The 48,762-nt window shown below is 74.8% G+C and carries 43 protein-coding genes (1 of these 43 cut by a window edge); 26 read left to right on the forward strand and 17 right to left on the reverse strand.

Translation table 11 applies throughout. The annotated features are described in order from the left end of the window. Both ACPFP2_RS12875 and ACPFP2_RS12880 read left to right on the forward strand, forming a co-directional pair. Window positions 1–577 carry the 3' portion of an NUDIX hydrolase gene (locus ACPFP2_RS12875; RefSeq protein ID WP_424089244.1) on the forward strand. Its footprint begins 122 nt before the window's first position, so the window shows 577 of its 699 coding nt (coding positions 123–699); its start codon lies beyond the left edge, outside the window; the stop codon is at window positions 575–577. A 58-nt stretch (window positions 578–635) separates the two neighbouring features. Then, on the forward strand, window positions 636–1,814 hold the full coding sequence (locus tag ACPFP2_RS12880; RefSeq protein ID WP_424089246.1) for a MarP family serine protease: 1,179 nt from the start codon (window positions 636–638) through the stop codon (window positions 1,812–1,814). A 34-nt stretch (window positions 1,815–1,848) separates the two neighbouring features. On the opposite strand, the gene ACPFP2_RS12885 is transcribed toward ACPFP2_RS12880, so the two are convergent. The 3 genes from ACPFP2_RS12885 to eccCa all read right to left on the reverse strand — a co-directional run bounded on the left by ACPFP2_RS12885 (window position 1,849) and on the right by eccCa (window position 8,029). Continuing rightward, window positions 1,849–2,610, reverse strand: coding sequence for a phosphatase PAP2 family protein (locus tag ACPFP2_RS12885; protein WP_424089248.1), 762 nt, complete (start codon window positions 2,608–2,610; stop codon window positions 1,849–1,851). A gap of 40 nt (window positions 2,611–2,650) precedes the next feature. Beyond that, window positions 2,651–3,997 (reverse strand): type VII secretion-associated serine protease mycosin, encoded by a 1,347-nt coding sequence (mycP, locus tag ACPFP2_RS12890; protein WP_424089250.1) that lies wholly within the window; start codon window positions 3,995–3,997, stop codon window positions 2,651–2,653. Window positions 3,998–4,072: 75 nt separating this feature from the next. Continuing rightward, window positions 4,073–8,029: a type VII secretion protein EccCa gene (gene eccCa, locus ACPFP2_RS12895; protein ID WP_424089251.1), complete on the reverse strand. Its 3,957-nt coding sequence runs from the start codon at window positions 8,027–8,029 to the stop codon at window positions 4,073–4,075. Between the two features lie 100 nt (window positions 8,030–8,129). Between eccCa and eccD the strand changes: the two genes are divergently transcribed. Continuing rightward, on the forward strand, window positions 8,130–9,530 hold the full coding sequence (gene eccD, locus ACPFP2_RS12900; RefSeq protein WP_424089253.1) for a type VII secretion integral membrane protein EccD: 1,401 nt from the start codon (window positions 8,130–8,132) through the stop codon (window positions 9,528–9,530). Between the two features lie 49 nt (window positions 9,531–9,579). Here eccD and ACPFP2_RS12905 read toward each other — a convergent pair whose 3' ends face one another. Beyond that, window positions 9,580–10,086, reverse strand: coding sequence for an inorganic diphosphatase (locus tag ACPFP2_RS12905; protein WP_424089255.1), 507 nt, complete (start codon window positions 10,084–10,086; stop codon window positions 9,580–9,582). A gap of 468 nt (window positions 10,087–10,554) precedes the next feature. Between ACPFP2_RS12905 and dacB the strand changes: the two genes are divergently transcribed. Genes dacB through ACPFP2_RS12925 form a run of 4 tightly spaced genes read left to right on the forward strand, consistent with a single transcriptional unit; the run spans window position 10,555 to window position 15,875 of the window. After that, a complete protein-coding gene (gene dacB / locus ACPFP2_RS12910; RefSeq protein ID WP_424089328.1) occupies window positions 10,555–12,069 on the forward strand; it encodes a D-alanyl-D-alanine carboxypeptidase/D-alanyl-D-alanine endopeptidase in 1,515 nt (504 codons plus the stop codon). Between the two features lie 57 nt (window positions 12,070–12,126). After that, complete coding sequence (locus ACPFP2_RS12915) at window positions 12,127–13,194, forward strand: zinc-dependent metalloprotease (RefSeq protein ID WP_424089257.1); 1,068 nt, start codon at window positions 12,127–12,129, stop codon at window positions 13,192–13,194. Window positions 13,195–13,204: 10 nt separating this feature from the next. After that, window positions 13,205–14,191, forward strand: a complete 987-nt coding sequence (tilS, locus tag ACPFP2_RS12920) for a tRNA lysidine(34) synthetase TilS (RefSeq protein WP_424089258.1) — start codon at window positions 13,205–13,207, stop codon at window positions 14,189–14,191. A 49-nt stretch (window positions 14,192–14,240) separates the two neighbouring features. After that, window positions 14,241–15,875, forward strand: coding sequence for a gamma-glutamyltransferase family protein (locus ACPFP2_RS12925; protein WP_424089260.1), 1,635 nt, complete (start codon window positions 14,241–14,243; stop codon window positions 15,873–15,875). Between the two features lie 20 nt (window positions 15,876–15,895). Here ACPFP2_RS12925 and ACPFP2_RS12930 read toward each other — a convergent pair whose 3' ends face one another. Continuing rightward, window positions 15,896–16,858 carry a GlxA family transcriptional regulator gene (locus tag ACPFP2_RS12930; protein ID WP_424089262.1) on the reverse strand — a complete coding sequence of 321 codons (963 nt, stop codon included), beginning with the start codon at window positions 16,856–16,858 and terminating at the stop codon, window positions 15,896–15,898. Window positions 16,859–17,009: 151 nt separating this feature from the next. On the opposite strand from ACPFP2_RS12930, the gene ACPFP2_RS12935 reads away from it, so the two are divergent. The 4 genes from ACPFP2_RS12935 to folE all read left to right on the forward strand — a co-directional run bounded on the left by ACPFP2_RS12935 (window position 17,010) and on the right by folE (window position 20,941). Next, window positions 17,010–17,147 carry a hypothetical protein gene (locus ACPFP2_RS12935; protein WP_424089264.1) on the forward strand — a complete coding sequence of 46 codons (138 nt, stop codon included), beginning with the start codon at window positions 17,010–17,012 and terminating at the stop codon, window positions 17,145–17,147. A gap of 100 nt (window positions 17,148–17,247) precedes the next feature. After that, window positions 17,248–17,823 (forward strand): hypoxanthine phosphoribosyltransferase, encoded by a 576-nt coding sequence (gene hpt / locus ACPFP2_RS12940; RefSeq protein ID WP_088976453.1) that lies wholly within the window; start codon window positions 17,248–17,250, stop codon window positions 17,821–17,823. A gap of 407 nt (window positions 17,824–18,230) precedes the next feature. Further along, complete coding sequence (gene ftsH, locus ACPFP2_RS12945) at window positions 18,231–20,243, forward strand: ATP-dependent zinc metalloprotease FtsH (RefSeq protein WP_424089266.1); 2,013 nt, start codon at window positions 18,231–18,233, stop codon at window positions 20,241–20,243. A 35-nt stretch (window positions 20,244–20,278) separates the two neighbouring features. Then, entirely contained in the window at window positions 20,279–20,941 is a 663-nt protein-coding gene (gene folE, locus ACPFP2_RS12950; RefSeq protein ID WP_424089330.1) for a GTP cyclohydrolase I FolE, read from the forward strand. Window positions 20,942–21,017: 76 nt separating this feature from the next. On the opposite strand, the gene ACPFP2_RS12955 is transcribed toward folE, so the two are convergent. Next, entirely contained in the window at window positions 21,018–21,722 is a 705-nt protein-coding gene (locus ACPFP2_RS12955) for a hypothetical protein (protein WP_424089268.1), read from the reverse strand. Next, on the reverse strand, window positions 21,719–24,274 hold the full coding sequence (locus ACPFP2_RS12960) for an FtsK/SpoIIIE domain-containing protein (protein WP_424089270.1): 2,556 nt from the start codon (window positions 24,272–24,274) through the stop codon (window positions 21,719–21,721). The genes ACPFP2_RS12955 and ACPFP2_RS12960 overlap by 4 nt, the downstream gene beginning before the upstream one ends. Before the next feature lie 203 nt (window positions 24,275–24,477). Here ACPFP2_RS12960 and ACPFP2_RS12965 point away from each other — a divergent pair, with 203 nt between their 5' ends. Then, the gene (locus ACPFP2_RS12965) at window positions 24,478–25,041 is read left to right on the forward strand and encodes a hypothetical protein (RefSeq protein ID WP_424089332.1); all 564 of its coding nucleotides are present in this window, start codon (window positions 24,478–24,480) and stop codon (window positions 25,039–25,041) included. A gap of 4 nt (window positions 25,042–25,045) precedes the next feature. Here the strand turns inward: ACPFP2_RS12965 and ACPFP2_RS12970 are convergent, their stop codons facing one another. From ACPFP2_RS12970 to ACPFP2_RS13000, 7 genes are read right to left on the reverse strand one after another with little or no spacing between them, the layout of a single operon-like run. Next, window positions 25,046–25,648, reverse strand: a complete 603-nt coding sequence (locus tag ACPFP2_RS12970; RefSeq protein WP_424089272.1) for a hypothetical protein — start codon at window positions 25,646–25,648, stop codon at window positions 25,046–25,048. 13 nt (window positions 25,649–25,661) lie between these two features. Further along, window positions 25,662–26,843, reverse strand: coding sequence for a M23 family metallopeptidase (locus ACPFP2_RS12975; RefSeq protein WP_424089274.1), 1,182 nt, complete (start codon window positions 26,841–26,843; stop codon window positions 25,662–25,664). Beyond that, window positions 26,840–27,397: a hypothetical protein gene (locus ACPFP2_RS12980; protein WP_424089275.1), complete on the reverse strand. Its 558-nt coding sequence runs from the start codon at window positions 27,395–27,397 to the stop codon at window positions 26,840–26,842. The genes ACPFP2_RS12975 and ACPFP2_RS12980 overlap by 4 nt, the downstream gene beginning before the upstream one ends. Then, window positions 27,394–29,349, reverse strand: coding sequence for an MFS transporter (locus ACPFP2_RS12985; RefSeq protein ID WP_424089277.1), 1,956 nt, complete (start codon window positions 29,347–29,349; stop codon window positions 27,394–27,396). The genes ACPFP2_RS12980 and ACPFP2_RS12985 overlap by 4 nt, the downstream gene beginning before the upstream one ends. A gap of 1 nt (window position 29,350) precedes the next feature. Then, complete coding sequence (locus ACPFP2_RS12990) at window positions 29,351–32,908, reverse strand: ATP-binding protein (RefSeq protein ID WP_424089279.1); 3,558 nt, start codon at window positions 32,906–32,908, stop codon at window positions 29,351–29,353. Between the two features lie 49 nt (window positions 32,909–32,957). After that, on the reverse strand, window positions 32,958–33,320 hold the full coding sequence (locus ACPFP2_RS12995) for a hypothetical protein (RefSeq protein ID WP_424089280.1): 363 nt from the start codon (window positions 33,318–33,320) through the stop codon (window positions 32,958–32,960). Between the two features lie 13 nt (window positions 33,321–33,333). After that, complete coding sequence (locus tag ACPFP2_RS13000) at window positions 33,334–33,648, reverse strand: hypothetical protein (protein ID WP_424089282.1); 315 nt, start codon at window positions 33,646–33,648, stop codon at window positions 33,334–33,336. Window positions 33,649–34,003: 355 nt separating this feature from the next. Between ACPFP2_RS13000 and folP the strand changes: the two genes are divergently transcribed. The 7 genes from folP (at window position 34,004) to ACPFP2_RS13035 (ending at window position 38,636) form a co-directional block, all read left to right on the forward strand. Next, window positions 34,004–34,990 carry a dihydropteroate synthase gene (gene folP / locus ACPFP2_RS13005; protein WP_424089284.1) on the forward strand — a complete coding sequence of 329 codons (987 nt, stop codon included), beginning with the start codon at window positions 34,004–34,006 and terminating at the stop codon, window positions 34,988–34,990. Continuing rightward, window positions 34,987–35,346, forward strand: a complete 360-nt coding sequence (gene folB / locus ACPFP2_RS13010) for a dihydroneopterin aldolase (protein WP_424089286.1) — start codon at window positions 34,987–34,989, stop codon at window positions 35,344–35,346. Before folP ends, folB begins: the two co-directional genes overlap by 4 nt. Next, window positions 35,343–35,870 (forward strand): 2-amino-4-hydroxy-6-hydroxymethyldihydropteridine diphosphokinase, encoded by a 528-nt coding sequence (gene folK / locus ACPFP2_RS13015; RefSeq protein ID WP_424089288.1) that lies wholly within the window; start codon window positions 35,343–35,345, stop codon window positions 35,868–35,870. The genes folB and folK overlap by 4 nt, the downstream gene beginning before the upstream one ends. A gap of 44 nt (window positions 35,871–35,914) precedes the next feature. After that, complete coding sequence (locus ACPFP2_RS13020) at window positions 35,915–36,403, forward strand: DUF3180 domain-containing protein (protein ID WP_424089334.1); 489 nt, start codon at window positions 35,915–35,917, stop codon at window positions 36,401–36,403. A gap of 99 nt (window positions 36,404–36,502) precedes the next feature. After that, on the forward strand, window positions 36,503–37,717 hold the full coding sequence (locus ACPFP2_RS13025) for an ABC transporter permease (RefSeq protein WP_424089290.1): 1,215 nt from the start codon (window positions 36,503–36,505) through the stop codon (window positions 37,715–37,717). Between the two features lie 50 nt (window positions 37,718–37,767). Then, the gene (locus ACPFP2_RS13030) at window positions 37,768–38,073 is read left to right on the forward strand and encodes a hypothetical protein (protein ID WP_424089292.1); all 306 of its coding nucleotides are present in this window, start codon (window positions 37,768–37,770) and stop codon (window positions 38,071–38,073) included. 62 nt (window positions 38,074–38,135) lie between these two features. Then, window positions 38,136–38,636, forward strand: coding sequence for a hypothetical protein (locus ACPFP2_RS13035; RefSeq protein WP_424089294.1), 501 nt, complete (start codon window positions 38,136–38,138; stop codon window positions 38,634–38,636). A 38-nt stretch (window positions 38,637–38,674) separates the two neighbouring features. Here ACPFP2_RS13035 and ACPFP2_RS13040 read toward each other — a convergent pair whose 3' ends face one another. Then, on the reverse strand, window positions 38,675–39,667 hold the full coding sequence (locus tag ACPFP2_RS13040) for an ABC transporter ATP-binding protein (RefSeq protein WP_424089296.1): 993 nt from the start codon (window positions 39,665–39,667) through the stop codon (window positions 38,675–38,677). Between the two features lie 2 nt (window positions 39,668–39,669). Between ACPFP2_RS13040 and ACPFP2_RS13045 the strand changes: the two genes are divergently transcribed. From ACPFP2_RS13045 to ACPFP2_RS13060, 4 genes are all read left to right on the forward strand, one after another. Next, window positions 39,670–40,356: an ABC transporter permease gene (locus ACPFP2_RS13045; protein ID WP_424089298.1), complete on the forward strand. Its 687-nt coding sequence runs from the start codon at window positions 39,670–39,672 to the stop codon at window positions 40,354–40,356. A gap of 52 nt (window positions 40,357–40,408) precedes the next feature. Then, entirely contained in the window at window positions 40,409–41,131 is a 723-nt protein-coding gene (locus ACPFP2_RS13050; protein WP_424089300.1) for an ABC transporter permease, read from the forward strand. Window positions 41,132–41,290: 159 nt separating this feature from the next. Further along, window positions 41,291–42,295 carry a glycine betaine ABC transporter substrate-binding protein gene (locus ACPFP2_RS13055; protein ID WP_424089302.1) on the forward strand — a complete coding sequence of 335 codons (1,005 nt, stop codon included), beginning with the start codon at window positions 41,291–41,293 and terminating at the stop codon, window positions 42,293–42,295. A gap of 177 nt (window positions 42,296–42,472) precedes the next feature. Beyond that, window positions 42,473–43,921, forward strand: a complete 1,449-nt coding sequence (locus ACPFP2_RS13060; RefSeq protein ID WP_424089304.1) for a hypothetical protein — start codon at window positions 42,473–42,475, stop codon at window positions 43,919–43,921. Between the two features lie 55 nt (window positions 43,922–43,976). On the opposite strand, the gene ACPFP2_RS13065 is transcribed toward ACPFP2_RS13060, so the two are convergent. Together ACPFP2_RS13065 and ACPFP2_RS13070 are read right to left on the reverse strand one after the other, a co-directional pair. Continuing rightward, complete coding sequence (locus tag ACPFP2_RS13065; protein WP_424089306.1) at window positions 43,977–45,146, reverse strand: NADH-quinone oxidoreductase subunit D; 1,170 nt, start codon at window positions 45,144–45,146, stop codon at window positions 43,977–43,979. Next, window positions 45,143–46,294, reverse strand: a complete 1,152-nt coding sequence (locus ACPFP2_RS13070; RefSeq protein ID WP_424089308.1) for an SAM-dependent methyltransferase — start codon at window positions 46,292–46,294, stop codon at window positions 45,143–45,145. Before ACPFP2_RS13070 ends, ACPFP2_RS13065 begins: the two co-directional genes overlap by 4 nt. Before the next feature lie 224 nt (window positions 46,295–46,518). Here ACPFP2_RS13070 and ACPFP2_RS13075 point away from each other — a divergent pair, with 224 nt between their 5' ends. The 3 genes from ACPFP2_RS13075 to panD form a co-directional block, all read left to right on the forward strand. Further along, window positions 46,519–47,490: a Rossmann-like and DUF2520 domain-containing protein gene (locus ACPFP2_RS13075; protein WP_424089310.1), complete on the forward strand. Its 972-nt coding sequence runs from the start codon at window positions 46,519–46,521 to the stop codon at window positions 47,488–47,490. After that, on the forward strand, window positions 47,487–48,335 hold the full coding sequence (gene panC / locus ACPFP2_RS13080) for a pantoate--beta-alanine ligase (RefSeq protein ID WP_424089312.1): 849 nt from the start codon (window positions 47,487–47,489) through the stop codon (window positions 48,333–48,335). Before ACPFP2_RS13075 ends, panC begins: the two co-directional genes overlap by 4 nt. A gap of 31 nt (window positions 48,336–48,366) precedes the next feature. Continuing rightward, a partial coding sequence (gene panD / locus ACPFP2_RS13085; RefSeq protein WP_424089314.1) for an aspartate 1-decarboxylase occupies window positions 48,367–48,762 on the forward strand: 396 nt, incomplete at its 3' end.

Below are 48,762 nucleotides of genomic sequence, written 5' to 3' on the forward strand. Positions count from 1 at the left end.
GCTGCTCGGCGAGGAGCCGGGCGTCGGGCCGGACGTGCTGGTCCTCCAGCGCGCCTTCACGCTGCGCAACCACGCCGGCCAGCCGGCCTTCCCGGGCGGCGCGGCCGACCCGGAGGACGCCGACGCGCCGGCCACCGCCCTGCGGGAGGCGAACGAGGAGGTCGGCCTCGACCCGTCCAGTGTCACCGTCCTCGCCGAACTGCCCCGGCTCTGGATCCCGGTCAGCGACTTCGTGGTCACCCCGGTGCTGGCCTGGTGGCACACCCCGCACCCGGTGCACCCGCGGGAACCGGCCGAGGTCGCGCACGTCGCCCGGCTGCCGGTCGCGGAACTGGTCGACCCGGAGAACCGGATGCGGGTACGCCACCCCAGCGGCTGGATCGGTCCGGCCTTCTCCGTCCGGGGCATGCTGGTCTGGGGGTTCACCGCCGGGGTGCTCGCCACCCTGCTGGAGATGGGGGGCTGGGCCCGGCCGTGGCCCCGGGACCGGGTGCTGGACCTGCCGCCCACCGGAGCCGCCCCGGCCCCCTCGGCCGGCACCGACGAGGTCGACGAGATGGCCGGCCCGCTGACCTGACCGTCACGTTCCGCATGCGGAGCGCCCCCGGCGGGCCGGGTGCCCGTACCCTTGACCCGTGTCCGTCGTGGATCTCGTTCTGCTCCTGCTCATGCTCGTGTTCGCGATCAGCGGATACCGTCAGGGCTTCGCCATCGGAGCGCTGTCGCTCTCCGGGTTCTTCCTGGGCGCGCTGCTCGGGCTCCAGGTGGGACCGTTGTTCGCCCGGCAGTTCGTCGACAGCGGCACCCGGGTCCTGATCTCCCTGGTCGCGGTCTTCGGGCTGGCGGTGCTCGGGCAGGCGCTGGCCGGCTGGCTCGGCTCGCACCTGCGCAGGACGATCACCAACGACGTGGCGAAGAAGGCGGACGACGTCGGCGGGGCGTTCGTGTCGCTCTTCGCGGTGATGCTGGTGGCCTGGCTGGTCGCCGTCCCGCTCGGCTCCTCCTCGCTGCCCTGGCTGGCCGCCTCGGTCAAGAACAGCGCGTTGCTGACCGTCGTGGACCGGGTGCTGCCGGACCAGGCGCAGGAGCTCTCCACCGCGCTGCGCGACACGGTGGACACCAACGGCTTCCCGGAGGTCTTCAACGGGCTGGGCCGTACCAACGCGCGGCAGGTCTCCCCGCCCGACCCGGCGCTCGCCGGCTCGCAGGTGGTGGCGAACAGCCAGCGTTCGGTGGTCAAGGTGCTCGGGTCCGCGCCGAGCTGCTCGCGCCGCATCGAGGGCTCCGGCTTCGTGTACGCCGACGACCGGGTGATGACCAACGCGCACGTGGTCGCCGGCACCCGCTCCGTCGCCGTCGAGCTGCGCGGCGAGCGGTACGACGGCGAGGTGGTCGTCTACGACCCGGACCGCGACCTGGCCGTGCTGCACGTGCCGGGGCTGCCCGGCCCGTCGCTGCGCTTCGCCGCCGGCCAGGCCGGCACCGGCGCCGACGCGATCGTGCTCGGCTTCCCGCTCGACGGCCCGTACGACGCCCGTCCGGCCCGGGTCCGCGACGTCGACCGGATCACCGGGCCGGACATCTACTCCTCCGGGGACGTCACCCGGGAGATCTACACGATCCGGGCGCTGGTGCGCAGCGGCAACTCCGGCGGGCCGCTGGTCTCCTCGAACGGCCTGGTGCTGGGGGTGATCTTCGCGGCCGCCGCGGACGACCCGAACACCGGTTTCGCGGTGACCGCCGCCGAGGCGCGGCCGGTGGCGCTGGCCGGCGCGGAGCGTACCCGTGGGGTGGGCACCGGCGACTGCACCTGACCCCGCCGTGCCGGCCCGGTGGACGCGGCCGGGGTCAGCGGCCCGGCCGGGCGGCGGCCCCGTCCCCGCCCGACGGGGTGGCCCCCGGCGCCCGCCAGACGACGAACGCGGCGGAGGTGGCCGCCACCACCGCCACCCCGAGCAGCCAGCCGGCGAACACGTCGCTCGTCCAGTGCACGCCCAGCGCGACCCGGCTCAGCCCGGTCAACCCGGCGAGGACGAGCGCGACCGCCCAGAGCGCCGTCCGGGCTCCCGGCCGGCCCCGGGTGTACGGCAGGTACACCACCAGCAGCACCCCGGCCGCCAGGGTGGCGTTCACCGCGTGCCCGGACGGGAACGCGTAACCCACCGCGTCGGCCACCGGGTCGAGCAGGTCCGGCCGGTTCCGCCCGACAAGCAGCTTCAGCAGCGCGCTGAGCAGTCCGCCGACCGCCATCGTGGCGACCACCCAGAGCGCCAGCCGCCGGGCGTCCCGCGCCCACAGCCAGATCACCAGGGCCAGCGCGGCGATCCGCAGCGGCCCGGGGCCGAAGACGTCGGTCCAGAGGTTCATCGTCCGGGTCCACGTCGGGTGCTCCACCGCGTACCGGTACATGGTGTCGGTGACCGCCGCGTCCAGGTCGTGCAGCGGCGGCCAGGCCCCGGCCACCAGCACGGCGAGCAGCGTGAACGGCATCAGCACCAGGAACGCCGCCGACGCGGCCAGGCTCAGCCGCAGACCCCGCGTACCGTCCCGGTCGAGGCGGCGGCCCCGCCAGGAGCGGGCCGGTGGTCGAACCGGGACGCGGGAGTCCATGGGTGGCCCCATACCCGGTACGACCCCGGTTCAGACCGGGTCAGCGACTGTACTGCCGGAACCGGCGGACGGTCAGCGCCGCCCCGGTGACCAGGGCGACCAGGATGGCCACCCCGGTCCAGAGCCGGCGTGGCGCGGTGTCGTCCGTGGTGCCGGCCGGCTGGGCCTGCCAGCGGGTCTGCTGGCGGGGCGGGGTGAAGCCGAGCGGGTCGCTGCCGGTGCCGCCGGCCCGCGCGTCGTCCGCGGCGCCGGGCGCCGGACCGAACCCGACCACGCCGGGAGCCTCGTTGTCGTCGAGCGGGTTGCGGTGCACCAGCGGCACGTCCGCGGTCAGCGCCGCCACCGGGTCGACGAGGCCGTGCCCGAAGCGGTCGTCGCGGCCGACCGGGCCGATGTCCTTCGCGGTGGCCAGCAGCCGGTTGACCACGTCCCCGGCGGACATCTCCGGGTACCGGGCGCGCACCAGCGCGGCGGTGGCCGCGACCAGCGGGGCGGCGAAGCTGGTGCCCTGGACCCCCCAGTAGCTGTTCGGCGGGCGGGCGCCGACGAGCCGGGTGGCCGGCGCGGTGAGGGTGGTGGCGTGCCCGGTGATCGAGCCGGACCAGAGGTTCTCGCTGGAGCCCTCCAGACCGGCCACGGCGATCACCCCGGGCTCGCGGGCCGGGTACCAGACCTTGGGGCTGGTCGAGGTGGCGACGTTGCCGGTGCAGGCGACCACCACCACGTCCCGGGCGAAGGCGTAGTCCAGCGCGGCGGCCAGCGCCGGGCTGTCCCCGCTGCCGCCGAGGGACAGGTTGATCACCCGGGCGCCGTGGTCGACGGCCCAGCGCACCCCCTTGGCGACGATCATCGCGTCGTCGTAGCGGTTCTCGTCGTCGAGCACCCGCACCGGCAGGATGCGCGCGTCCGGGGCGAGCCCGACCACGCCCTTGCGGTCGTCGTTGCGCCCGGCGACAAGGCTGGCCACCGTGGTGCCGTGCCCCACCGGGTCCGGCTCGGCCGCCCCGCCGGGGGAGACCAGGTCGAGGCCGGGCAGCACCTGGCCGGCCAGGTCCGGGTGGGACGGGTCCACCCCGGAGTCGATCACCGCGACGGTGACGCCCCGCCCGGTGGAGGTCTGCCAGGCGGTCGCGGCCCGCAACTCGTCGAGCTGCCACTGATCGTCGCGGATCCGGTCGGCCCGGGTCGTGGTCTCCACCGGGACGAAGTCCGGCTCGGCCAGTGGCGCGGCGGCAGTGACCGGCGGGGGCGCGGCGGCCGACGCCGGGGGCGGAAGCACGCCGACGACCGTCGCCGCGGTCGCCGCCGCACCGAGCAGCGCGCGGCCGGCGAACCGGTGGAGCGTGCTCGGGGAGCCGTGCCGAACCCTGGTCACATCCTCAACCATTCATCGCGACGGACACATGCTGGTGGGAGATTACCGGTTCCACCGCCTGCCACGGCACGTTCCGCGCCGGGCCACTCACACCGGTGGCAGGTGGGCCAGCTGGACCAGCCGTACGCCCTCCCGCCGGGTCACCAGCCGGCCGCGCCCCGGGGGCAGCGGCCCCGGCCGCACCGGCCCGACCAGCTGCCCCTCGTCCGGGCTGCCACTCATCACCAGGCCGGCGGTGGAGAGTTCCCGCAGCCGCTGCACGACCGGCTCGTACTGGGCCCGGGCCGCGCCGCCGGACCGGCGGGCCAGCACCAGGTGCAGCCCGATGTCGCGGGCCTGCGGCAGGTACTCCTCCAGCCCCCGCAGCGGGTTCGCCGGACCGTTCGCCACCAGGTCGTAGTCGTCGACCAGCACGAACAACTCCGGCCCGGACCACCAGGACCGCTCCCGCAACTGGGCCGGGGTAACCTCCGGCCCCGGTATCCGGGCCTGCATGTAGCCGGCCACCGACTCGATCAACTCGCCGGTGTACGGCGCCGCACTGCCGTACCCGATCACGTGCGGCAGCTCCTTGAGGCCGAGCAGACTGCGCCGGTAGTCGACCACGATGATCCGGGCCTGCTCCGGGGCGAACCGGCCGACGATCGAGGTGGCCAGCGCGCGGAGGAACGACGACTTGCCGCACTCGGCGTCGCCGAAGACCACGAAGTGCGGTTCGGTGGCGAAGTCCAGCGCCACCGGGCGCAGGTCGGCCTCGGCCACTCCGATCGGGAAGGCCAGGCCGGTGGTCGCGCCGGTGTCCAGCTCGGCGTACGGCAGCACCGGCGGGAGCAGGCGCACCCGGGGGGCGGGCAGGCCGGACCAGGCGCCGGCGACGGACTTCACCAGCTCGGCCGTCTCCGCGCCGGCCAGCTGCGGCAGCGCCGTGAGGAAGTGCAGGCCCTGCGTGGTGACGCCCCGACCGGGGGTCTTCTCCGGCACGCTCGCCGCGGCGACCCGCTTCACCACCGAGTCGGACGGGTCGCCGAGGCGCAGCTCCAACCGGGAGCCGAACAGATCCCGGATGGCCGGCCGGAAGTCCATCCAGCGCACCGCGCTCGCCACCACGTGCACCCCGTACGACAGGCCCCGGGTGGCCAGGTCGGTGATCAGGGGTTCGAGGTCGTCGTACTCGCCGCGCAGGGTGGCCCAGCCGTCCACGACGAGGAAGACGTCGCCGAACGGGTCGACGGTGGGCTGGCCGGCCGCGGCGAGCGCGGACCGGCGCTGCCGCCAGGCCGCCATGGACTCCACACCCAGCTCGGCGAAGCGGCGTTCCCGCTCGGCGAGCAGGGTAGCGATCTCACCGATCGTCCGGCGGACCACCGTGGGGTCGGCGCGTCCGGCCACCCCGCCGACGTGCGGCAGGTCGCGCAGGGCGGCCAGCCCGCCGCCGCCGAAGTCCAGGCAGTAGACCTGCGCCTCGGCCGGGGTGTGGGTCAGCGCCAGCGCGCACACCAGGGTCCGCAGCGCGTGCGACTTGCCGCTCTGCGGCGCGCCGACCACGGCGACGTGCCCGGCGGCGCCGTCCAGCGCCAGCCAGAGCAGGTCGCGGCGCTGCTCGAAGGGCTTGTCCACGAGCGCCACCGGCACCTGGAGCGCGCCGTGCAGCTCCGGGTTGGCGACGGTGAGGCCGCGCTGCGGGTCGACGCCCGCCGGGCCGAGCAGCTCGTCGAGCGTGGGGGCCCGGTCCAGCGGCGGCAACCAGACCTGGTGCGCCGGTGGGCCCTGCCCGGCCAGCCGGCCGACCAGCACGTCGAGCAGGCTTCCGGCCTCCTCCTCGACGGCGGTCAGCGCCGCCGGGGTGGCCGGCTCGGGCACCGGCACCAGGTGGGTGGAGAAGGTCAGCAGCCGGGGCGTGCCACCCGCGCCGCCACCGCCCGCGCCGCCACGGCGGCGTACCGGCCCGGAGACGTACGCGGCCCGGAACCGGACCAGCGGGTCGGTGCCGGCGCGCAGGTAGCCGTGCCCGGGGGAGCGGGGCAGCTCGTGCGCGTCGGGCACGCCGAGCACCGTCCGGGACTCCAGCGCCGAGAAGGTCCGTAACCCGATCCGGTACGACAGGTGGGTGTCCAGCCCCCGCAGCCGCCCCTCCTCCAGGCGCTGGCTGGCGAGCAGCAGGTGCACGCCGAGGGACCGGCCCAGCCGTCCGATCTGGACGAACAGGTCGATGAAGTCCGGCTTGGCCGACAGCAGCTCGGAGAACTCGTCACAGATCAGCAGCAGTGACGGCAGTGGGGCGAGCGGGGTGCCGGCGGCCCGGGCCCGCTCGTAGTCGCGCAGGCTGGCGAAGTTGCCGGCCCGGCGCAGCAGCTCCTGCCGGCGCATCAGCTCGCCGTTGATGGCGTCGACCATCCGGTCGACCAGCGGCAGCGCGTCGGCCAGGTTGGTGATCACGGCGGCGGTGTGCGGCAGCCGGTCGAAGGAGGCGAAGGTGGCGCCGCCCTTGAAGTCGACCAGCACGAAGTTGAGCTGCTCCGAGCTGTGCGTGGCGGCCAGCCCCAGCACGAGGGTGCGCAGCAGCTCCGACTTGCCGGAGCCGGTCGCGCCGATCAGCAGCCCGTGCGGGCCCATGCCGTCCTGCGCCGACTCCTTGAGGTCCAGGTCGATCGCGCCGCCGTCGGCGCCCACCCCGATCGGCACCCGGAGCCGCTCCCGGGGCGAGCGGGGCGCCCAGCCCTGCTCGGCGGTGAAGCCCTCCGGGTCACCGATGCCGAGCAGCTCGGGCAGGCCCGGTTCGGCTCCGGGCGCGGCCTCCCCACCCCGTACGGCCGTGGCGAGCCGCAGCGGGGCGAGCCGGCGGGCCACCGCCTCGGCGTCGGCCGGCTCCAGCCGGTCGGCGGTGCCCACCTCCGCGTGCCCCTCGGCGGACCAGGAGTGCAGCCGGTCGCCGCGCAGCTCCAGCAGGAGGGCGTACCGGTCGAGCAGGCGGGGCGGCGGGGTGTCCAGGTCGATCACGGTGACCGCGTCGATGCCGCCGTCGCCGGTCAGGTCGGTGGCCCCGGTCAGGTCGCCGCCGTCGAGGAGCACCACCACGTGCGGGCCGTCGGTGGCCGGGCCGGCCGGGCTGAACCGGGACCGGCTGCCCAGCACGTCGTCGAGGAGCCGTTCCAGTTCGGCGGCGGAGGTGGTGACCAGGCGCACCGGTCCGAGGGCGTCGGTGCGGCCGGGGTGGTGGGCGTGCGGCAGCCACTTCACCCACTCCCAGAGCGCGCGCCGTTCGGGCCCGGCGCAGACGGCGATGAGCAGTTCGTCCGGGGCGTGGAAGACGGCGAGCTGGGTGAGCATGGCCCGGGCCAGCGCCTGCGCGGCGGGGGAGCCGGTGGGCGGTGAGCCGCCGCCCGGCTCACCCTTGACGTGGACCCGGGCGAAGCTGCGCAGCGAGAGCGCCACCGGCAGGTCCGGCACCACCGAGTACGCGTCGAGGAAGCGCCGCAGCGACCCGGCGGTCATCGGCTCCAGCTCCTCCAGCGGCCGGGTGACCGGGGGCACCAGGGGAGTGGCCAGGGTCTGCGGCCCGACGGCGACCCGCACCACGGCGAAGTCCGGGTCGGCGGGTCGGCGTTCCCAGACCCGGTGGCTGTCCACGGTCGACCAGAGCCGGCCGGGGTCGGGATGCCGGTAGTAGAGGCCGGCCCGCTGCTGCCCGGCGGTCTGCCGGACCCGGCGGCGCAGCGCGGTGAGGTGCCGCAGGTACTCGCGGCGGGCCGCCATCATCTCGGACTTCTTCGGGGTGCCCGAGGCGCTGCCCCAGGAGGTCACCAGCATCGCCAGGCTGGAGATCCCGAACAGCCCGCCCACCACGTACGAGTAGGCGCCGCCGCCCCGGCCGAACATCATGGCCATCGCCACCGTGCCGCCCAGCATCGGCAGCACCATCAGCGCCTGCTGCCAGCGGCCACCGGTCACCGCCGGGATCTCCGGGGGCGCCTCGACGGGCAGCTCACCGACCGGGATCTCCGGGGCCGGACGGCGCGGCGGCCGCTTGATGACGACAGTGGACACGGGGCCTCCCTGTGGCGCTCGGTAACCCGAGCCTGGCTCATGGTAGGTAAAGTCCTGTCGTCCGTCAGCCACCGCTCCCGATCGATATGGAGATCAGTCGATGACCACCGGGCTGGCCAGGGTCACCATCAGCGCCCCCGGGCGGCGCGTCGACGTGGCCCTGCCGGAGCAGGTTCCGCTGGCCGAGCTGCTGCCCGAGGTGCTGCGGCACGCCGGCGAGGGGCTGGCCGACGACGGCGAGCGGCACGGCGGCTGGGTGCTGCGGCGTACCGACGGCGCGGTCCTGGCCACCGCGCAGGCGCTGCTGCCCCAAGGGGTGCGCGACGGCGAGGTCCTGCACCTCGTGCCGGCCCACGACCAGTGGCCGGAACTGGAGTACGACGACGTGGTCGAGGCGATCGCCGACGGGGCCCGCCGCCGGGGCAGCGCCTGGTCGCCGGCGGCCACCCGGGCCGCCACGCTCGCCGGGGCGGGGGTGCCGCTCGCCGTCGGGCTGGTCGCCGTCCTGGCCGGCGGGCCGCGGCACGGCGCCGGCTGGCCCGTCGCGGTCGCCGTGGCGCTGCTGCTCAGCGTCGCCGGCGCGGTCGCCTCCCGGGCGTACGGGGACGGCACGACCGGCGCCACCCTCGCCGGGTACGCGCTGCCGTACGCCTTCGCCGCCGGCGCCCTCGCGGTCGCCTCGGGTGACCCGGTCGGGGTGTTCCGCCCGCTGCCCTGGCTGGGCGCTCCGGAACTGCTGGCCGGCTCGGTGGCGCTGCTGCTGGTCGCCGTGCTCGGCCTGCTCGGTGTCGCCACCCGGCTGCGGATCTTCGTGGCCGGCGCGACCGTCGGCGTGGCCGGCGCGCCGGCCGCCCTGGGCGGGCTGCTGCTCGACCCGGCCGGCACCGCCGCCGTGCTGGTCTGCGTGCTGGTCTTCGCCGTCGGCGCGCTGCCGCTGCTGGCCATCCGGTTGGGCAAGATGCCGCTGCCGCCGATCACCCTGCCGAGCGGGCCGGCCGGCGGCTCGGACGGCGTGCGGGACCTGCCGGACCGGGCCCGGGTGCACGCGGCGGTGGCCCGGACCGAGGAGATGCTGACCGGGATGCTCACCGGGCACGCCGTGCTGGCGGTCGTCGCCGCGTACGTGCTCGGGGCGACCGGGGGCGTGGCCGGGCGGCTGCTGGTGGCGGTCTGCGCCGCGGTGCTGCTGCTGCGTACCCGGCTCTTCGTGGCGGTGCGCCACCGGGTGCCGCCGGTGCTGGCCGGACTGGCCGGGTTCGGGGTGCTCGGCGTGCTGCTCGCCACCGGCGCCGGTGACGCCGGCCTGCTCGCGCTGGCGGTGGGCGGGCTGCTGGTCGCGCTCACCGCCGTGGCGGCGGGCACGACGTACGCCCGGCGGCCGGTCTCGCCGTACCTCGGTCGGGTGGCCGACCTGACCGACACGGCGCTGGTGGTGGCGGTGGTGCCGGTGGCCTGCGCGGTGCTGGACCTCTACGACGCCGCGCGCGGCCTGCTGGGCTGAGCAGTACGAAGGCCCGGACCAGCGGTCCGGGCCTTCGTCGAGATGTTGATCAGTGCGCGGAGTCGCCCTGCGCCTCGGCGTCCCTGGCGCGCTGGTACGACGCGCGGACCTCGGCCTCGGCCTCGACCCGGCCGACCCAGGTCGCGCCCTCGACCGACTTGCCCGGCTCCAGGTCCTTGTAGACCTCGAAGAAGTGCTGGATCTCCAGCCGGTCGAACTCGCCCAGGTGGTGGATGTCGCGCAGGTGCTCCTGACGCGGGTCCTCGTAGGGCACGCAGAGGACCTTGTCGTCCCCGCCCTTCTCGTCGGTCATCCGGAACATGCCGATGGTGCGGCAGCGGATCAGGCAGCCCGGGAAGGTCGGCTCGGGGACGAGCACCAGGGCGTCCAGCGGGTCGCCGTCCTCGCCCAGGGTGCCCTCGATGAAGCCGTAGTCGGCCGGGTACTGGGTCGACGTGAAGAGGGTGCGGTCCAGCCGGATCCGGCCGGTCACGTGGTCCACCTCGTACTTGTTGCGGTGACCCTTCGGGATCTCAACCGTGACGTCGAAATCCATCTTCCACGCTCCCTCGTCTGCCCACGCTGGCTGAACGGAACCACTGACGCCCCCGGTACGGGTGAATGGCCACCCGCCGGCTCCGGACGCCGCATAGTCTTCGGACCGAAGTAGTGTCGCCCAGGCTGGTTCCGCACGCGGAAGGAGGGGGTCGTGGGGAGGGAAGATTCACACTACCGCCCGGATGGGGTTGACGGACGCGGATCCGGCGGATCCGGTTCCGGGGGTGCCAGCGGCCGCGTCCGGGTGCCCGGTGTCCACCCGTCCGACCGGTCTGCGCCCCCGTCCGGTCCCGGCTCCGGCCGGCCTCCGCAGGTCCCCGACCTGAACCGGCCCGCCGCCGGGTCGGCCCGGGTCCCGTCCGGGCCGCCGCCGGCCGCCGGCTCCGCCCGGGTGCCCGCCGACCCCCAGGGGTACGGCTCGGCGCCGGTGTCCCCCGCGACCGGGCCGGTGCCGGTCTCCCCGGCCGTGGGCTCCGTCCCGGTCTCCCCGCCGCCGGCCGGGGCCAACCCGCCGCCCCCGGCCACCGCGCCGCGCCGCAGACGCCGGCTGCTGCCGGTCGCCGCGCTCGTCACCGTGCTGCTGCTCGCGCTGGCCGGGTTCGCCGTGCTGGTCCGGCCCGGCCCGGTCGCCGGCTGGCTGGGCGACGAGGCCGATGCGCCGGCCACCGCCCGCGCGCCCGAGCCCGACCCGGCGCCGGTGCTCGCCGGCCCGGACGCGGGCGCCCCGCAGCCCACCCCCGACGGGGTACGCGCCGCGCTCGACCCGCTGCTCGGCCAGCCGGCACTGGGCAGCCGGGTCAACGTGTCGGTGGCCGACGTGACGACGGGACAGTCGCTCTTCACCCGGGGCGGCGACGACGGCACCGTGCCCGCCTCGGTGACCAAGCTGGCCACCGGGGTGACCGTGCTGGAGGCCCGCGGCCCCGGCCACCGGATCCCCACCCGCGTGGTGGCCGGCGCCGACCCCGGCGAGGTGGTCCTCGTCGGCGGTGGCGACCCGACGCTGGCGGTCGACGGCAAGGGCTTCTATCCCGGGGCGGCCCGCCTCGACACCCTCGCGAAGCAGGTGAAGGAGGCGCTCGGCGGCACCGCCCCGACCAGGGTGACCGTCGATTCCACCCTCTTCCCCGGCCCGGTGCACGCCCCCGGCTGGGACGACGACATCCCCACCGGCGGGTACGGCGCGGCGATCACCGCGTTGATGACCGACGGCGCGCGGACCGACCCGGAGACCGCCCGGCGGACCTTCGACGACACCCACGGCGCGGCGCAGCGCGACCCGCAGCCCGACCTGGCCGCCGGCCGCGCCTTCGCCCGCCTGCTCGGGCTGGGCGCGGACGCCCAGGTGAGGAAGGGCAAGGCCCCGGCCGGAGCGTCCGCCTCGACCGGCGCCGCCCCGGCGCCCGGCACCGAGTTGGGCAAGGTCGAGTCGCTGCCGATGATCCGGCTGGTCGACATCATGATCAGCGACTCCGACAACGTGGTCGCCGAGGCGCTGGCCCGGCAGGTGGCGCTGGCCCGCAACCAGCCCGCCTCGTTCAGCGGTGGGGCGGCGGCGATGGACGCGGTCCTCGCCGAGCTGGGGCTGCCCGCCGACGAGATCACCCTCTCCGACGCCAGCGGGCTGTCCCGCAACAACCGGATCAGCCCGTCCCTGCTGACCGACCTGATCGCGCTCGCCGGCAAGGGCGACCACCCCGAGCTGGGCGGCATCTTCGGCGGCCTGCCCGTCGGCGCCTGGTCCGGCACCCTCGGCGACCGGTACCGGGCCGCCGCCACGAAGGCCGGCGCCGGGGCGGTGCGGGCCAAGACCGGCACGCTGACCGGGGTGCACGCCATCGCCGGGCTGGTCACCACCGCCGACGGTCGGCTGCTCACCTTCGCCGTGCTCACCGACCGGGCCCCGGCCGGCGACCCCGACGTCACCCGGCAGGCCCTCGACCGGATCACCGGCGCGCTGGCCGCCTGCGGCTGCCGCTGATCCGGCCCTGCCGTCGCGCGCCCGGTTGGGGTGTTCCGACGCGGGTACGGTGGGTGCATGGCGCAGTTCGTGGACTGGGATCTGGCCGCCGCGACCGCGGGGGCGCTGGGCAAGTCGGGCCCGCGTGTGTCGTACGCGGAGGCCGCCGAGGCGGTCGGCGAGCTGCGGCGGCTCACCGACGAGGCGGCCGGGCACGTCGCCGACTACACCGGGCTGCGCTCGCAGGTGTCGCACCCGCCGGTGCGGGTGGTCGACCGGCGGGACTGGGCCGCCACCAACATCGCCGGCCTGCGCGAGGTGATCACCCCGCTGGTCAGCCGGCTCTCCGGTGACAAACGTCCCGGCCCGCTCACCGAGGCGGTCGGCTCCCGGGTGACCGGCGTGCAGGCCGGCACCGTGCTGGCGTACCTCTCCGGCCGGGTCCTCGGCCAGTACGAGGTCTTCTCCGCCGATCCCGGTCAGCTGCTGCTGGTCGCGCCGAACATCGTCGAGGTGGAGCGGAAGCTGGAGGCCGACCCGCGCGACTTCCGGCTCTGGGTCTGCCTGCACGAGGTCACCCACCGCACCCAGTTCACCGCGGTGCCCTGGATGCGGGCGTACTTCCTCGGCGAGGTGCAGGCGTTCGTGGACGCCTCGCAGGGCAGCGAGCACCTGCTGGAGCGGCTGCGCCGGGGCGTGTCCACGCTCTCCGACGCGGTCAAGGACCCGGAGAGCCGCACCAGCGTCCTCGACATCGTGCAGACCCCCGCGCAGCGGGCCGTGCTGGACCGGCTCACCGCCCTGATGACACTGCTGGAGGGGCACGCCGAGTTCGTGATGGACGGTGTCGGCCCGCAGGTCATCCCGAGCGTGGAGCGGATCCGGGCGGCGTTCAACCGCCGTCGCGAGTCCGGCAACCCGCTGGAGAAGGCGATCCGCCGGCTGCTCGGCGTGGACGTCAAGATGCGCCAGTACGCCGAGGGCCGCACGTTCGTGCACGGCGTCGTCGACCGGGTCGGCATGGACGGCTTCAACAAGATCTTCGGCTCTCCGCTGACCCTGCCCCGGCTGGACGAGCTGGGCGACCCGGATGCCTGGGTGACCCGGGTGCACGGGCCGGCCGGCGCCACCCCCACCGCCGGCTGAGCGGACGGCCGTGGCCGCGCTCGCCCCGCCGGTCGCCGCGACCCGGCTCGCGGTCCGCCGCGCGCTGACCGGGCTGCCCGGCGACGGGCCGGTCCTGGTGGCCTGCTCGGGCGGGGCCGACTCGCTCGCCCTCGCCGCCGCCACCGCTTTCGTCGCGCCCCGGCTGGGTCGTCGCGCCGGGCTCGTCACCGTCGACCACGGGTTGCAGGCGGGTTCCGCCGGGCGCGCCGCCGACGTGGCCCGGTGGGGCGTCGAGGCGGGGCTCGACCCGGTGGAGGCGGTCCCGGTGACCGTGGCCGGGCGGCCCGGCGGCCCCGAGGCGGCCGCCCGCGACGCGCGGTACCAGGCGTTGGCGGACGCCGCCCGGCGGCACCGGGCCGCCGCGCTGCTGGTCGGGCACACCCGCGACGACCAGGCCGAGACGGTGCTGCTCGCGCTGGCCCGGGGCGCGGGGCCGCGCGGGCTGGCCGGGATGCCGCCGCGCCGGGAGGTGGCCGGGGTGCCGCTGCTGCGCCCGCTGCTCGACGTCACCCGGGAGCAGACCCGCAAGGCGTGCGCCGCGCTCGGGCTCACCGCGTGGGAGGACCCGCACAACGCCGACCCGTCGTACGCCCGGGCCCGGGTCCGGGCCGACGTGCTGCCGGTGCTGGTCGAGGCGCTCGGCGCGGGGGTGCTGGACAACCTGGCCCGCACCGCCCGACTGGTCGCCGCCGACACGGCCGCCCTGGACGACCTGGCCGGCGTCGCGCTCGCCGAGGCGCGGGCCGGGGCGGACGCGCTCGCCGTGGCGGCCCTGGCCGACCTGCCCGAGGCGGTCCGTACCCGGGTGCTGCACGCCTGGGCGCGGGAGTTGGGCGCGCCGCCCGCCGCGCTCTCGCACCGGCACGTCGCCGCGCTCGACGCGCTGGTCACCGACTGGCACGGGCAGGGCGCGACCGCCCTGCCCGGTGGGCTGCGGGTGGCCCGCCGCGACGGCGCGCTGCGCCGCGTCGACTGAAGCACCCGGACCTCTCGCCGGGAGCCGCCGCAGGCGGTAGACATGGCGGATGGCGTACCCCCGACTGCCGCTGCTGGCCCCGAACGGCGCCGTCGCGACCAGCCAGCCGCTCGCGGCGGCCGCGGGCCTGGCCGTGCTGCGGCGCGGCGGCAACGCCGTCGACGCGGCGCTGGCCACCGCGATCACCCTGACCGTGGTCCAGCCGCCGTCGAACGACATCGGCGGTGACCTCTTCGCCATCGTCTGGGACGGCGAGCGGCTGCACGGCCTGGACGCCGCCGGCCGGTCACCGGCCGGGCTGACCCGGGAGGTGGTGCTCGCCGCGACCGGGCGGCAGGCGGCGCGGCCGCCCGAGGCGCTCGGTGGCGCGCAGGCGCACGGTCCGGCGATGCCGGCCCGGGGCTGGCTGCCGGTCACCGTGCCCGGCGCGCCGGCCGGCTGGCGGGACCTGCACGACCGGTTCGGCTCGCTGCCCTTCGCCGACCTCTTCACCGACGCGGTCGGGTACGCCGAGCACGGCCACCCGGTCTCCGCCGGCACCGCCGCCAGCTGGGCCCGCGCCGTGGCCGGGCACGACGACCTGCACGGCGAGGAGTACGCCGAGTTCGGCCGGGTGTTCACCGCCGGTGGGCGGGCGCCCCGCCCCGGCGAGCGGTGGCGCAACCCCGACGCCGCCCGGACCCTGCGCCGGATCGCGGAGACCGGTGCGGCGGACTTCTACACCGGCGGGATCGCGGCGGCACTCGACGCGCACGCCGCGCGCACCGGCGGCCTGCTCACCGGCGACGACCTGGCCCGGCACACCTCGACCTGGGTCGACCCGGTCGGCGTGCCGTACCGGGGCCACGAGGTCTGGGAGCTGCCGCCGCCCGGCCAGGGCATCGCCGCGCTGCTCGCGTTGGGCATCCTCGACGGCACGGACCTCGCCGGGTGCACCGTCGAGGAGCGGGTGCACCGGCAGGTCGAGGCGATGAAGCTGGGCTTCGCCGACGCCCACGCCCACGTGGCCGACCCGGACCGCGCGCCGTCCCCGACCGCCGCCCTGCTCGACCCCGGGTACGCGGCCGCCCGGCGGCGGCTGGTCACCGACGCCGCCGGCGACCCGGTGGCCGGGGAGCCGGAACGCGGCGGCACGGTCTACCTCTGCGCCGCCGACGCGGGCGGGATGATGGTCAGCCTCATCCAGTCCACCTACCTGGCGTTCGGCTCGCACGTGGTGCTGCCCGGGTACGGCTTCGCGCTGCAGAACCGGGGCCTGGGCTTCCGGCTCGACCCCGACCACCCGAACGTGGTCGGCCCGGCGAAGCGGCCGTTCCACACGATCATCCCGGGTTTCCTGACCCGCGACGGCGCGCCGGTCGGACCGTTCGGGGTGATGGGCGGGCACATGCAGCCGCAGGGGCACGTGCAGCTCGTCTCCGCCGCCCTCGACGCCGGCGCGGACCCGCAGGCCGCGCTGGACGCCCCGCGCTGGTACTGGCACACCGGCCGGACCCTGCTCGTCGAGGCGGAGCTGGCGGCCGAGCCCGGCCTGGTCGACCGGCTGCGGGCCCGGGGGCACGAGGTCACCGTCACCGCCGAGCGGGCCGCCTTCGGGTACGGGCAGGCGGTCTTCCGGTCGCCGTCCGGCGGGTACGTGGTGGGCTCGGAGTCCCGGGTCGACGGCGCCGCCGTCGGGTACTGACCCCCGGGGTCGGATGCCCGTCAGTGGGCGGCGACCCGGTCCCGGAACGTGGTGCGGTACGCGTGCGGGGTGGTGCCGATCCGACGGGTGAAGTGGTGGCGCAGGGTGGCGGCGTCGCCGAAGCCGGCCCGGTCGGCGACCGCCTCCACGGTCAGCGCGGTGTCCTCCAGCAGCCGCCGTGCCAGCAGCACCCGCTGGTTGGTGAGCCAGTCGTGCGGGGTGGTGCCGGTCTCGGCCCGGAACCGTCGGGCGAAGGTACGCGGTGACATGCCGGCCCGGGTGGCCAGCTCCTCCACCGTGGTCGGCCGGTCCAGGTGTCCCATCAGCCACTCCAGCACGGGCTCCAGGGTGGGCGCCTCGGGGGCCTTCGGGATGGGGGCCTCGACGTACTGGGACTGTCCGCCGTCGCGGTGCGGTGGGACCACCATCCGGCGGGCGAGCCGGGTGGCCGTGGCCGAGCCGTGCTCCTGACGGACCAGGTGCAGGCAGGCGTCGATGCCGGCCGCGGTGCCGGCGCTGGTGAGCAGCCTGCCGTCCTGGACGTAGAGCGAGTTGCACCGGACCCGGGCGGTCGGGTGCCGGCGTTGCAGTTCGTCGACGTACCGCCAGTGGGTGGTGCACTCCCGGCCGTCGAGCAGCCCGGCCTCGCCGAGCAGGAAGGCGCCCGAGCAGACGCTGAACAGGTACGCCCCCCGCTCGGCGGCCCGACGCAGCGCGTCGAGCACGCATCCGGGGGCGGTGGTGCCGTGCTGGTGGGCGGGGACGGCGACCAGGTCGGCGTCCTCGAGGGCGTCGAGGCCGGCGTGCGGGGTCAGGTGGAAGCCGGAGGAGGTGCGGACCGGCACGCCGTCGGGGCTGCACACCCGGAAGCGGTAGGCGGGGAACCCGTCGGCCGTGCGGTCGGTGCCGAAGACCTCGGCGAGCACGCCGAGTTCGAAGGTGGCGACCCCGTCCAGGGCGACGACGGCGACGGTGCGGAGCATGTGACGAGGGTAACCGCAGGGGTGGCAGGAAATCGAGGGGTGATGGCGTTCCTGCCACTGTCCGGGTTTCGGTGGCGGCTGGAGACTGGGTCCAGTCCGGTGCGCACCGGCGGCGAAAACCACTCGAACCAACGCGAAAGCGAGCGCCGCCATGGAGTTTCTGCTGCTGCTTCTGTTCCTCGTCGTGCTGGCCGTCGCCTCGGCGGCCGGCCTCACCTCCGACAGCCGTGACTCGGCCGACTGGAAGCCCACCGACGGCGGTCGCCGCCGGCGCTCCCGTGCCTGCTGAGGTGTTCGTCTGGTTTGCCAGAGAAAATCCACGTCGGGACCGCTCCAAAAGGGGCGGCCCCGCCGACGGGGGTCGACCGGCGTACGGCAGGCTAGGAGTCATGGCTGACGGCTCCTGGTACGACGCCGACATCGATCACGTGATCATCTCTGAGGCGCAGATCCGCGAGAAGACCGCGGAACTGGCCAAGCAGGTCTCGGCGGACTACGCCGGCGTCGAGGACGGGCTCCTGCTCGTCTGCGTGCTCAAGGGCGCGGTGATGTTCATGGCCGACTTCGCCCGGGCGCTCGGCCGCCACGGCCCGCCCGCCGAACTGGAGTTCATGGCCGTCTCCTCGTACGGCCAGGGCACCACCTCCTCCGGCGTGGTCCGCATCCTCAAGGACCTGGACCGGGACATCGCCGGCCGGCACGTGGTCGTGGTGGAGGACATCGTCGACTCCGGCCTGACCCTCTCCTGGCTGCTGCGCTACCTCGAGTCCCGCTCGGCGGCCAGCGTCGAGGTGGTCGCCCTGTTCCGCAAGCCGGACGCGGTGAAGGTCCCCGTCCCGGTGAAGTACGTCGGCTTCGACATCCCGACCGAGTTCGTCGTCGGTTACGGCCTCGACTTCGGCGAGCGGTACCGCGAGCTGCCGTACGTCGGCGTGCTCAAGCCCGAGGTGTACGCCCGGGCCTGAGCCCTCCGCCGGGCCGGTTCCGGCCGGCCCGGCGACCGTTCGTATCGGTGTCCATCGAGCGGACGTTCAGCGGGCTCTCAGCGAATCCGACTACGGTAGGTGTCGGTGGCGTGGAGGCAACTCCGTCCGGCCCCTCGACCCGCGTGACCGGGCGGTCGGGTCGGCCGGCTGCGGAACTCTCCGTCACACCGGCTGAAACCTCGGTTCGCCGTCCGCGTAAGTGCTGGGCTCGCAAGCTCGCATCTGGCACGAACGGTGTACCGTCGAATGACCGCGGCGCGGCAGTTCGTGCCTCGGGGTCGAGGCCGGCCCGCACGGCGGCCCGGCGTCGCCGACAGCGGCGACACCATTCAGACGGTCAGGACGTCGATCAGGAGGATGCGGGCGTCTCGGCGCTCGACAACAGTATGGAACGTACGCGTTTCTTCCGCCGACCGGTGGTCTGGATCATCCTGGTCATCCTCGGCGCCGTTGTGCTCAGTCAGCTGTTCACCGCTGGTCCCAGCTACCACCGGGTGGACACTTCCGTTGCGCTCGACCAGCTCAACACCGGCACGCCCAAGATCAAGAAGGTCGTCTTCCAGGACAAGGAGCAGACGCTCCAGCTCGACCTGGCCGAGAAGACCAAGTTCGGTGACACCACCACCGACCGGATCGAGGCCCAGTTCCCGTACGAGGTCGGCGACGACGTCTGGAACGAGGTCCTGGAGGCCAAGGCGGCCAACCGGGTCACCGGCCCGGCCGACGCCAAGGTGTCGTCCGACAGCATCTGGGTGAGCCTGCTGGTCAACCTGCTCCCGATCGCCCTGCTGGTGCTCCTGCTGATCTTCTTCATGTCGCAGATGCAGGGCGGCGGCTCCCGGGTGCTCAACTTCGGCAAGTCCAAGGCCAAGATGATCACCAAGGACACGCCGAAGACCACCTTCGCCGACGTGGCCGGGGCCGAGGAGGCCGTCGAGGAGCTGCACGAGATCAAGGACTTCCTGCAGAACCCGGCGAAGTACCAGGCCCTGGGCGCCAAGATCCCGAAGGGCGTGCTGCTCTTCGGCCCGCCCGGCACCGGTAAGACGCTGCTGGCCCGCGCGGTCGCCGGCGAGGCCGGGGTGCCGTTCTACTCGATCTCCGGCTCCGACTTCGTCGAGATGTTCGTCGGTGTCGGCGCCAGCCGGGTCCGCGACCTCTTCGAGCAGGCCAAGGCGAACGCCCCGGCGATCGTCTTCGTCGACGAGATCGACGCCGTCGGCCGGCACCGCGGCGCCGGCATGGGCGGCGGCCACGACGAGCGCGAGCAGACCCTCAACCAGCTCCTCGTCGAGATGGACGGCTTCGACACCAAGGGCGGCGTCATCCTGATCGCCGCCACCAACCGGCCGGACATCCTCGACCCGGCGCTGCTGCGCCCGGGCCGCTTCGACCGGCAGATCCCGGTCGACGCCCCCGACATGGAGGGCCGCAAGGCGATCCTGCGGGTGCACGCCAAGGGCAAGCCGTTCACCCCCGACGTCGACCTCGACTCGGTGGCCCGGCGGACCCCCGGCTTCAGCGGCGCCGACCTGGCCAACGTGATCAACGAGGCCGCGCTGCTCACCGCCCGCAAGGAGCAGCGGGCGATCACCAACGACTCGCTGGAGGAGTCGATCGACCGGGTGATCGCCGGTCCGCAGCGCCGGACCCGGGTGATGAGCGATCAGGAGAAGAAGATCACCGCGTACCACGAGGGTGGGCACGCGCTGGTCGCCTGGGCGCTGCCGCACGCCGCGCCGGTGCACAAGGTGACGATCCTGTCCCGGGGTCGCTCGCTGGGGCACACCCTGGTCCTGCCGACCGAGGACAAGTACACCCAGACCCGCGCCGAGATGATCGACACCCTGGCGTACGCGCTGGGCGGTCGGGCCGCCGAGGAACTGGTCTTCCACGAGCCGACCACCGGCGCCGGCAACGACATCGAGAAGGCCACCCAGCTGGCCCGCGCGATGATCACGCAGTACGGGATGAGCTCCAAGCTCGGCGCGATCAAGTACGGCACCAGCGGTGACGAGCCGTTCCTCGGTCGCAACATGGGTCACGAGCGGGACTACTCCGACGTGGTGGCCGCCGAGATCGACGGCGAGATGCGGGCCCTGATCGAACTGGCCCACGACGAGGCCTGGGAGATCCTGACGGAGTACCGGGACGTGCTGGACAACATGGTCCTGGAGTTGATGGAGAAGGAGACCCTCTCCACCGCCGACATGGCCCGGATCTGCGCCCGGGTGGTGAAGCGCCCGCCGATGGCCCCCTACAACGGCTTCGGCAAGCGTCTGCCCTCCACCGAGCCGCCGGTGCTCACCCCGGCCGAGAAGGAGAAGCTCAAGGCGCAGGCGCAGGCCGACGGCGCCTCCGTCGGCGGCTCCTCGAACAACTCGGACGGTACGCACTGAACACCGACGCCGCGGCCAGCCCCGATCTCCCGGGGCTGGCCGCCTCGTCCACCGAGCCCGGTGACGAGGCGCTCGACTACGTCGCCGCCCGACTGATCAGCGGCAAGCTCACCGGCCGCCCGGTCGAGGACACGATGGACCTCGCCCGGATCGAGAAGGCGGTCCGCGAGATCCTCATCGCGGTCGGGGAGGACCCGGACCGCGACGGCCTCCAGCAGACCCCGGCCCGGGTCGCCCGGGCGTACGCGGAACTCTTCGCCGGTCTGCGGGTCGACCCGGCCCAGGTGCTCAGCACCACCTTCGAGGCCAACCACGAAGAATTGGTGCTGGTCCGGGACATCGACGTGATGAGCCTCTGCGAGCACCACCTGCTGCCGTTCCGGGGCAGCGCCCACATCGGTTACATCCCGGGCCCGGACGGCCGGATCACCGGCCTGTCCAAGCTGGCCCGGCTGGTCGAGGTCTTCGCCCGCCGGCCACAGGTGCAGGAGCGGCTCACCTCGCAGATCGCCGACCTGCTGATGAGCAAGCTGCAACCGCGCGGCGTCGTCGTGGTGCTGGAGTGCGAGCACATGTGCATGGCGATGCGCGGCATCCAGAAGAGCGGCGCGAAGACCATCACCTCGGCGGTGCGGGGCACCCTCCAGCACGACGCGAAGTCGCGGGCCGAGGCGATGGCCCTGATCATCCCCCGCTGACCCCCCTGACGACACGGCCGCGGCGCTCCCGAGCACCGCGGCCGTCGTGTGTCCGGGGGCGGTCCGCTGTCCCTGGTCAGCCCGCGAGCAGCGCCAGCATGATCCCGCCCGCGACCGCCACCGCCGGCACCAGGCAGGTCAACGCCCCCAGCCGGGGCGTCCGGTCCAGCCGCTCACCCGCCCGGGCCGGGAAGAATCGCCCCACCGCGACCCAGCCGGCGGCGAACGCCACCGCCGGTATCGGCACCCCGACCACCAGCGCCACGACGCTCGCCGCGCCCGTCCCGGCGACCAGCAGGACGACCAGTTGGACCAGCGGCACCAGCAGCGCCAGCGGGCCGTACACCAGCAGGTTGCGGACCCGTGGCGGCCAGGCCGACGGGCGCAGCGGGCCCCGGGCGGCCAGCGTCGCGTCGGCGGCGTCCGCCCAGCCGCCGGCCACCCGCAGCGCGGCCAGCACCGCGGCCGGGCCGCCGACCATCGACCGGGCCGCCTCGGTCAGCTCCGGCGGCGTCGGGGTCAGCGAGATCAGGGGTACGCCCAGCTCACGCAGGCGGGCCTGCTGCAGCGCCAGCCGGGCGTGCACCCCGGCCAACTCCTCCCGGGCCGCCTCGACCGCGCGGGCCTGCTCGACGGCGGCGGTCGCCGCGGCCCGGCGTACCCCGTCGAGCTGGCGGGCGGCGGCCAGGTAGTCCGTCCAGGCGGCGGCGACCGCGCCGACCGGCTCGTCGCCGGCCCGTTGCCGGACCGTGGCCGCCGTGCCCACCTCGTCGACGCTCACGCCCGTTCCTCCTCGTCGGCGAAGGGCACGAGCACCGTGCCCCGCTCGCCCGGACCGTCCCAGAGCACCGCCCGGCCGGGGCGGGGCCGCCACGACACCGGCCGGCCGAAGACCGCGCCGAGCATCGCGCCCGGCACGTCCACCACGGCGACGGCCGCCAGCTTGTCCACCTCGCCCTCCGGTTCGAGCAGCGCGGCGAAGGGCGGCATCGTACGCCACCACCCCAGCAGGTGCGTCCCGGCCGGCGGCCCGTCGCGCAGCAGCGTCCGCAGCCGCTCGACCGGCAACTCCGCCGGCTTGGCGAGGTCCAACCCGAACACCACCAGGTATCCCGGCCCGTCGCCGTCCAGCGCCGTCAGCAGGCCCGCACCGTCCACCGTCTCCACCCGGTGCCGGTCGGCCAGTTCGGCCGCCAGTCGCTCGGCCAACGCGGCGGAGCCGTCGGCCAGTGGCGCGAGCACGAACCGGGCGGTGCCCGGCGGATGGTGCGCCGCCGTGCTGCGTACGGCGGTCACCAGCAGCCGGGCCGCCTCCGCGCCCGGACCGAGGACGGCCAGGTTGCGCCCGGCCACCGGGCCCAGCGGGACGGCGACCGTCGTCCGGGCCACGTCCACCGCCCGCCCGAGCAGTGCCTCGACGCCACCGGCCCGACCGGCCACCGCGGTCCGCATCCGGGGATCGTTGCGCAGCAGCGGCCGGGCCCAGCCGGCGAAGACCACCGGCGGGGCGGCGTCCTCCGGACGTGCCTCGAAGAGCCGGTGCCGCAGCCGCTCGACGGCCCTGGGGTCGTCGTGCGGGTCGGGGAAACGGACCAACCGCTCGTGCCCCCGGGTGGCGCCGCGCGGCCCGCCCAGGCCACCGGCGGTGTTCACCACCGCGCTGCCCACCGCCAGGCCGGCCGCCGCGTCGTTCGTCGGCATCAGCACCGTACCGCCGCCGGAGAGCGCCACCCGGACGGGGAACTGCCCCAGCACCGAGTCCCGCGGGGCCGCACCGGCCCCGATGCCCAGGTCACCCACACCGGACAGCACCAGGTGGACACCGTACGCGCGCCCGGCGCGGGCCAGCCCGTCCAGCCGGGCCAGCACGTCGGCGGCGACCGGGTCCCGGTCGGCCAACAGCAGCGGGAAGTTGTCGATCACGCAGACGATCCGGGGCAGCGACTGGTGCTCCCGCAGCTCGGCGAAGCGCTGTCCACCGGCCCGGACGCCGGCCTCCTCCCGGCGACGGGCCTCCGCCGCCAACTGGTCGAAGAGGTCCCGGACGTACTCCGGGTCGGCCGCCATCGCGGCGGCGCGCACCTGCGGCACCCAGGAGCGGTCCCGCTCGGTCTGCAGGAACTCCACGAAGGACTCGTTGTCGCCGAGGTCCACCAGGTAGAGGGCCAGCTCGTCCGGGCCGTACCGGGCGGCGAGGCCGAGCAGCGCGTTGGTCAGGAAGGCCGCGCGGCCCGCGTCGGACCGGCCGCTGACCAGCCAGTGCGGGGTCAGCTCGGTGAAGCCCACGGTCACCGGACGCCCGCTGGCGTCGCCGACCGTGGTGGAGAGCCCGCCCGTCGAGGAGGCGCTCCAGAGCGGTTCCGTCTCCGCCGGGAGCAGCTCCGTCAGGTCCAGTCGGGACCCCGCCTCGACCTGCTCGGCCAGCCGGCGGCAGACCGCACCGACCAGCTCCGGACCTGGGTCCTCGTCCACGAAGACCGGGGAGTTCAGCCCGCCGGGGGAGTCCGCGCCCGGCCCGCTGAACGGGCTGCCGGGCGGGTCGCCGAGCAGCGCGTACGCGGTGCGCAGCTCCAGCCGGGTGGCCTTCGGCAGCGGCCGGCGGGTGCCCGGTGGCCATCCCGCGACCACCAGGTGCAGACCGGCCGGCGGGCCCGCCCCGGCCAGCGCCTCGATCCGGTCCAGGTCGCTCGGCGTCGTCTGCTCCGGCAGCCCGGCGATCACCAGCAGCAACGTCCGGTCGTGCCGGCGGGGACGGCCGGTGCCGGGTGACACCCACTGCTCGGCCTCGGTGAGCACCGCCCGCAGCCCGCCCACGTCCACCGCCGGAGGGGGCAGCAGGCCGGCGTCGGCCAGGGCCGCGAACGGTGCGAACGTGCCGCCCGCACCCGCACCGTCCACCGCGCGGACCAGCAGGCAGCCGGCCGGCGTCGCCGCCAGCAACCGCAGCAGTACGGCCCGGAGCAGGCCCACCGCCCGCGGCTCCCGGGCGTCGACGTCGAGCGTGAGGTGCCCGGTGCCGAGCAGCGGCACCAGAGCGGGGAAGCGGGCGTCGTCCAGCGGGGCGGCCGTACCCACCCGGACGAAGGGCGGATTCTCCTCACCGGCGGGGGTGTCCGGGGGCAGCGTGTCCAGCCCGGCGCCCGCCCAGCCCGGAGCGACCAGGGCAGCCGCCGTCCGGAGCCGGTCGGCCAGCTCGTACTGCCGACGCTGGTCGGCGGGGGCCGGTCGGGTCTCGTCGAGTACGCCGGCCGCCGCGGTGACCGTGGCGGCGGCCCGCCGGTGCAGGGCGGCGGCACGGTTTGTACGACCCTTCGGACCGGCCACCGTGTCCACCCCTCTTTCCGAGGTTGGAAACCTCCCCGAGAGCAGACCGTATCCCAGGTCGGCCCGCGCACCCCGGAACCCGGACGGCGATGCGCCGGCCTTGTCGCACCTGGTGCCGAACTGTCACGTCCCGAGGTCGGCCTGTCACGATCCGCAGGATCTGGGGCATTGGGTGCGAGCCGCTCAGCCGCTAGCCTCAAGGGGTGGAATCAGTGCAGCCCCCCGCCGGTTCCCAGGTCTCCCGCGTACCGGCGCAGCGGACCCCGCCGGAGCAGATGGCACCCCCTGCCGTCGCCCCCGCGCCCCCGCCGCAGCCCCGCCGGACCCGCACTGTCCTCAGTGTGGTCGCGGGGGTGTTGGCGCTGCTCTGCGTGAGTGGGGCGGCGATCGGCTACGTGCTGTACGACCGCGCGACGACGCCCGACCGGAGCGCGCCGGACGTGGTGGTGGACAACTACCTGCGCGAGTTCCTCGTCAACCGCAACGACACCAGAGCAGCCCTTCTCGTATGTGAAGGACGCTCCGATCTGGAGGCGGTAAAGGCCCTGCGGGCCGAGGCGGAGCAGCGCGAGGCAAACTTCAACGTGGTGGTGCGTGTGAGCTGGGGGCCGCTTTCGAGCACCAAGAGCGCCAACGGTGAAGCGGTGACGACCACCTTGACGATCGCCGGCTCGTCGAACGGGCAAACCCGCAGCAGTCGTCGCGAGGACTGGACCTTTGACGTGGTCGATACGGCCGACGGATGGCGGGTTTGCGGAGGCCGCAAGGCAGTCTGAGCCGTCATTCGACCCACAACAGGTGCACCGGCACCTCCAGCGTGGTCGGTGGCTGCCCGCGCCAGGCCCATCGGTACCACTCCAACTCCGAGGTGACCCGGACGCAGATGTCCCCGTCCGCGCCGGAGTAGGTTTCGGTCACCGCGCGCAGGTCGCGGTGCTCGACCCCGTCCTCGACGCGTACCACCCGCCGACCGCCGACCGAGTCCGCCTCGAACACCGGCGTGGGGGCCCGGTGAGTGGGTGCGTCGAGGGACACCAACCGGATGCCCTGCTCACGGCCGGGCGTGCCGGGTGAGGGTCGGCCACCGACCGTCTCCACCCAGACCCGCTCGACGGGGATGAGCGGGGCGAACACCTCGACCTGCTCCGATTCCGCCCGGTACCACTCGTGCTCCGGGATGATCGGGACGTAGGTACGGCTGCCCTGCACCACGCGCTCGTCGGCCCGCAGGTCGCCCCGCCAGCCGAGGCCGGGCAGCCCGACCAGCACCCGTCGTCCCCGCAGTTCGATCCGGGCGGTGGCGGGCAGGATCTCGACCGGACGCGGTGGCAGGGGCGCCCAGTCGGGCTGGCCGGCGAAGGGATCCGGCAGCGGACCGGTCATCGTTCCGGGTGCCTCACGCCGAACCGTCCAGCGGCGCACCGCGCTGCCGCATCCACGGCACCGGGTCGATCGCCCCGGCGGAGCTGCGGTCCCGGTCGCGGTGCACCTCGAAGTGGAGGTGCGGGCCGGAGGAGTTGCCGCTGCTGCCGACCCGACCGATCACCTCGCCGGCCTTGACCTCCTGGCCGGGGACGACCAGCGGCTTCTCGACCATGTGGCAGTACCGGGTGATGTAACCGCCGGCGTGCAGGATGTCGACGAACCAGCCGCAGCCGCCCTTGCCGGGAAAGCCGTCCACGTCGCAGTCGAGTCGACCCCGACGGTCCGGGTCGCAGCGGGCGACCAGCACCCGCCCGGATGCTGCGGCGTGGATCTTCGTGGTGCCCTTCGGCGCGGAGATGTCCACCCCGTTGTGCTGGGGGCGGCTCCTGGTCCGGAAACCGGAGCCCACGCCACCCGGAACGGGCGCGGTCCAACCGGAGGCGGCGATGGTCTTCGCGGAGGCCCGGTCGCAGACCGCCTTGTCGGCGATCTGGACGGTGCGGGCGGCCCCCTTGGCCAGCGCGTTGACGATCTTCGCGGCCGTGTCCTCGTGCTTGGCGTACGCGTCGGGATATGCGCTGATCTGGACCTTCTGGGCCGCCCGGGTCAGCGAGAGCTGCTGCCAACCGTCGACCTGGAGCAGCTTCTCGTAGAACTTCCGGGCGGCGTAGGAGGGTGTCATCCGTTGGGTGATGCTGCCCCAGCCCGCCCGCTGCTGGAACAGGCCCACCGAGTCGTGGTCGCGGCCGACGCCCTCGTTGGGGATGTCGCGGGAACCCCGGACGGTGCTGTTGGCGAGGTTCCGCAGTCCGGACTCCTGCATCGCCGTCGCCACCGCGATCACCCAGCCACGGGGCGGAACCTTCATCTCCTGGCCGACCTTGATGATGATGGCGGCGTTGCGGAGTTGGCTGTCGCCGTAGTCCGACATCCGTGGCATGTCGCCGGCCACGTCGACCTTGTGGTCCTGCTCGCATGTCGTCTCGTTCGAGACCAGGGTGTCCCGCTCTCCACCCAGGTTGGTGAGGAAGAAGGCCGCGCTGCCGCCGCCGCAGCAGAGCAGGGCGAAGGTGGCGGTCAACGCGGTGACCAACGCACCGATCCGGAGTCGACGACGGGGTGGCCGACCCACCCCCGGCAGCTCGGCAGTCATTCCCGCTCCCAGTCCACGGCGTCCACCAACCAGCGCCCGTCGGGCGCGACCAGTTCGAGCCGGAGCCGGCCGGTCTCCAGCGGCACCAGCACCTCGGTGAAGGACTCGGTCCGCGGCCGGAGAGTCACCGCACCGGTGACCTTCTCGGCCGGCACACCCTGCGGGTCGGCGCCGGCGAGCTTCTCGGTGAGCCCCGACGTCGACAACGGAAGCAGTCCGGCCTGCCACTTCTCCGCGGTGGTGGCGGGGCCACCGAGCCACGCGGCGGTGAAGCGGGTGGCAATCTGCTCGGGGGTCAGCTCACCCGGCCGCGTCCGGGGGGACTGCGGCACCGGAGTGGCGATGACCCCGTCGTCACCCTCGTGCGGGTCCACCGTCGTGATGGGCTCGCGGGGCCGGCTGCTGAGCCCCTCCGTGGGATCGGCGGGGCCGGCCACCAGGCGGGCTGTCCCGAGCACCCCGAGGACCAGCACGGCGATCCCGGCCGCGACGCCGATCCGGGACCGCAGGACCCGGCGGAACAGGGATTCGAGTGCCCGTCGCATCGCCCTCACCGTGCCTCGGAACGCACCCGGGGGCTCGGCTTGGGGGCCGGCGCCCGCTCGGCGGAGTCAGGACGGTAGACCACGAACGACGGTGCCTCCTCCGGCACGTCCGGCTCGGTCCAGCTCGCCGGCTGCCGGCGCTGACGGGGAGCGGTGGTGGCTCCGCCCGTGCCACGCCGCTGCTCCGCGGAGTCGGTCTCGTCGGGGCGCTCGCGGCCGTCGGGCCGTTCTCGGACCTCCGGGGTGGCGGAGTGCGACGGGTCCTCCCGACGGGCCTCCGGGCGGAGCCTCGGCGGCTCCAACGCCGCGCCGCGCCGACGGGCGAGGGCCGGCTCGGCGGTGCCACCGGGTTCGGCCACGTCGAGCCGGGCGGCGACACGCATGTCCCGGAAGAAGCGACGGTGCCACGAACCGGCCGAGCTGACCGCCTCGCTGCCGTCCTTACCACCGAGCTGGGTGATCCGCCGGTACGGCCGCAGCAGCAGCCAGCCGACCACGCCGCAGAGCCAGACCAGCACCACCTGGAGCCAGCCCGGCAGGGTGGGCGTGCTCATGATCAGATCGACCGCGAACAGGTAGATCGCCGCGCCGGTGCCGAAGATGGCGATGTTGAACACGGCAGCGACGACCGCGTTGCCGAGGCGGCGCAGGCCGGCGCTGGCCGGCCGCAGCAGACCGATGGTGCCGAGGATCGGCGCGGCGATGACCGCCCACCGGAAGATCAGGAAGCCGAGGAGCACCAGCAACGACGCCGTCAGGTCGAACATCGCGAAGAGCAGGGCGGCCAGCACCGCGATGAAACCGGACCCGATCCGGTCCATGTCCCGGGTGCCCTTGAGGTACTCGTACGCCTCCGGGTCCTCCTTGCTGATCTGCTCCGCGACCCGGGCCCACTGCTGCTGCTTGGCCTTGATGGTGGCCTCCCGGGTGGCCGGGTTCTGCCGGAGCTTCTGCGTCTCCTCCCAGGAGAGCGACTTGGCGTCGTAGAGCGCCGGGCCGTACTTCTTCGCGGTCTCGCTGTCGGCCGACCCCAGCACGCCCCGCAGCCAGTTCCGGTAGAGCATCGACTCGGTCGCGGTGTCACTGGCCCGGACGGCGGGGGGACGGTTGTCCCTGCATGCTTCCGGGTTGGGATCGTCGCACTGCCCGGGCGGGGTGTCTCGGGCTGCTGGACCGACGGCGTCGTGGACGACGCCGAGGGAGGTGATGAGGGTGCCGTCGGCGATGTTGGCCGACTTGACCGGCCAGGCGGCCAGTGCGGTCACCGCCACCATCACCAGCAGCGCCCAGCCCGCCGTGGTCATCGCGTTGCTCATGTCCGACTGGCGGGAGCGCCAGAGCAGGTAGAGGCCGACGACACAGAGTGTGATGATGCCGAAGACACTGAACACCTTCTGGTAGACGGCCTTGGTGGCCTTCTCCACCAGCGGGTCAGCCCAACCCCACATCGAGCGTGGATCCCAGGCCCGCTCGCGGAGCGCGTTGGAGGCCCCGACGATCGCCGTGGCCATCATGAACTCGCCGTTGGCCATCGTGGTGGTGAACTTGTAGTCGGGATGGAGCACGGTGGAGGCGCAGCCGCCCTCCACGTCGTAGGTGTTGAAGCTGTAGCCGGCGTAGCCGTAGTCGCTGTAGAGGCCCTTGGGGCCCGCGAGTTTGGAGGAGTCGGGCCGGGACGCGAACCACCCGGCGAGCCCGGAGTCCGGCGCGGACGGGACCGGTGCGTTGCGACACTTGACCTCGTCCTCGCTGACCTCCTTGAGCTTGGCGACGCAGGCGCGGAAGTCGGTCTGCCACTCCTTCGTGCTGCACAGCTCCGCCATCGCCTGGGCCTGGGCCTGGGCCGTCGGCGGAGCGGCGGACGCCGGTGTCGCGCCGACCACCGGCCAGGAGATCGTGGCGCCGGCGAGTACGCCGAGCACGAGGAGGAGCGCCGCGATCCGTGCCCTGGCCCTCGCCATGTCACGCCTCCAGATCAGCCAGGACGGTCGGCAGCTGCCCGGCCGCCTGGGCGACCGCGGCGGGGGTGGTGTCCAGGTGTTCCAGCAGCCCTTCGACGTACGACACGTCGACGCGGACCTTCTGCACGCGGCCGTCCACGTCACGCATGACGAACTCGCGGAAGCCGAGCCGCGCCGCCGAGGTGGCGTCGACGGCGGAGAGGGAGGCGAGGGTGGCCTCGTACCCGTCGTCGACCGGCACCCGGAGCAACCGCAGCGCCTCGGAGGCGATCTCGGTGTCCTCCGCGATCCGACCGACGAAGACGGTGGAGACGAGGTTCTGCACGTCGAGACCGAGGATGTCCTTCGGGTTTTGCGAGGCGACCAGCGCGGCGAGGTTCCACTTGCGGGAGTCCCGGGCGAGCCGGACCAGGAACGACCGGCCGGAGCGCCAGCCTTCCATGAAGTGCGCCTCGTCCAGGCCGACCAGCTTGCGGGACGACATCGAGCCGCCGTAGCAGCGGCGTACGGCGAGCCGGTGCGCGGTGTGCAGCATCGGCAGCGCCAGCGCCTCCTCGGCCGACCAGTACTCCCGCTCGATCTTGAGGTCGGGCAGCCGGAGGCCCGCCATGGTGATCACGGTGAGCGCGGCGTCGGCACCGAGCAGCCCCTCCGGCGGGCGGCCGAAGAAGAGCATCGCCAGCGGCATCTCGGCGGTGTCCAGCAGCAGGTTGGCCAGCTCCCGGCCGGCGTCGTCGTCCATCCCCTGCAGGCAGGCGACCACGTCGTCCAGGGTGGAGGTCTCCTCGGCCGGCACCTGGCGTACGGCGTGCCGGAACAGGGTGGCGGTGGACGCCTCCCGGGCCACCTGCGGCGGCACCAGCATCATGCAGATGTCCTGGACGAGCATCCGGCGCTCGGCCCGGGCGTTGGAGACCGCGATCTCGAACTCCCGGTCGCCCGCCGCGCCGCTGCCGAACTCGCTGCGCAGCGGCGTCGGGATGAGCGAGTACGGCGCCAGCGTCCCGTGCTCGGATCCGGTGAGGTTCAGCACCCGCGAGTACGGCCGCAGCTCCGGCATCGCGCAGAGCCGGGCCAGCGGGCCGGACGGGTCGAGCAGGGTGACCTGCACTCCCCGCCGGGCGGCCAGGTAGCCGAGCGCGCCGAGCAGGGTGGACTTGCCGCCGCCCGGCTCGGCGACGAAGACCGCCAGGCCGGAGCGCTCCCGTACCTCCATCGGGAAGTGCAGGTCGAGGAAGACGGGCCGGCGGCAGGTGCCGGCGGTACGACCGATCAGGTCGCCGCGCCGGTCGCCGACGGTCGAGGCGGCCTGCGGCAGCGCGGCGGCGAGCAGCGGGACCGGCATCCGGCGCACGTAGCCGGTGTTGGCGATCGGCTCGCCGGGGATGAACTCCCGGGCCAGCCAGTCCTGGTTCTTCGGGTGCTGCAGCGAGATGCGCAGTTCGCGGGAGTAGAGCTGGATGAGCCGGCGGGCCCGTTCCAGGCACTCCTCCCTGGTCCGGCCGCCGACGGCGATCCGGTGCCAACCGTGCGCCCGGGCGGAGTCGACCGGCAGCCCCGTGGTCATCTCGTCGCCGATGACCAGCGCCCGCTTGGCCAGTCGCTCCAGTTCGGGCGGGGCGTCGATGCCGTGCTCGGCGTAGTCGAGCTGCTGGGAGCGGATCATCCGCAGCCGGTGTTCCAGGTTCCGGAAGGAGTCGCCGGAGCCGAGGATGTCCACCCGGGTGGAGATCTCCATCGGCCAGGGCAGCCGCTCGTGGAAGTGCAGCCACGGCTCGTGCCGCTCGGGGATCTCCAGCGGTTCCATCCGGCCGACGGCGAGCACGGCGACGTGCCGTTCCTCGCCCGTCATCCGGTTGACCAGCTTGAGCGTCGAGCCGTACGGGGTGCGGTAGCGCTCGACCTGCTCGGTGAGGGCGAGCAGGTCGCCCCGCTCCCACCGGCCGTTGGTCACCGGGGAGAGCGCCCCGGGCGGGGCCATGCAGAGCGCGACGGAGCGGTAGAGCAGCCACTCCAGCTCCTGCGCGGTCACCCGGCGGCCGCGCATGCCGAACGCGCCGAGCACTTCGTCGAACTGCTCGACGGTCCGGCCCAGTTTGCGGCGCTCGCCGTCGGCGGTGCCCCGACCGAAGACGCGCAGCATCCGCTCGGTGAGCGAGTTGCCCAGCGACCGGCGGGCGAAGGTGACGCCCAGGTAGGTCTGCCCCTCGGCGTGGTTGACCGACATCAGGTGCCGCTGGGCGGCGACCAGGTGGTCGGCCCAGCCCGCGGTGCCCGGTACGTCGGGCAGCGGTGAGGCGGTGTGGGCGTCGATGGTGCGGGCCCACTCGTCGGCCGGGAAGGGGCGGGTGGTGCGGCGCAGGTGCAGCCGGAATCCGGCCAGGCCGGCGTACTGCTCGGAGATGGCGGAGAGCAGCGCCTCCCGTTCGGCGTCCGGGCGGAACGCCCAGCGCACCTCGGGCAGCCAGTACCAGGCGGTGACGGTGTTGGGGGTGAAGGTCAGGTGCCCGGCGATCTCGGTGATCGCCAGGTCGATCGACGGGTCCCGGTCCCCGAACTTGATCTTCGGGGGGCGTACCCGGACGGGCTTGGTCGGGGCGTCGCGCCGGCTCGCCGCGCGCTGGCGCGGCGGGGCGAGTTCCCGGGAGGCCCGCTCGGCCGGCTCCTGCGGGGCCGGCTCGGCCAGCTCACGCCGGCCGGAGGCGGCGACGGCGCGGTGCCCGGGGTCCGGGAGAGCCGGTGGCGGTGGCGGTGGCGCGGGCCGGGCCGGCCCGGCTTCCTCCGGCCGGGCCTGTTCGGCCGGCGCGGGGGGCGTCGGTTCGGCGGGCCGGGGCGGGGCCGGCGGGGCGGGCTGGCGCGCCGCCCGGTGCGCGGCCTGCCGGCGGGCCCGCTCGGTGGCCTCGCGCCGGGTCCGCTCGGCGGCCTCCCGGGCGGTGAGCGGTTCGCCGGCGGCGGGCTCGACGGGTGTGCGCCGGGGCGACCGCTGCGGCGGCGTCTCCACCACCCGGTCGGCGGTCGCCCCCGCCTCGGCCGCCGGCCGGACCGTCGGGAGCCGGTCGCCGCTCTGGTGCGGGACGCGGGTACGCCCCGGCGGGCCGGCGGCGGGGGACACCTCGATCGCCGGGGGCGGGGTGTCCGGCTCGATGGCCGGCGCGGGGGCGGCGGGCGCGGGCGGCGCGACCGGCTGGTGGGGGATCGGTGGGTGTTCCCGGCCGGCCGGGCGGCGCGGTGGCGCACCGGCGGGCAGGGCGGCCTGGCGGGCGGGTCGTGCCGTGGGGCCGGCGCCGCCGAACAGGTCCAGGAACGGGGAGTCGATGTCGGTGCCGTCGCCGACCAGCATCGGGGCGGCCGGTTCGCCCGGGGGTACGCCCCGGCCGGGAGCCGGGCGGGGGGCCTGGAAGACGCCGACTCCACCGTTGCCGGGGCTGGTGACGAGGGCGGGGTCGTACGCCTCCTCGTCCGGCAGCTCCTGCTCGGGGTAGTCGAGCGACCGCGCACGGTTACCGTGCGGGGCGCTGTGGCGTCCGGCCGGGAAACCCGGCGTGGAAGAGCGACTCATGCGACCGCCTCACCCGCGTGGTTCGACTGCTCGATCGGCGTACGCCCGGTCATGCCAGTTCCTCCCGGATCCTGATCCGGCTGCCGACCAGGCGGGGATCCCGCTGTTCGGCGGCCGGCTCCCGGGTGCGTCGCCAGTCGGTCAGCGCCGTGCGGATCACCATCCGCGCCGGCCGGTCCGGGTCGACGTACCGGAAGATGAACGAGGTGGTCACGATGGCGAGGGCGATCTCCCAGGCGGGGAAGAGTTCGACCTGCAGCGTGAACAGCCAGTGGATGAACATGTAGAGGGGTACGAGCAGTATGAACAGGCCGTACTGGGCGTACGGCAGGTGGACGGGAAGGGTGTAGCCGGGCGGCCCGAGGTAGACCAGGCGGGCCCGGTAGATGTCGTCGTCGGTGCGCAGCCGCATCTGAAGCCCGCGCCTATTCGAAGATCAGGTCGATCAGGTAGTCACCGACGAAGAAGAGTGTGGCCGCGCCGGCGATGAACGCCAGGCCGACGATCGCGATGGCGGAGCTCGTCAGCACCTTGGAGATCTCGCCCCGGCTGGCCCGGCCGATGAAGATGACGCCGAGCACCGCGAGCAGGATCGGGGCGATCTTGCTGGCGAAGAAGGTGACGACGCCGTTGGTGTCGATGCCCTTCGGGGCCGGCTCGGCGAGCGGGACCGACGCCAGGGTGTGCAGCGCCTGCGCGACGCCGGACGACGCCGTCCCGATGAGCTCGAAGGCGGTCACTGGAAACCTCCCCATAACGCGGCCGGCGGTGCCGCGGCGGTGCGGTAGGCAAGCCTGGCGGGAACTGCTCACTTCGCGCAGCGTCGGCGACGCTACGTTCGTTACCCACCACGGAGAGTGGTGAGCTTTGGGGGGATTTTTCCCGCTTAGGCCCTCCCTCCAGGCTTCGCCATCTCGATGCTGGGCAATTCCACAGCGTACGGGCCGCCCTCCTTTGCGACAACCCGCGAAGAGTAGGCCCGAAACCGCCCGGACGACCGATCGTACACCTGTTCCAATGACCACGTCATGGTGTGCCTCGGACGGCCCGGCGGGGGCCGCCGGAGCGGGCCCGGACGACCGGTACCGTCTAGTCGTGACCGATCTGGTACGGGCGCAGGCCCCGGTGGTGATGGGCGTCCTCAACGTCACGCCCGACTCCTTCTCCGACGGTGGCCTGTACTCCGACCTCGACGCCGCCGTCGCACACGGAGTGCGACTGCGGGCCGAGGGGGCGCGGCTGGTCGACGTCGGCGGTGAGTCCACCCGCCCCGGCGCCGACCGGGTCGACGCCGACACCGAGACCGCCCGGGTCCTGCCGGTCGTCCGCGAGCTGGCCGCGGCGGGCGTCGCGGTCAGCATCGACACCACCCGCGCCTCGGTGGCCGAGGCGGCGCTCGCCGCCGGTGCCGCCGTCGTCAACGACGTCTCCGGCGGCCTGGCCGACCCGGACATGGCCCGGGTGGTCCGCGACGCCGGCTGCCCCTGGGTGCTGATGCACTGGCGCGGGCACTCGCGCGGGATGGGAGACCTGGCCAGCTACACCGACGTGGTCGCCGACGTCCGGGCCGAGCTGGGCCGACGCATCGACGAGGCGCTCGCCGCCGGGGTGGCGGCCGACCGGATCGTCGTCGACCCGGGGCTCGGCTTCGCCAAGACCGCCGCGCACAACTGGGAACTCAGCGCCCGCCTGCCCGAACTGGTCGAACTCGGCTTCCCGCTGCTGTTCGGGGCGAGCCGCAAGTCGTACCTGGGCCGGCTGCTCGCCGGCCCGGACGGCGCCCCCCGCCCCACCGCGGGCCGGGAGGCCGCCACCGTCGCGACCAGCCTGCTCGCGGTCGCCGCCGGCGCGTGGGGGGTACGCGTGCACGACGTCCGGGCCACCGCCGACGCGCTCGCCGTCTGGGCGGCCACCGGCCGGCCCCGGCTGGCCGCCCCCACCACCGGGACGGCCGGCACCGGACCGCGCACCGGACCGGCGCACGGCCCGGCCGGCGGACCGGCGCACGGCGCGGGCGGCGGCCGACCGGCCGGGGCCGGAGAGACGGCCGGGCACGCCGGCCGCGGAGAGGGAGCGCGATGACCGATCGGATCGAGCTGACCGGGCTGCGGGCGCGTGGCCGCCACGGCGTCTACGACTTCGAACGCGACCAGGGGCAGGACTTCGTCGTCGACGCCGTGCTCGAACTCGACCTCGCCCCGGCCGCCCGCTCCGACGAGGTCACCGACACCGTCCACTACGGCGAACTGGCCGAGCGCCTGGTCGCCGTGGTCACCGGCGAGCCGGTCAACCTGATCGAGACGCTCGCCGACCGGCTGCTCGCGGTCTGCCTCGCCGAACCGCTGGTCGCCGCCGCCACCGTCACCGTGCACAAGCCGGAGGCCCCCATCCCGTACACCTTCTCGGACGTGGCCGTGACGATGCGGCGTACCCGGTGAGCCGGGCGGTGCTGTCGATCGGCAGCAACCTGGGCGACCGCGTCGGCCACCTGCGTACGGCCGTGGCCACGCTCGGCGACGCGGTCCGGGTGGTGTCCGGGGTGTACGAGACCCCGCCCTGGGGTGACGCCGACCAGCCCGCGTACCTGAACGCGGCGGTGCTGGTCGTCGACCCGGCGGCCGGCGCGCGGGACTGGTTGACCCGGGCCCGCGCGGCCGAGCGGGCGGCCGACCGGGTCCGCGATCCGCAGCGCCGGTTCGGGCCGCGCACGCTCGACGTCGACGTGATCGCCGTCTGGGACGACGCCGGTGAGCCGGTGCTCAGCGACGACCCCGAGCTGACCCTGCCGCACCCCCGGGCCCACCTGCGGGCGTTCGTGCTACGGCCGTGGATCGACATCGAGCCGCACGGGCGGCTGCCCGGGCACGGCTGGCTCACCGACCTGCTCAACGCCGAGCCGCTGGCCGGTGACGCCCTGGAACTCGGCCCCCGGCCGGATCTGACGTTAGAGTCGGACACATGACCCAGGCGCAGACCCCGCGTGGAAGTGGCCCCGACCGCTTCCGGATGGGTCCCACCCGGATCTCCACGCTGGTGGTGGCCGCGCTCGCCGCCGCGGCGGTCGCCTGGCTGCTGATCAGCACCTTCTACTACGAGGTCGCGCCGGAGCTGCCCTGGCTGCCGGTGATCACCCTGGCCGCCCTCGCCGTGCTGGAGGCGTACGCGGCGGTCAACACCCGCAGCCGGATCGAACGCCGGCCCGGCCGCGACCCGGTCAACCCGCTGCTGGTCGCCCGGTTCGTGGTGCTGGCCAAGGCGTCCGCGCTGGCCGGAGCCATCTTCGCCGGCTTCTACGCCGGCCTCACCGGGTGGCTCTTCATCGAGGACACCAACGCCGCCGTGAGCGACCGGCCGGCCGCCGGCGCCGGGCTGCTCGCCTCGCTCGCCCTGGCCGCCGCCGCGCTCTGGCTGGAGCGCGCCTGCCGGGTCCCTGAGCAGGAGGACGACGAAGACCGCGGGCCCGGCGACCGGCAGGGCCGCTCACCCCGTCGCTGACCAGGGGGTTACGCCGGGTCCTACCGCGCAGGTACCGTCCCTGACGACCGATTGCAGGCGGCCGTCGACGGGGACGGCCGGCAGGGGGAGGCGCGCGGCATGGCGTACGACCAACCAGGCCGGGCCGCGTCGGCCGAGCAGGGCGTGCCCGCCGTCGTGTTGGAGAACGTCTTCGACGACCCCACCCACGGTGAGCCGGGCCGGGACCGGGTCGCCGTGCACGTGGTGTGGGAGCTGCTGCTCCTGCTCGCGCTGGCCGGGCTCGCCTACCTGCTCTGGCGGGTCGACGCCGACGCCCTGCGCGGGGACCGGTTGCGCACCTTCCTGGTCGACGTCGTCGCCCTCGGCCTGCTCGCCCTCGCCGCCGGGCTGAGCCTGCGCACCGCCGCGGTGAACCTGGCCGTCGGCCCGGTCGCGGTCGCCGCCGGGCTGCACCTGGCCGAGCAGGGTGACCGGGGGCTCCAGCACGCCCTCGTGCCCGCCCTGGTGGTCGCGGCGCTCGGCGGGCTCGCGCTGGCGCTCGCGGTGGTGGTCCTGCACGTCCCCGGCTGGGCGGCCAGCCTCGCCGGCGCGGCGGGGGTCATCGTCTGGATCGAGCAGCGCACCGCCCCGGTGGCCCTCCAGGGCGACCACGATCCGCGCACGGTCGCCGTCCGCCTCTTCGCCGGCTTCGCGGCCGTCACCGTGCTGGCCGGGCTCTTCGGCGCGATCCGGGCGGTCCGGCGCCTGGTCGGCCGCTTCCGGCCGGTGACCGATCCGGCCCGCCGCCGGGGCACGGTGGCGGCCGTGGTGACCGCGACGGCGCTGGTCTGCTCGACCGTGCTCGCCATGCTGGCCGGAGCGCTGGTCGCGGCGAACGGGACCGGGCCGGTCGTGCCGGCGTCGGGGCTGGACTGGACGGTGCTGGCGGTGGGCGTCGCGATGCTCGGCGGCACCAGCGCGTACGGCCGGCGCGGTGGGGTCCTCGGCACCCTGCTGGCGGTGAGCCTGGTCGTCGTCCTGCTCGCCTGGACGGCGGCGGAGGGCCGGACGCTCAGCCGCTGGGCCGTCGGCGGCGCCGCCCTGGCCTTGGGACTGGTGGTGACCCGGCTGGTCGAGGCGTACGGCCGGCCGCGCGCGGTGACCGGCGAGGTGGCGGAGGTCGCCCCCGTCTCCGACGGCTCGATCAGCTCCGGCTGGACGCTGACCCGCTCGGGTCCGGCCGACACCTGGACACCGGCGCTGCCGACCCCGGCCTCGGACACCCCGCCCGACCCGTGGGAGGCCCCCCGCTGGGACACCGGGCCCGGGCGCTGGGACGACCGGGACCGGTGAGCACCGCGTCCGACGCGCCGTCGGTGATCTCGCCGGTTAGGCTCGCGGGCATGACCGAGACTCCTTCCGCCGGCACCGGCCGCACCTTCGACGAGCTCGACGCGCTCTCCACCGAGGAGTTGCGGGAGCGGGCGTTCGCGCTGGCCCGGGAGCGGCACGACGTGGGCTTCTTCTGGTCCGTGCTGCGTCACCTGCCGAACGCCGACGAGGCCGCCGCGCTGGACGGGGCGCCCAACTCGGTGGGGCCGACCATCGACGAGGCGGCCGCGCTGTGGCGGGAGCTGACCGGGCACGGCTACGAGGAGTCGGCGCCGCTGCTGCGGGCCGCGTTCATCGACTACCTGATGAAGCACTGAGCGGTCGTACCGCCGGTTGGCGGAGGTTTGCCCGCCCGGGCGGCTCGGGAACTTCCCGCCCCATGGCCCTCACCAACCGTTCCACGACCGTCCGCGGGTACGGCACCGCCGCCGGCACCGGCGCCCTCGCCACGCTGATCCTGGTCGCGGTGTGCGGCAGCCCGTGGTACGTCGACTGGGCCGAGGGGAACACCGACCCGAACTCGGCCGGCGGCTGGTTCCTGCGGCTGCTGGCGTGGCCGGCCTGGCGGCTGGAGTCCACCGACCCGGAGCAGAGCCTCCTCGCCACCGACGCGCGGGCCGTCCTGCTGCTGGTGTTCGCGGTGACCTTCCTCTACCTGCTGCCCGCCTCGCAGGTGGCCCGGGTGCAGGGCTCGTTGAGCCAGTTCTTCTCCGGCTGGGCCGCGTTCGTGCTGGCCGGCGGGGTGGCCACTCTCCTGGCGGCGCTGCTGACCTCCGGCGGCACCCTGCTCGCCGACTTCGAGACCACCGGCACCGGGGCCTCGTACGGCTTCTTCGCCGGCTGGATCATCGGCCTGGCCAGCCTCGGCGGCCGGGCCTGAGCGCCGCCCGGTGGACCCCACCCGACGAGGGGCCGAGTTCAGGCCCGACCCAGCTCCAGTGCCCCGGTCCGGTCGAGGACGCCGACCGGCTCACCGTCCACGCTCACCAGCACGGCGTCCGTGCCGGCGGTCAGCATCGCGGCCAGCGCGTCGTACGCCGAGCCGCCCAGCGCCACGGTGGGCAGGCCGGTCCGGTCCGGCGGGACCGGGGCGAGCGCGTTCCGGGGCACCGGGGTGACCGCGAGCCGGCGGACGCCCCGGTCGGCGCCGACGAACTCGCGGACGAACGGCGAGGCGGGCGCGCCGAGCAGGGCGGCCGGGGTGTCGTACTGCTCCAGCCGGCCGCCCTCGGAGAGCACCGCGATCCGGTCGCCGAGCCGGACCGCCTCGTCGAGGTCGTGGGTGACCAGCACGATGGTCTTGCGGACCTCGGCCTGGAGGCGGAGGAACTCCTCCTGCAACCGGGTCCGGACGATCGGGTCGACCGCCGAGAACGGCTCGTCCATCAGCAGGACCACCGGGTCGGCGGCGAGCGCCCGGGCCACCCCGATCCGCTGCCGCTGCCCGCCGGAGAGCTCGTGGGGGTAGCGCCGGCCGAACTGGGCCGGGTCCAGTCCGACCAGTTCCAGCAGCTCGCCGGTGCGTCGGCGGATCCGCTCCTTCGGCCAGCCGAGCAGCCGGGGCACGGTGCCCACGTTGGCGCTCACCGTCTGGTGCGGGAAGAGGCCCACGTTCTGGATGACGTAGCCGATCCGGCGGCGCAGCCGTACCGGGTCGACCCGGGTGATGTCCTCGTCGCCGAGCAGGATCCGGCCGCCGGTCGGCTCGATCAGCCGGTTGACCATGCGCAGCACAGTGGACTTCCCGCAGCCGGACGGGCCGATCAGCACCACCAGCTCGCCGGCCTCGACTTCCAGGCTCAGCTCCCGCACCGCCTCGGTGCCGTCCGGGTAGCGCTTGCGGATGCCGTCGAGGGTGATCGAGGCCGCGCTGTGTCCGGCGTCGCCGGTGCCCCCCGGGGTAACGTCCACGTGTGTCCTTCCACCTGAGCCGCCGGGCCGAGCCGGGCAACCCCTGGTTCTCCTGGCAGTACGTGCGGGACAACTCTGACACGATCCTCGCGGCGCTGCGGGAGCACGCCTCGCTGACCGGCCGGGCGGTGCTGATCGCCGCCCTGGTGGCGTTGCCGCTGGCGGTGGCCGCGTACTGGTACCGCGGCCTCGCCGGCCCGATTCTCGCACTCACCGGGGTGCTCTACACGGTGCCGTCGTTGGCGCTGTTCGCCTTCCTCGCCCCGTACCTGGGCATCGGCGCGGTCACCGTGCTCACCGTCGTGGTGCTGTACGCGCTGCTGGTGATCGTGCGCAACGCGGTGGCGGGTCTGAACCAGGTGCCGCCCGAGGTGCGCGACGCGGCCGAGGGGATGGGGTACGGCCGGTGGGCCCGACTGTTCCGGGTGGACCTGCCGCTGGCCCTGCCCGGCATCCTCACCGGGGTACGCCTGGCCACCGTCTCCACGGTCGCCCTGGTCACCGTCGGGGTGGTGGTCGGCCGGGGCGGGCTGGGGCAGCTCATCTTCGCCGGTTTCCAGAACAACTTCTACAAGGCGCAGATCATGACCGGGACGCTGCTCTGCGTCCTGCTCGCCCTGGTGCTGGACCTGGTCCTCGCCGGGACGGGCCGGCTGCTGACGCCGTGGCTGCGGGGCCGGCCGAGATGAGCACCGCGGGCACGGGCGCGGCGGACGCCGACGCGGCGGGGAGGCGGACGCGATGAACCCGGTGCAGCAGGCCGTGGTCTGGCTCAACGACCCGCTCAACTGGACCAACCCGGGCGGGGTCCTGGACCGGCTCGGCGAGCACCTGAGCATGTCCGCCGCCGCGGTGCTGCTCGGTTGCCTGGTGGCCTGGCCGGTCGGGCTCTGGCTCGGGCACACCGGACGCGGCGGCGGGCTGGTGCTGCTGGTCTCCAACGTCAGCCTCGCGATCCCCACCCTGGCGCTGCTGACCATCCTGCCGCTGACCTTCCTCGGCTTCGGCCGGCCGGCGGTGGTGGTGGCGCTGGCGGTGTTCGCGGTGCCGCCGCTGCTGGCCAACGCGTACACGGGGGTGCGGCAGGCCGATCCGGAGGCCCGGGACGCGGCCCGGGGGATGGGGCTCTCGGGTGGGCAGGTGCTGCGCCGGGTGGAGCTGCCGCTCGCCGTGCCGTACCTGGCCGCCGGCTTCCGGACCGCCACGGTGCAGGTGGTGGCGACCGCCGCGCTCGCCTCGTTCGTCAACGGCGGTGGCCTCGGGCAGATCATCCGGGCCGGTTTCGGGCTGGACATCGCGGCCGGCGGCGGGCAGATCATCGCCGGGGGCCTGCTGGTCGCCGGGCTGGCCCTGCTGGTCGAGGGGGTCCTCGCGCTGGTCGAGCGGGTGGTCACCCCGCGTCCACTGCGGCGTACCCGGCGGGCGGCGAACCGGCGGGCGGCGGACGCGACGGCGGGCGCCTGATCGCCCAAGGTGACGAACCGGTGACGAAATCCGCTTCGGGTTTGTCGGTCCGGCCCGGAGGATATTGGCTGGAACCTCGCGGGCGGCCCGACCGGATCGCCCGTCGGACACGCGGCCGGCCCCGCAGGGCCGCGCCGGGACACGGGAGGCGGGCAACACATGCGCGTACGGACACGGGTGGCGGTCGGCGCGGTCGGCGCCCTCACGGTGGCCGGGCTGCTCACCGGCTGTGGGGACGCCGGTTCCTCCGGCACCGACGCGCCCGAGCCGGGCGCCGCCGGGGCGGGCTGCGCCCCGGTCGCGGGTGAACAGCTGGTCGTCCTCGACGACGACAAGAAGCTCCAGAACACCGACAACATCATTCCCGCGGTCCACGCCGACGCGGCGAACCCGCAGCTCATCGCCGCGCTGGACAAGGTCTCCGCGGCGCTGGACACGCCGAAGCTGATCGCGCTCAACAAGGCCGTCGACGTCGACCGCAAGACCCCGAAGGCCGCCGCCGAGGAATTCGCCTCGGCCAACGGCCTCACCGCCGGCATCGCCAAGGGCCCCGGCGGCCCGATCGTCGTCGGCGCGGGCAACTTCTCGGAGAGCCAGACGCTGGCCGAGCTGTACAACATCGCCCTCACCGCGGCCGGGTACCAGGTCAAGGTGCAGCAGATCGGCAACCGGGAACTCTACGAGCCGGCGCTGGAGAAGGGCGAGATCCAGGTCGTCCCCGAGTACGCGGCGACCATGGCCGAGTTCCTCAACACCAAGGCCAACGGCAAGGACGCCGCCCCGGTCTCGTCGCCGGACCTGGACAAGACCGTCGCCGCGTTGAAGGCCGCCGGGGACAAGGCCGGCATCGTCTTCGGTGCTCCCGCCGCCGCGCAGGACCAGAACGCCTTCGCCGTCACCAAGGCCTTCGCCGACAAGTACGCCCTGAAGACCCTCTCCGACCTGGCCGCGAAGTGCTCGGGCCAGGCGACCGTGCTGGCCGGCCCGCCGGAGTGCCCGCAGCGCCCCAAGTGCCAGGCCGGCCTGGTGGAGGTCTACGACTTCAAGGCCGGCTCGTTCAGCTCGCTGGACGCCGGTGGTCCGCAGACCAAGAACGCGCTGAAGACCGGCAGCGCCAGCGTCGGTCTGGTCTTCTCCTCCGACGGCGCGCTCGCCGCGAGCTGACCCCGTCCCCGGGTGCGGTCGTCCCGCACGGCCGCGCCCGGGCCCTGTCACCGTCGCGCCCCGCCGCCCACCTGCGCGTCAGCGGGTGACGCGGCGGGGCGGGCACCACCCGTGACCGGGGATTCCGGCTTTCGGGACCGTTCCCAGCCAGGGCTTCTGTCGGTAGGCTCCACATCCATGCCCGCCCCGGCTCTCCCCGAGCAGCGCAACCCCCAGCTGCTGACCGTCCTGTTCTGGATCGGCGTGGCGATCGCGCCGATCGCGGCGCTGATCCTGCTGGTCGCCGACGGCAACGGCCCGCTGCGGTTCGCCGCCGTGCTGGCCATCGTGGCCGTGGTCCTGATCGGCCTGTCGATCGCGCTCCGCAACGACTCGGGCGGCCCGGCGCGCAGCGAGGAGTTCCTCGACGAGCTGGAGCAGCTGCGCCGCGAGCTGCGCTCCGAGATCGTGGCCGCCGCCCAGCGCGGCAACCAGGCGCTCGACCACGCCCAGCGGGTCGACGACCAGGTAGCCGCGTTGCGCCGTCGCCTCGACGCCGCCGCTGCCGGGATCGCCGCCGCCGCCGGGCTGACCGGGGCGGAGGACCCGGCCGGCGCCGGCCGGGCACGGGTGCCGGCCGCGGAGACCCACGACGACGCGGCGGGCGGACGGCGCCACGCCGCCGAGGAGTCCCCGGCCTGGGGCCGGGCGGCCGCCGACCGGGACGACGAGCCGACCGGCAACCGGTACGCCGCCGAACGTCCCGCCGCCGGTCAGGCCAATGTGTACGGCTCGGCCCGGGTGGCCGCGCCGGACCCCGGGGGCCGCCCGGTGGTGCGGCACACCGAGACGGTGCACGTGACCACCCGGCACACCGTCGTCGACGGCGCCGACCCGGGGGTCGCGGGCAGCTACGGCGGGTACGCCGGCCGCTGGTCGCCGGCGGGTGAGGAGTCGTCCTGGAACGCGCCGGAGCCGGAGCAGACCCGGGCGGGCCAGCGGGACGAGCGCCCCTGGGCGGGTCAGCGCGACGAGCGTTCGTGGGCGGGTCAGCGCGACGATCGGGCCTGGCCGGCCGGTCAGGCCGAGGAGCGGTCGTGGCCGGAGGAGCGGTCCTGGGACGGGCGGTCCGACGACCGCACCGACGGTTCCTGGGCGGGTGGGTCGTACTCGGCGGACGAGGGCTGGTCCGGGGTGCGGGTCGGTGACCGGTGGGCCCAGGTACGCGAGGACGGGCGCGCCCGCGAGGTGCGGGTCGGGGAGCGGCGGGCCGAGGTGCACGCCGACGGTGCCGAGTTCCGGATGCAGGACCGCTGGGCGTCGGTACGCCAGGACGAGCCGCGCCGGTCGGGCGGCCAGTACGGTGGCGGCTGGGCCGAGCAGGAGGACCGGCCGGCGCTGCCGCAGGGCGGGGTGCCGGTGCCGCAGGAGTGGCGGACGTCGACGGCCGGCTGGCAGCCCGCCGAGGAGCAGTGGAGCGCACAGCAGCCGGCCGGGCAGTGGCGGCCACCCGCGCCGCGCGAGCCGGTCGACGCGTGGCGGGCGCCCGAGCCGGAGCCGCCGGCCCGGCAGCAGTGGGGTGGCGGCGAGGGGTACGGCTACCCGCCGCAGGACGAGGCCCCGCGCGCCGGCGGCCGCTGGCGCTGACCCCCGCGCACGCCGCACCGGCCGGCGACGCGACCGCCGCCACGGGCGGAGCAGCTCACTTGTCGATGTCGCCGACCACGAAGAACATCGAGCCGAGGATGGCGATCAGGTCCGGCACCAGGCAGCCGGGGAGCAGGCTGGCCAGCGCCTGCACGTTCGCGTACGACGCGGTGCGCAGCTTGAGCCGCCACGGGGTCTTCTCACCCCGGGACACCAGGTAGTAGCCGTTGATCCCGAGCGGGTTCTCGGTCCAGGCGTAGGTGTGGCCCTCGGGGGCCTTGACCACCTTGGGCAGCCGGGTGTTGACCGGCCCGGTCAGCCGGTCGACCCGGTCCAGGCACTGCTCGGCGAGGTCGAGCGAGGCGTACACCTGGTCGAGCAGCACCTCGAAGCGGGCGTGGCAGTCCCCGGCGGTGCGGGTGACCACCGGCACGTCGAGCTGGTCGTACGCCAGGTAGGGCTCGTCGCGGCGCAGGTCCAGGTCGAGGCCGGAGGCGCGGGCGACCGGTCCGGACGCGCCGAACGCGGCGGCGTCGGCGGCGGGGAGCACCCCCACCCCGACGGTGCGGGCCAGGAAGATCTCGTTGCGCCGGATGAGGTTGTCCAGGTCGGGCATCCGTCGGCGTACCTCGCCGATCGCGGCCCGGGCGCGGCCGGTCCAGCCGGCGGGCACCTCCTCCTTCAGGCCGCCGACCCGGTTGAACATGTAGTGGATCCGGCCGCCGGAGACCTCCTCCATCACCGCCTGGATGGTCTCCCGTTCCCGGAACGCGTAGAAGACGGGGGTGATCGCGCCGATCTCCAGCGGGTACGAGCCGAGGAACATCAGGTGATTGAGCACCCGGTTCAGTTCGGCGAGGGCCATCCGAAGCCAGGTGGCCCGCTCGGGCACCTCCATGCCCATCAGCCGCTCCACGGCGAGCACCACGCCCAGCTCGTTGGAGAAGGCCGACAGCCAGTCGTGCCGGTTCGCCAGCACGATGATCTGCCGGTAGTCCCGGACCTCGAAGAGCTTCTCCGCCCCCCGGTGCATGTAGCCGACGATCGGCTCGGCGGCGACCACCCGCTCGCCGTCGAGCACCAGCCTCAGCCGGAGCACACCGTGCGTGGAGGGGTGCTGCGGCCCGATGTTGAGCACCATGTCGGCGCCGAGCTGCTCCCCGCCCGCGCCGGTGCCGACGGTCAGTTCGCGGAGGTCGCCCACGTCCGTGGTCATGCCCGTCATCGTGCCATGAGGGGATCGGCGGCGACGCCGACCGGCTGCCGGAGCCAGCGGTGCCCGCCGAGGCCGGCCGGGTCGGTCAGCTCGGCCACCGTCGACGCGGCGGCCAGCGCCCGCACGTACCCGGCGGGGTCGACCGAGGCCAGGCCGAGCGGTGGTCGCCCGCCGTCGGCCCCGAGCGCCCGCAGCGCCTCCCGCTGCGACCCCATCCAGTACGCGCACCGGGCGACCCGCTCACCGGCGGAGGCGACCGAGTCCAGGGCGACGTGCGCGGTGACGTCGCACGACCCGTCCGGCACCGGCGGCACCTGCCGCCCGCTCCGGTACCCGGTCAACGTCCCGCCGACCGGCCTCTCCTGCCTCAGGTGCCCGTAGTCCACGGCCAACGCCAGCCCCCGGTCGATGCGCTCGACGGCGTCGGCCCAGGCTTCGTCCCGGGTCCGTCCGATCTCGGCCCGTGGGCCGATCGTGTGCGGGGGTTCCGGGCTGCCCGTCCGGCTCCGGGCGGGCAGGCTTGATCCCTCCGCCGGTCGGGCCGCCCGGAACCCCGGGCCGGTCGCTCCGATCTCGCCGGTTGCGGGCAGGTCGAGGGGACGGCCTGTCGGGGCCGGCCACCACTCGTCGAGCCACTCCCGGTCGGCGGGGTCGACCGGGTCACCCACGGTCTCCTCGCCGGTGGTCGGGTCGACCAGCAGGTACCGCCAGCCGTCCGGGGTGGGCACGGCCACGTCGAGCGGCACGTTGTCCAGCCACTCGGTGGCGACCAGCAGCCCGACGATCCCGGCGGGGATCTCGTCGGTCCACCCGATCGGCTCGGGGAGGTCGTCGGGCCGAGGCGCCTTCTCGACGGCGATCAGGCGTACCCGATCGTCGAGCGGCACCGGCGCGGACGGTGGCCCGGAGGCCCGCACGGCCCGGAGCAACGCGACCAGCAGCTCACCCCGGCCGGCCCCGACGTCGACCAGGTCCAGGCGAGGCGGGTGGCCGAGGGCCGCGTCGACCCGGGTGAGCAGGCGGTACAGCGCCGAGGCGAAGACCGGGGAGGCGTGCACGCTGGTGCGGAAGTGCGCGGCCGGCCCGGATCCGGCGACGAAGAAGCCGCCCGGCCCGTACAGGGCCCGGTCCATCGCGTCCCGCCACCGCATCGACATCAGGTCGTCCCAGGTTCAGGGTGCGTCACCGTGCCGACCCTACGGTCAGCCGGCATGGGATTCCTGCGCGACCTGCGGTGACGTCCGGACCGGGCCGCTATCCGCAACCGGAGCGGCCCGGTCCCACCCTCGGTGAAGGTTTTCACACACCCTTGTTCGAGCTCCGTAACCACAGCGCATACTTGCCCTCGACCGGTACCCCCTTCGAGGACTGGATCGTTGCCATGAGCGCACCGCTGCGCCCGCGTCCGGCCGCCCCGCGTGGGGCCGTCGTACCGCCGGGCGGCGCCTCTGCCGGCGCCCCGCTCACCTTCCCCCGTACCCTCACCGTCGGTGTCATCGGCGCGGGCCGGGTCGGCGCCGTGCTGGGTGCCGCGCTCGCCGCCGCCGGGCACCGGGTGGTCGCCGCCTCCGGCGTCTCCGGCGCCGCCAAGGCCCGGATCGCCCTGCTGCTCCCCGGCGCCCGGAACCGCTCCGCGACCTCGGTGGCCCGCGCCGCCACCGACCTGCTGATCGTCGCCGTCCCGGACGACGCGCTGGCCTCGGTGGTCGCCGGCCTGGCCGAGACGGGGGCGCTGCACCCGGGCCAGGTGGTCGCGCACACCTCCGGCGCGCACGGGCTGGCCGTGCTGGCGCCGGCCGCCGCCGTGGGCGCGCACCCGCTGGCCCTGCACCCCGCGATGACCTTCACCGGTACGCCGGACGACCTCGGCCGGCTCGCCGGCATCTCGTACGGGGTGACCGCCCCGGCCCGGCTGCGCCCGCTCGCGGCCCGGCTGGTGGCCGACCTGGGCGGGGTGCCCGAGTGGGTCGGGGAGGCGGACCGGCCGCTGTACCACGCGGCCCTGGCGCACGGCGCCAACCACCTGGTGACCCTGGTCAACGAGGCGGCGGACCGGCTGCGTGACGCCGGTGTGACCAATCCGGAGAAGGTGCTCGCCCCGCTGCTGCGGGCAGCATTGGAGAACGCGCTGCGCCTCGGTGACGACGCGCTGACCGGTCCGGTCTCCCGGGGCGACGCGGGCACCGTACGCCGGCACCTGGCCCGGCTGGCGGAGACCGCGCCGGAATCCGTGGCCCCCTACCTGGCGTTGGCCAGACGGAGCGCCGATCGGGCGATCGCGGCGGGCCGGCTGCGGCCGGTGGACGCGGAGTCGCTGCTCGACGTGCTGGCGGGAATGGAGGTGGCGGCATGACCGAGCTGGTGCACACCCGGGCCGAGCTGGCGAAGGCGCGGGACGGTCTGACCGGGGCCGTGGGCGTGGTGATGACCATGGGCGCGCTGCACGAGGGCCACGAGACGCTGATCCGGGCGGCCCGGGAGCAGGCCGACCACGTGCTCGTGACGATCTTCGTGAACCCGCTGCAGTTCGGGCCGAACGAGGACTTCGACCGGTACCCGCGCACCCTCGACGCGGACCTGGAGGTGTGCCGCCGGGCCGGGGCCGACGTGGTGTTCGCCCCGTCGGTGGCCGACATGTACCCGCAGGGGCAGCCGGCGGTACGGGTCAACCCGGGGCAGCTCGGCGAGGACCTGGAGGGGTTGAGCCGGCCCGGCTTCTTCCACGGCGTGCTGACCGTGGTGCTGAAGCTGCTCCAGCTGACCCGTGCGGATCTCGCCTTCTTCGGCGAGAAGGACTACCAGCAGCTCACCCTGGTCCGGCGGATGGTCCGCGACCTGGACGTGCCGGTGGAGGTGGTCGGCGTGCCGACCGTGCGGGAGCCGGACGGCCTGGCGTTGTCCAGCCGCAACCGCTACCTCTCGCCCGAGGAGCGGCGGACGGCGTTGAGCCTGTCGGCCGCGCTGCGGGCCGGGGCCGCCGCCGCCGACGAGGGGTACGACGCCGGGGAGGTGCTCGCGGCGGCCCACCGGGCGTTCGCCGCCGCCGGTCCGCAGGCGCAGCTCGACTATCTGGTGCTCACCGACCCGGACCTGGAGCCGGGTCCGGTGTCCGGTCCGGCCCGGCTGCTGGTCGCCGCCTGGGTGGGTGGCACCCGGCTGATCGACAACATGGCGATCCGGCTCACCCCTCGCTCCTGACCACCCCACCACACCTGCTGAAAGGCGCCCCATGTTCCGCACCATGCTCAAGTCGAAGATCCACCGGGCCACGGTGACCCAGGCCGACCTGCACTACGTCGGCTCGGTGACGGTGGACCAGGATCTCCTCGACGCCGCCGACCTGCTGCCGGGCGAGCAGGTCGCGATCGTGGACGTGACCAACGGGGCCCGGCTGGAGACGTACGTGATCCCGGGCGAGCGGGGCAGCGGCGTGATCGGCATCAACGGTGCCGCCGCGCACCTGGTGCACCCCGGTGACCTGGTCATCCTCATCTCGTACGGGCAGATGGACGACGCCGAGGCCCGCACCTACCAGCCCCGTGTGGTCCACGTGGACACCGACAACAGGATCGTCGACCTCACCGCCGACCCCGCCACCGCCGCCCCCGGCACCGCCGGCACCCCC

Origin of the sequence: Micromonospora citrea, assembly GCF_049629545.1 — a bacterium.
Classification (GTDB): domain Bacteria; phylum Actinomycetota; class Actinomycetes; order Mycobacteriales; family Micromonosporaceae; genus Micromonospora; species Micromonospora citrea_A.

Coding starts and splice junctions, on each gene's coding strand:
- ACPFP2_RS12885 (WP_424089248.1), bottom strand. CDS start 2,610: ATGGACTCCCGCGTCCCGGTTCGACCACCGGCCCGCTCCTGGCGGGGC.
- mycP (WP_424089250.1), bottom strand. CDS start 3,997: ATGGTTGAGGATGTGACCAGGGTTCGGCACGGCTCCCCGAGCACGCTC.
- eccD (WP_424089253.1), top strand. CDS start 8,130: ATGACCACCGGGCTGGCCAGGGTCACCATCAGCGCCCCCGGGCGGCGC.
- ACPFP2_RS12905 (WP_424089255.1), bottom strand. CDS start 10,086: ATGGATTTCGACGTCACGGTTGAGATCCCGAAGGGTCACCGCAACAAG.
- ACPFP2_RS12915 (WP_424089257.1), top strand. CDS start 12,127: ATGGCGCAGTTCGTGGACTGGGATCTGGCCGCCGCGACCGCGGGGGCG.
- ACPFP2_RS12925 (WP_424089260.1), top strand. CDS start 14,241: ATGGCGTACCCCCGACTGCCGCTGCTGGCCCCGAACGGCGCCGTCGCG.
- ACPFP2_RS12930 (WP_424089262.1), bottom strand. CDS start 16,858: ATGCTCCGCACCGTCGCCGTCGTCGCCCTGGACGGGGTCGCCACCTTC.
- ACPFP2_RS12935 (WP_424089264.1), top strand. CDS start 17,010: ATGGAGTTTCTGCTGCTGCTTCTGTTCCTCGTCGTGCTGGCCGTCGCC.
- hpt (WP_088976453.1), top strand. CDS start 17,248: ATGGCTGACGGCTCCTGGTACGACGCCGACATCGATCACGTGATCATC.
- ftsH (WP_424089266.1), top strand. CDS start 18,231: ATGGAACGTACGCGTTTCTTCCGCCGACCGGTGGTCTGGATCATCCTG.
- ACPFP2_RS12970 (WP_424089272.1), bottom strand. CDS start 25,648: ATGACCGGTCCGCTGCCGGATCCCTTCGCCGGCCAGCCCGACTGGGCG.
- ACPFP2_RS12975 (WP_424089274.1), bottom strand. CDS start 26,843: ATGACTGCCGAGCTGCCGGGGGTGGGTCGGCCACCCCGTCGTCGACTC.
- ACPFP2_RS12985 (WP_424089277.1), bottom strand. CDS start 29,349: ATGGCGAGGGCCAGGGCACGGATCGCGGCGCTCCTCCTCGTGCTCGGC.
- ACPFP2_RS12990 (WP_424089279.1), bottom strand. CDS start 32,908: ATGAGTCGCTCTTCCACGCCGGGTTTCCCGGCCGGACGCCACAGCGCC.
- ACPFP2_RS12995 (WP_424089280.1), bottom strand. CDS start 33,320: ATGCGGCTGCGCACCGACGACGACATCTACCGGGCCCGCCTGGTCTAC.
- folB (WP_424089286.1), top strand. CDS start 34,987: ATGACCGATCGGATCGAGCTGACCGGGCTGCGGGCGCGTGGCCGCCAC.
- ACPFP2_RS13020 (WP_424089334.1), top strand. CDS start 35,915: ATGGGTCCCACCCGGATCTCCACGCTGGTGGTGGCCGCGCTCGCCGCC.
- ACPFP2_RS13025 (WP_424089290.1), top strand. CDS start 36,503: ATGGCGTACGACCAACCAGGCCGGGCCGCGTCGGCCGAGCAGGGCGTG.
- ACPFP2_RS13030 (WP_424089292.1), top strand. CDS start 37,768: ATGACCGAGACTCCTTCCGCCGGCACCGGCCGCACCTTCGACGAGCTC.
- ACPFP2_RS13035 (WP_424089294.1), top strand. CDS start 38,136: ATGGCCCTCACCAACCGTTCCACGACCGTCCGCGGGTACGGCACCGCC.
- ACPFP2_RS13050 (WP_424089300.1), top strand. CDS start 40,409: ATGAACCCGGTGCAGCAGGCCGTGGTCTGGCTCAACGACCCGCTCAAC.
- ACPFP2_RS13055 (WP_424089302.1), top strand. CDS start 41,291: ATGCGCGTACGGACACGGGTGGCGGTCGGCGCGGTCGGCGCCCTCACG.
- ACPFP2_RS13060 (WP_424089304.1), top strand. CDS start 42,473: ATGCCCGCCCCGGCTCTCCCCGAGCAGCGCAACCCCCAGCTGCTGACC.
- ACPFP2_RS13065 (WP_424089306.1), bottom strand. CDS start 45,146: ATGACGGGCATGACCACGGACGTGGGCGACCTCCGCGAACTGACCGTC.
- ACPFP2_RS13070 (WP_424089308.1), bottom strand. CDS start 46,294: ATGTCGATGCGGTGGCGGGACGCGATGGACCGGGCCCTGTACGGGCCG.
- ACPFP2_RS13075 (WP_424089310.1), top strand. CDS start 46,519: ATGAGCGCACCGCTGCGCCCGCGTCCGGCCGCCCCGCGTGGGGCCGTC.
- panC (WP_424089312.1), top strand. CDS start 47,487: ATGACCGAGCTGGTGCACACCCGGGCCGAGCTGGCGAAGGCGCGGGAC.